A 57,671-nucleotide genomic window follows, 5' to 3' on the forward strand; every position below is an offset into this window, starting at 1 on the left:
CTGATCATCAAATCGATCTTGAATGTATTGAAATTATTGTGATTTAAATGTACAAATTAGTGGAAACATCACTTCACGTCACCCCTTATGCCATAAAGGATTTTCATGATCTTGCCCTGCCAAGTGCAGCCATTAAAGAAGCGTTTAGTGATATAGAAAGTCATGAACAAGCGTTAATGAAAGGTGTTGAGGGTACGGTTTCAAGTGTTATGTCGCTTGTTGAGCCTACGTCGATATACTCAGAAGCTTTAGCTAAAGACACGGTTATTAATAAGGTTATTCCAGCAAGGAAATATGCTCAAAGTTGGAAGCGGTTTGAGGATATTCATGAAAAGCTATCCGATGACATTGTCAATAAAGAATCTCCATTTTATTTAGAAGATTTCGCTAAACACTATGAGTTAGCATTAAAAAATAAAAGCTAGGAAATAGGGTGATGAAAAGAGTTTATCAGTACATTTTGTTATTAATTTCAATGGTTTTATTTGGATGCTCAGCAGCCAATTTAGTTGTTGATCCATATTCAGATTTAGAAATAACAGCAAATCACAATATTAACCCTGACTCCAATGGTAGGCCATCCCCTGTAGTCGTGTATGTTTTTGAATTAACATCAAATACCCTTTTTGAAAGTCAGGATTTTTTTTCAATTTATGAAGAAAGTGAAAAAGTCTTAGGCCCTGATTTAGTGAATAAATATGAAATATCATTAACTCCAGGTCAGAAAGAAACATATCAGGCAAGTATGTCTCCAAAGACTGAATACTTAGGCATTGTCGCAGCGTTTCGAGATATTGAAAATTCAAATTGGCGACAAGTCATTGAAGTGGATAAGACCGGTTACAACACCTATCAAATTCTGTTAGAAGATCTGTCTTTGGTCGTAAAATAACGTTTAGTTGGCTAATTATAAATGACGCAATACTCCAAGACGGCTTGGTGCGAAGGGATGTTTTTACGTCCCCAGCACTTTCAACAACATGAACGCGCAACCTCTCAAGAATTCAAAGGCTTACATCAGTTTGGTGGGGCTTATAATTGGGGGGTTTGGAAATGTCGAGTAAAAGAACATGCATTAAAAGATGGTCTGATTGAATTAGATCACTTTGAGGCAGTTTTGCCAGATATGACTCTGGTTAATACCTTAACAGCCAGCGATTCGGTTGTGCCTTTATTTATTGATAAAGACGTAGAAAATACGTTAGTAAAAATCACTCTTCCCCTTTCAAATGTCAAAGGTAAAAATGTTTCTGATGTAAGTGAGGCGATCGTTTCTCGTTATGTACTTAAAGACGTTGACGTTATAGATAATCTCACAGGGCAGGATGAAGAAACGATTCAAGTCGCAGCCCTAAACCTGGAACTGAAAGCCAGCAATGACAAATTAGCGGGTTATGTTGAGTTACCGATATTGAAAATAAAAGAGGTAACGGCAGAAGGCGAAGTAATACTAGACGATTCGTATGTTCCACCGCTTATCAATTTACTTAACGACAAAGTTATGTCGGCTTACTTGCGTAACGTTATTGCGATGACAAAGATGCGTGCCGACGTTATTGCGCAGCGATTGATTAAGGGCAAAGCCGCATCTGCATCTGCTGTTGATTTCATCATGCTACAAATGTTGAACAGGTATGAGGCGATGTTAAAGCACTTTAGTGACCTAGACAGGCTACATCCATTGGAATTAGCGACGACCCTGAAAGGTTATATTGGTGAATTAGCTACGTTTTCTGACAAAACCAAGAGGATGCCAAGCTTACTTGCATACGATCACTTAGATGTATCAAGTGTTTATAGCGAATTGAATCAAGTTCTGAGTCAATATCTGAGCGTTGTCCTTGATCAAACTGCAAGCAAACTTCCTTTGGAGCCACGACAATATGGAATTCAAGTGACGCCACTTCCAGATAAGCGTTTACTTGAATCATGCCAGTTTGTGCTTGCGGTCAAAGCTGATACGACAACAGATGAAATCAGACGTTTAGTCCCGGCGCAGCTCAAGTTTGGACCAGCGGAGCAGATTCGTGATCTGATCAACAATCAGATTAATGGCATAAACGTAGCGCCATTGAGTGTAGTACCGAGGCAGATCCCTTACCAAACGGGTTATGTCTACTTCGAAGTAGTCAAGAAAGGCCCGTTTTGGATGAGGCTGAAAGACAGTGGTGGTATTGCGCTGCATTTATCGGGGCATTTTCCGAATGCTGACCTTGAGCTGTGGAGTATTAGTCAATAGGTGTGCTCAGTATGGAACAAACGATCGTAAAACCAACACCGGGTGGAAGAGCGCCCGCACCGAAACCACAATCAGAAAAGTCAGCAGATAATACGGTAGTTATCTCAAAAAGTCCTGAATTGGTGAATAACGATTCAGTGGTTGCTTATGGGAACAACCCTTTATTGGCAGAAGCGAATGGTCTTTTATCCATTATTGGTCAAATTCGAGCGACAGCGACTCATTCTGACCCGTTGTTTCTAAAAGAGACGTTGGCACAAAAACTTAGAGATTATGAGAACCGACTACGCCACCACGACGTTGATTTGGACACTATTGATACGGCTCGTTACTGTTTGTGTTGCTCGTTAGATGAAGCGGTGCTCAATACTAATTGGGGGGGGCATTCATTTTGGAGCCATGACTCATTGCTTAGTTCTTTCTATGCCAGCAGCCAGGGTGGGGAAGCGTTCTTTAAGTACCTTGATAAGTGCATGGCGCAACCAGATACAAATTTAGATTTGCTTGAATTGATGTACGTGTGCTTATCGCTTGGGTTTCTCGGCCAATATCGTTTGGAAAAAAACGGACTGGAGTCTCACCGAAAACTGAGAAGGCAGATTATCGCTATTCTTAAGTCTTACGGAAGAGGGATACCTCAAGAGCTAAGCAATAGTATCGAACAACACATTTTGAATGGCTCTAAGGCTTCCGACAGAGCTCCTCTCTGGGTTGTGTGCTCCGTAACGGCTGCATTATTGGTTTGTATATTTATGTATTTTAGCTATGAGCTAAACAAGGCTTCCAACCGCACCTTTTCTCAATTAGTCAATTTGGTTCAACCGCAACAGCTTAACCAAGATACAACGTCAGAATCAAAATCAGCGCCAATTTCAGAAAGGATCTCTATGTATCTGGCAACCGAGATCGGGAAGGGGCTAATTAACGTCGAGCCGTTGCAAGACAGGGTAAGAATTTCGTTAAAGTCGCAAGATCTATTTGAATCAGGTAGTGCTGATGTTGTTGCGTATATCCAACCCGTAATTTCTAAACTCGCTAGAACGTTGGAGTCGACCCAAGGCAAGATCATTGTGACAGGTCATACCGATGATAGGCCAATTTTCACGAGTAAATATCCTTCGAACTGGCATCTATCATTAGCTCGAGCTACTGCTATGTCTGAACAACTTATCTCGAATAGCGCACTAGAAGGTCGAGTCATACCAGAAGGGCTGGGTGATGCAAGACCATTGGTTGAAAACAATAGTGACGAAAACCGAGCTATTAACCGTCGAATTGAAATCGACCTCCTTGTCGCGAATTAATAACAGGTAGATAGAGATGCGTATTAAAGAAATTGGCAGAATATTTACTCAAAGGTGGTTTCTCGGTCTTATTGGTGTCGCTGCTTGTTCAATTTTTATTTGGGTTGTTGGTCCACTTATCACGATAGCGGGATATGAGCCGCTAAAGAGCGACTTCCAACGACTCGTCACGATTTTGGTGCTGGTGTTTGTGTGGGCTTTATTCAACGTGACTAAGCAGCACAAGCAAAAAGTTAAAGAAGACGAAAGTATTCAAACGTTACTTGAGGTTGATAGTCAGTCAGATAAAGAAGCGGCGAGTGAAATTGACTTAATGCGCGAGCGTATTGAGCAAGCTGTCAAAGTAGTAACGAAAACACATAAAGGAAAGCGAAGCTTATATGACTTGCCTTGGTATGTGTTGATCGGCCCTCCAGGGACAGGGAAAACAACAGTGTTAAAGCAGTCAGGGCTGGAGTTTCCGTTAGCGGATAGCCTTGGTTCTGACTCTATTGCTGGTGTCGGTGGAACTCGTCATTGTGATTGGTGGTTTGCAAATAAAGCAGTTCTGATTGATACGGCCGGTCGATACACGACACAAGACAGTCAAGAAAAGGTCGACTCTAAAGCATGGCACGGCTTCTTAGGGTTGTTGAAAAAATATAGAACGCAAAGGCCAATTAATGGTGCAATTGTCACGATCAGTTTAGCCAGTGTGATGTCGCAGACAAGAACCGAGCGAAGCCTTCATGCCCGAGCTATCAAGTCGCGCCTTCAAGAACTGAAGAATCAGTTAGGGATGCAATTTCCTATTTACGTACTACTGACCAAAATGGATTTAGTTGCGGGTTTCAATGAGTTCTTCTCTGATCTAAGTAAGGAAGATCGTGAGGAATTGTTCGGTTTCATGTTTCCGCGTGAAGTGGCTGATGAAAGAGGGGTTATTTCTTTATTCAATAAAGAATTTCATGGCATGTTGGAGCGCCTTGATGCGCGAATGCTGAGAATCCTTGAAACTGAAGATGATTTAGAGAAGCGAGCACTTATTTTTGAATTTCCTAAACAGCTAAGGGTATTGCAAGCTAACCTTGATGAATTTTTAGCGGAAATATTTGCACAAAATAGTTTTGAAGAGCCAGCCTTGATTCGTGGTGTGTTTATGTTGAGCTCGGTCCAAGAAGGCTTACCAGTCGATAAGTTAATGAATGAATCGACCAATGGACTTGGACTAAATCGCCTCGCTCTAGCAAAAAGCCCAACAGGATCTCATAGTTATTTCGTGAAGAACTTGTTTGATAAGGTTATTTTCAAGGAACAACTGTTAGGAACGGTTAATCGTCACTATCAAAAGCAGTCAGGGTGGATGCGCCGAGGTGTTTACATTGGCTGTGCTTCTCTACTGCTAGGTGCGTCTGCACTTTGGCTTATGAGCTACAAGTGGAATTCTCAGTTGATTGTCGATACCAATGAGCAAGCCGGCCATATTGAAGCAATGATTGGTGCTGAGAGCCTAGATTTTGAGGCGGATATTATCTCAGCCGTAGAGACATTAGACCGATTGATGACGCTTCCTCTAGGAAAGCAAAGCAACTACGGCGATGCTGATTCCGTAAAAAGGTTTGGTCTCTATCAAGGAGATAAAGTCTCACAGGCGGCGAACAATGCATATTCTGATGCGTTGACCCAATATTACGCTCCCTTGCTTCTTGATAGCTTGGTGACGGAAATGGAAAGTAATCAACAGCATCGAGAGTATTTGTATGAAACGTTGAAAACTTATTTGATGTTATTTAATCCAGACAAATACCAACAAGATGAAGTGTTGGCTTGGTTTAACTTCTATTTTGAACGTCAATATCCGGGTGAACTAAATCTAGACTTAAGAAAAGGTCTGTTACAGCACACTCAAAATTTATTAGAGAATAATGGACAAGGCTTTTCTTATAATACTGCTGCCGTGACTAATGCTCGCGAGGTTTTGACACAAATGTCTCTACCAGAACGTGCTTATCAGCGAATGAAGATACAATTTTCGAAGAGTCATGTTCCTTCATTTCGTTTGACTGATGTCTTGGGGCCTAAAGGGCTTGAGCAGTTTGAACGAGCGAGTGGAAAGCCGTTATCACAAGGCATTTCGGGCTTTTATACGTACAATGGCTTTCATAGCATTTTTCAGATTCAGATCAACCGTACAGTAAAAAGCCTAATGGAAGAGAACTGGGTTTATGGTGACGATCTTAAGGCTCATGAAATTGATCAAGATAGCGCTATTCAAGGAGTCCAATCTCGATACTATCAAGATTATGTGAATGAATGGAAAACTCTGATCGAAGATATTCAACTTAAGCAGGCTCCGAGCCTAGAGCTTGCAACAGAACAAGCTAGAGTTCTATCTGGAGTTGAAAGACCAATCGAATCGTTGTTGAGGGCAATCCAAAAAGAAGTTGGTTTGTCGAAAGTATCATTGTCAGAAAATCAGAAGGCCACTTCTGAAGTCGCTGGTAAGGTTGCCAAAGTTAAATTTTCGAATACGGCAGATAGACTAGACATGTACTTGCCTGAAGAAAATGGTTTCAATGTTGCACTGCCAGGTAAAGAAGTCGAATCTCATTTTTCGGAGATCTTACGTCTCGGCGAACAAGACTTTGATGATATTCAACAAGCTATGGTTAACTTGCGCTCGTATTTAAGCGATTTATCAAGCTCAGGTAATAATCAGAAAATTGCTTACAAAAGTATTTTAGATGGGACCGTTACACAAGATGTGGCTGCTTCCTTTGCTCGCGCTAAAGAACTTTTGCCTAGGCCATTTAATCAATGGCTAGGTGAACTTTCTCAAGAGTCAGTTAAGTTTGCGGAGAGCGGGTCGAAAGATCATCTAAATCAGCTTTGGGTTACGCAAGTGGTGCGCCCTTATCAGCGGACTATTGCGGGTAGATACCCATTCGAGCCAAATGCAAGCAGAGAAGTAAGGCTGAAGGACTTCAAACGTTTCTTTGGTTATGGAGGTACGCTTGACTCATTCTTCCAAGAGTATCTTGAACCGTTTGTCGATACTTCGAAAAGTCGTTGGCGATTAGAAAAGGAAATTGGAGTTCGTCCAGAAACGCTGATGGTCTTTCAAAGAGCGAAGCGTATCAGGCAGTCTTTCTTTGAATCTGATAATTCATTGCGCGTAGAGTTCGGTATGAAACCAGTGTATCTGGATCAGCACATTACTCGGTTTGTTCTAGAGTTAGGTAAGCAAGATTTGGTTTATAAGCATGGACCAGCACGAGCTAAATCCTTGAGCTGGCCTGCGGGTCAAGATCAGACTCGAATAGTGTTCACACCACCAGAATCTAAACGTGAGATTGCCCATACTTATGAAGGTGAGTGGGGCATATTCAAACTGTTAGATCAATCACTTAAAGCAAGACCAGAATCACGTAAAGACAACATAGTTATGATTGATTTAAAGGGAAATAAGGTGCAACTAGAGCTTATTCCGTCTAGTGCTATTAATCCGTTTTGGTCAAATGAAATGGAGAGGTTCAGATGTCCACGAACCTTGTAACATCAGCCTGGGGTTATATCGGTAAAATGCCTGCAAAAGGAGACTTTGTGAAAGATGGCTTATCACAAGATTTTTCAGAGCGCTGGCATGACTGGCAGCAGGCTGTTATTGCAGTCAGCAGAGAACAATTGGGTGAAAGTTGGAATGAGCACTTTTTAACCGCGCCTGTGTGGCACTTTGCTCTGGATGTTAGTTACTTAGAAGACTCGACATACATTGGTAGTATGATTCCTAGTGTAGATGCATGCGGTAGATACTTTTTCTTTACTATAGCTCGTGCCGTAAAAGGTGAAGCTGCGCAATATTGGGGGGACAAAGCTTGGACCGAGGACAGTGCATCTCTTGCCCTAGCAGTACTTGAGGACGACTTTGTATTTGATGTTTGGCATAAGAGCATGCAAGAAAAAAACGATTTAGTGGCGAATGTAAAAAGTGAAGTGCGGCCTCTTAAGTTTCTTTATCAAAGCCAAATATCTACGATTTTTCATGATCAAGGTGGAGCAGATCAAAGCGCACTTTTGAATTACCTCATTAAAGAAAAATTGAGTAAGCCATGCTTTTGGTGGACTGAAGGCTCGACTCTAGTTGAACCATGTATGTTTATGACCAGCGGTTTCCCTTCTATTGGTCAATTTTCTGCCATGCTTGATGGCGGTTGGAAAAAGTGGAATTGGTAGGATAGAAGAATGAATTGGAACTATTTTACCTTTGCTAAATCGCACGCAGGAAAAGTACGCCCTTATAACGAGGATGCTCTTTTAGATATGACAGAGCAGCATATTTGGGTTGTAGCCGATGGAATGGGTGGGCATAGTGCTGGCGACATAGCAAGCCAGATGCTAGTGGATAGAATCGCGCGCCATATGCAGGATGTCCCAAATACCAATATCGATGATATCCGGAGTGTGGTTCAAGCCGCGAATTTAGAAATTTATCAATACGCACAAAATCACTTAGACGGTAAAACGATGGGAACAACTCTCGTTTTGTTGTTTATCCAGGACGGGTATTACCACTGTCTTTGGGTCGGTGATAGCCGAATTTACCAGCTTAGAAATGGTCATTTTTCTCAAAAAACACGCGATCATAGTCAAGTTATGGATTTAGTCGATCAAGGGTTATTGGCATTTGAAGATGCTGAGTCACATCCTCTCGCAAATGTTATTACCAGAGCTGTTGGGGTAGATGAGAGTATCACTATTGATCAAGTTTCAGGGCAGTTGGCTGATGGAGATCAATTTCTTCTGTGTAGTGATGGGCTTTCTAAAGAATTAACGAGTGATGAAATTCACCGGACATTGTATGCGGACTCAGTAAATCAAGCAGGATTAGCACTCATGCATTCGGCGTTAGTGAGAGGTGCAAGTGATAACGTTACTTGTGCGTTAGTCAAAGTTCGCCAAGCGCAGACGGAATTTGAAGCAGTAACGAGAGAAGACGCGACGATCCCCGTTTTTCTTAGAGGGAGGTCTTATGAATAGTGAGATGTTCGATTGGTATGAACAAGCGTTGGCTCCTATATCTCAAGAGAATCCCACAGGTGTTGATCCTAGAGAAGATGTCTCGCCACAGTCCGCTTATTACCGATTAAAAGATCAGCGTATGGCTGCGCGAAATGCAGAGCGCAATGCGCTTATAGAAGAAGAAAGCATTTATACCCACAGTAACTTATGGCGTGTATTTATTGAGGAAGTACCAGAGATACTTACGAATCAGTCTAAAGATTTGGAATTTGTTGCTTGGCTTATAGAAGCCCTAACTCGATTGCATGGTTTTCGTGGTATGGGCGTTGGGTACAAACTCGCAACCGAGTTCATCGAGAAGTTTTGGGATGATCTCTATCCAATGCCTGATGAGGATGGCATTGAAACAAGAATATCGGCGATTACTGGCCTCAATGGTATCGATAGCGAAGGAACACTTATTTTCCCTATTGCTTGTATCCCGCTTACTGACGTAGGCGTTGAGCAAGCGTATGCCTACTGGGAATATCAGCAAGCTATTGAGTTGGAGCGTTTAGATGAAGATAAGCGCCGAAATCGAGTCGATCTTGGCGCTACAGAGCTATCTGATATTACAACTACAGTTAAATCTACCTCTGATGCCTTTTATCGTGAGCTAATCGCTGATCTGGAGTTCGCCACAGAGTCATTTAATGAATTCAGTCAGCGATTAGATGAAGCGGTAGGTGATGTCACTCCTAGCTCTTATATATCAAAAAGGCTTGAATCAATACACTCGGCATTAAAGCATCTCCTTGGAGAGCGTTTTAATCAACCACAAGCTGTGTTTGAAGAACTGGAGGAGGTGGATGAATCTTCTTCTTCGGAACAACAAGTGAGTTCACAAAGTTCTGATGCACTATTAGCGACAAACATGAAATCACGAGAGCAGGCGATTAGACAATTGCAGCAAGTGGCTGATTTCTTCAGAGAGAGTGAGCCTCACTCACCAGTTTCTTACTCCATCGAACAGATCATTCGTTGGTGTGGAATGCCTCTGCCGGAGTTACTGGCGGAACTTATCTCCGACGGAGATGCAAAGAAAAGCTACTTCCGTTTGGTTGGCATAGCAGAACAAAATGAAAATTAATAAAGGGAGAATGGTATGACGAGTATCCACTCGAAACTGTCACGAGTACGGAAGCCTCGTGTCCACATTACCTATGATGTTGAAACTGAAGGTACAACTCTTAAGAAAGAGCTACCTTTTGTTGTAGGTGTAATGGGTGACTTCGCTGGTCAAAACACTGAAGCGTTGAAGCCATTGAAAGACCGCCGTTTTATTCAGATCGATCGAGACAACTTCGATGATGTGCTCAAAAAGATGAACCCATCGGTTAAGTTCAAAGTTGCGAACAAGCTTGCGAACGACGATTCACAGTTTGAGGTGGATTTGAACTTTAAATCAATGCAAGACTTTGAGCCCGCTGCGATCGTAAATCAAGTTGATCCACTGCGCCAACTGATGGAAACGCGTAATAAACTGCGTGATTTGATGACAAAAGTTGACCGTTCTGAAGAGCTTGAAAACATCTTAGAGGATGTTTTGAACAACACAGACAATCTGGCAAAACTTGCGGGCGAGTTAGATCTTGGCAAGAAAGCGAAGTCAGACAGTACTGAAGGAGCGGAATAATGACGACTGAAGCTGAAAAGCAGTTAGATCCAACTGTTAATGAACAAACAACTTCATTTTTAGATCAAGCTATTGGTGCAACTAAGCAGACAGAAGCCTCTCGTGCTGAAGAGCTAATTAAAACGCTCACTGAAGAAGCGATGAAAGGGACGGTTACTTGGAACAAAAACCTAACGGTAACTTTTCGTGAAGCGGTTAATTTACTTGATAAACAGATTTCTGATCAGTTGTCTGAAGTAATGCATCATCCTGAATTACAGAAACTTGAAGGTTCTTGGCGTGGTTTAAATTATCTAGTGATGAACTCAGAGACGAGCTCTACTCTGAAAATTCGCATGATGAGTATGACTAAGAAAGAGTTACATAAAGACTTGAGTAAAGCGGTTGAATTTGACCAAAGCCAGATCTTTAAGAAAGTTTACGAGTCTGAGTTTGGCAGTGCAGGTGGTGAACCTTATGGTGCATTAATTGGTGACTATGAGTTTACCAACCACCCAGAGGATATTGAGTCGCTGCGCCTAATGTCAAATGTAGCCGCTTCAGGCTTCTCCCCATTCTTGTCCGCGGCCTCACCAGCACTATTTGGTTTTGATGAGTGGACTGAACTGTCAAAACCACGCGATCTAGACAAGGTCTTTGAGTCGTTAGAATACGCTCAATGGCGTTCGTTCCGTGAGAGTGCTGATTCACGTTTTGTTAGCCTGACTATGCCGAAAGTTCTGGCTCGTTTGCCATACGGACAAGCCACTGCTCCAGTTGAGGAATTTGGATTTGAAGAGTTCGAAGTAGACCCAGTGTCAGGTATTGCTGTCAATGCTGAGCATAATGACTACTGTTGGATGAACTCTTCGTATGTTCTTGGTGTTAAGTTAACAGACGCCTTCTCAAAATATGGATTCTGTACAGCTATCCGTGGCGCAGAAGGTGGTGGTCGAGTGGATAATTTGCCAACACATTTCTTCATGAGTGATGATGGCGATCCTGATATGAAGTGTCCAACAGAGATTGGTATTACCGACCGACGTGAGGCAGAGCTGGGTAAACTTGGTTTCTTACCGCTTTGTCACTACAAAAACACCAACTATGCGGTTTTCTTTGGTGCGCAAACCTGTCAAAAACCGGCGAACCACGAATCTCCAGAAGCAACGGCTAATGCGGCGATTTCAGCACGTCTACCTTACATGATGGCGACATCTCGTTTTGCGCATTATTTGAAGGTAATGGCTCGAGATAAAATCGGTAGCTTTATGGAGGCAGAAGACGTTGAGTCTTGGTTGAACCGCTGGATTCTAGGCTATGTAAATGCTTCAGAGGGTGGTGGTCAAGAGATCCGAGCGAAATACCCTCTAGCAGATGCTCGTGTCCAGGTTAAGGAAATCCCTGGCGCACCAGGTTCTTACAATGCTGTAGCATGGCTTAAGCCTTGGCTGCAAATGGAAGAATTGACGACATCTTTGCGACTTGTTGCAAAGATCCCTCAGTCGGGTGGATAAGAGATGAATTGGCTGGTCGTAAGGCCAGCCATACCAAATCGTTATGTTCTAGATGGAAATAGCAGTGTCACTTAACTTTCGCGATCCCAGTAAGCTAAAGCATGAATTCAGCACAGGAGGCTATGCTGAGCTTGATAGCCCGTGGTTGACTCGATTCAATGAATCTTCTGATCTTGTAGAGTCAGCTCGAATTTGGCTAGAAGGTACGCGTTCAAGAGATTTGGACAGTTTTCGTCATAGTGTGATGAACACGATAAACCGAATTGATGAGCTATTAGAATCTCAATTAAACGAAATAATACATCATCCTGAGTTTCAACAACTCGAAAGAGGTTGGATCGGCGTGAGGTATTTATGCGAACAGGTCGACACTCGCTCATCGGACTCCGTCAAAGTCAAGGTGTTGGCGGCAACATGGAATGAAGTCAGTAAAGATGCACTAAAAGCCATCGAGTTTGACCAATCAGCACTATTTAAGCTGCTCTATCAAAATGAATATGGCATGGCCGGGGGAGAACCCTTTGGCGTGGTAGTTGGCGATTATCAACTTCGTTGTGATGCGAGTAAAAATTATTTTGATAGAGATCTGTCTGTGCTCAGCAAGATCTCTCAGTCTGCAGCGGCAGCATTCAGCCCGTTCATTATGTCAGCATCGCCGGAGATGTTTGGTGTTGACAGTTTTTCACAGCTCTCTGCGATAAGAGATATTGCGGCCCAATTTGAACAGGCAGATTACGCAAAATGGCGCAGTTTGAGAGACAACGATGATACCAAATTTATTGGCCTGACTGCGCCGAATGTTTTATTCCGTCAGCCATATAAAAGTGATGGTTCGCGCAACGATCAGTTCGACTTTCAAGAGCATGTCTACGACTCTAATCGCGATTTGCTATGGGGGAGTAGCGCGTATTGTTTTGCGGCCGTATCAATTAGAGCGTTTCAGGAGCATGGGTGGTTTACGCACATGCGAGGCATTAAGCAAGGGGATTATAGTCAGGGTATTATCGTCGCTCCTACTAGGAACAAAATGCGCGTTAATGGCAAGAATGACCGTGAAAGATGCCCTTTAAACTTAAAGATCTCTGAGAGAAAAGAACAAGAGTTGTCTGAATGCGGTTTCATTTCTATTTCTCCTGTACCTGAAACCGATATGGTAGGAATGACCTCGAATGTATCTCTCTACAAGCCTAAGCAATATGCAGAAAAACACATTTCAACGAATGCAAAGCTCACGTCGATGTTGCAATACACGTTGTGTGTGTCGCGAGTCGCACATTATCTCAAGGTTATGGGGCGTGACAAGATTGGTGGATATCAAGATGCAGAAAGCCTTGAGCGAGACTTTCAACGATGGTTGCATCAGTACACTACCGCGTCGGATGAAGCATCTGATGAACTTAGGGCGAAGTACCCCTTAAATGAAGCGAAAATTACGGTTCGAGAGAAAAGAGAAACTCCAGGACACTATTACTCTGTTATCCATTTGCGACCGCACTTCCAGCTCGATCAAATGGTATCTAGCATTAAATTAATTACTGAATTATCACCAGAGCACTTGGTGTAAGGAAATAACAATGACCCAATGGAAAAATGCTTTGTCCCAAGGCCAATTGCAACAAGCTCTAGAGCTATTAATTGATGAAATTAAAGCGGCGCCTAAAGATGCAAGCTTGAGAAGCTCGTTCATTGAGCTGCTTTGCATTGATGGAGACTTCGAGCGTGCGGATGAGCAACTTATGCAATCGATCAAATTGTTTCCTGAGTATCTACCTGGTGCAAGTCAGTTGCGACATTTAGTGAAAGCGGCCCAGGCTAGAAAAGATTTTATCGACGGTGCGGCTAGTGCCAAGGTATTAGGTGACGAGGAATTCACTAAAGAGCTTGTTCGCTTTAACCTCGCTCTCAAAAATCAAGACTATGCAGAAGCGTCACACCTAGCGCATAGCATTGAAGAGCATCGTACTATTAAAGGCTTTAACATAAACGGTACAAACTATGAAGATGCTAGGGATATTGATGATCGTTTAGGTGGTTACATTGAACTGTTTTCCACCGCGGGTAACTATTTTCTTGTTCCAATTTCTAGCATTCAAGCGCTAGAAATAAAAGCACCTACCTCTTTATTAGAAAGTATTTGGCGACCTGTAGAGTTTGATATTGACGGACTTGGCGAAGGAGAAGGCCATATGCCATTGACCTATGTTGACTCAGAAACTGACGCACAAAAGCTAGGTCGAGAAACAGATTGGAAACAGCTTGGTGAGCAAGAATCCTTCGTGGGTTTAGGCCAAAAATGTTGGCTAGTTGGTGATTCAGCCCTCCCAATCTGTGACTTGATTACATTGTTAGAGTCGAAACAAATAGCGTAACAATAACATGTCTTTAACCGTTTCTCTGCTCGACAAATTGATGGATAGTGATCCTTCAACTAGAGATGAAAAAGACTTCCCTACGAGCCAACAACAGATGTTGAACAGCTTGCTTAGAGATCTGGAGTCTATGTTAAATAGTCGTATCGGATGGAAAAACATTCCTGATGACCTTTTAGAGGTTCGCTATTCAATATTGAATTATGGTCTGCCAGATTTTTCCTCGATGCCTTATAGCAGCCAAGAGGGGCAGAATCAGCTTTGTGACATTGTTCATGATGCAATTAAAGAGTTCGAGCCTAGGTTAAGGAATCCTTATGTCCAGATTTCGGACGAGAAAAACGCTATTGATAGGGTGTTGAGGTTACAAATTAGCGCCACTTGCTTAATCGATAACAGCATTCATGAAGTGCGATTCAATTCTGAAGTAGAGCCGGTAAATTTAGGTATGAAACTGAGTAGAGCGAAATGAGTGAAGAGTTTCTCAAATACTATAATCGCGAGTTAGCTTATTTACGTCACAAAGGACAAGAGTTTGGGGAGCAGTATCCTAAGATCGCTGCGAGACTCCGTATCAGTGAGGAGCAGGTTGACGATCCACATGTAGAAAGATTGCTAGAAGGCTGTGCATTTCTAACGGCAAGGATTAGACAAAGTTTAGACAATAGTTATCCTCAGTTCACTGAATCTTTGATGGGGCAGTTATATCCGGATTTTCACGCACCAATTCCATCAATGTCCGTCATTAAGATGAACTGCTCTAGCTCCACTTCCTCTTTTTTTGACGTAGAAGAAGGTGAGCGAGTCGTTATCGGTGCTCCTGGATACCACGAATGCGAGTTTAGAACCTGTTATCCGGTCAGAATGTACCCTGTTGATGTGACCTCTGGCGCTTTCAAAAACGCACCGCTTAAATCGGTGGGCTCCCAATGGGAAAGCCATGCTCATTCAGTTTTGAAAATCCAGCTCACCGCCCAAGATGAAGAGACATCTCTGAGTGACATGGGATTAGAACGGTTGCGCTTTTATTTAAACGGGCAATCTCAGTTGACGTTTAAACTTTACCAAATGCTATTTCAAAATCTAATTGGTTTATCTGTCGTTGCGGGTGGCAAAGAAGTTCGTTCTTTAACGAAAAGGCATCTTATTGAAGTGGGATTTTCAGAAGATGAGAAGGTTGTTCCATACAGTAAGAGAAGCTTTTCGGGAGCAAGATTACTTGTTGAGTATCTGCACTTTCCTGAGAAGTTCATGTTCTTTGATATCACTGAACTTGGATTATCAGAGCTAGCTCTTGGAGAGCAAGCTGAACTGTATTTTTACTTTGATACCAATGATGATTGGCTTCCTAAGCAAGTGGATGAAGAGAGCTTGATGGTTGGTTGTGTGCCAGTCGTCAACTTATTTAAAAGTGTTATGGAGCCCAAGCGTATTCTACCAACCGAGTACGATTACCACTTATCACCGCAATACCAGGAAGCCGAGAGTAACGAGGTTGTCTCTATTTCTGACGTAACATTGAGAAACTGGAACAAAACGTATCACAACCTGCCATGTTATCACGCTGGTGAGCACACGCATTATATGAACGCCAGTGAAATTTATTGGTTGATGAGACGTGAGGATAAAAATTGGGCTGGTGGATACGATGAACCGGGCAGGGAAACTTACATTTCTTTTGTTGATAAAAGGCATCAATTGTTCAGTCCAGAGAGCCGAGAAAACTGGCTAATGTACGTTGAAGCGGAGTGCTGCAATCGTAATTTAGCGCAGAAGCTTCCATTTGGAGGCGGTCTTCCAAAAGTCTCTTTGCCGGAAGTAAATGACAACTTCGAGTCAGTTCGTTGTTTAGTTTCTATATCAGAAACCCTCCGGCCAGAAATGGATGAAAGTACACGATGGCAGTTAACTAAGCTTCTAACTTTAAACCACTTTACCGAAGAAGATGGATTAACAACTTTGAAGCAAACTCTGAATCTCTATGCATTTTCTGGGACCGCAGAAACGAAAGCGGTAATTGATGCTTTAGCGAAGTTAGAGTTCGAGCCGACTACAGGCAGAGTAAGTCAGAAAGGTAAAGTTGGTTTTGCGCACGGTATAAAAATCATTTTGACGGTTTCTGATCAAATTTTACCTAAAGAGCAAATCTTCCTCCTAGGTAGTGTTTTATCCGTTTACTTTGCACAATATGCTGAAATTAACATTTTTACGCAGCTAGAAATAAGACTTAAGTCAACGGGAAAACCCTTCCACTTATGGCCTGCATTAACTGGCGATAAGGTGTTGCTATGATCGCGGAGCAATTTTATCGAGATCTAAAGCAACATCCGTTGTTTGAAGCAATTCACCTTATCGAACACGAGATCTTGCAAGCCGAGGCACAAATAGGGACAGATGCTCTACCTAAGCATGAAAAACTAAACCTAAAGGTCAACCCATCGTTAGGTTTTGAAAATGCGCAGCTTTGCGATCTGAAACATATTGATAGCCACAAGCTAGCACTAGAAACTAATCTGATAGGCCTAACGGGTGAGCAGGGGGTGCTTCCTCAGCACTACAGCGAGTTAGCTTTGCATCGTCAAAAAGAAGGCGATACAGCAATGGTGGACTTCTACGATATTTTTAACCATCGTTTACTGTCTCTTTACTATCGATGCTGGCAACTAAGTCAATTGACCGTTCAGTCTCGTGCTCATGCACAGGGATTACGTTCACCTTTAGAAGATTGTAAATCGGCATTAACTGGGCAGGGTAGTTCTTTGTCCCTGCACTATGGTGGTGTTTTTGCTTCACCGACGAGAAGTAAAGCTGGACTAAAAAGTGTTCTTGAATGTTTATCTGGATGCCAAGTAAAGATTCATGAGTTTCAAGGGCAGTGGCTACATCTTGCAAAAGAAGAGCAAACACGTCTTTCATCTCGAACTATGCCAGAAGGGCAGTTTGCTCAACTTGGTTCCGGAGCATCCTTAGGCTCGAAAGCTTGGAATATAAACGCAGGAACAACGATCGAGTTTCTGCCAAAGCACAAAGATCTGGTTAGTAAATTACTGCCTAACCATCCAAATGTAGAAATTATTAAACGTGCGGCTTATGAATTTATTGGTAAGCATAAGCAAGTGAAATGGCAGCTCACCACCAAACATAGTTTATTACCTCAAGTTTGTTTATCAAAAAAACATGGTCAATTAGGTGTTGGTTCTGTACTTAAAAAACATAAACGCACAAAAGATCGAACCATAACAATTACTATTTAAAGGAAACATAATGGCTTCACTCTCACTTTCAGCGTTGGTCGAAAGATTGTCTCCTCAGGCTAAGGAAACACTTGAACAAGCAGCTGCGATGGCAAGCTCTCGAACCCATCACAGTATTGAAATGTCTCACTGGTTAATGACGATTATTCAACACCCTGCCGATATTTACTCGGAAGTTTTCGACGAATTTGATGTCGATAAAATCAAGGTTGAAACTGATCTTCAAAAGACACTTGAAAAATACAAAACGGGATGTCAATCGGTCCCAGGTCTTTCAGCTCACACAGTGACTGTGATGCAAAATGCTTTGCTATCGGCAACGATTGAGTTCAATCAGGAGCAGTTGGATTGCATTCATCTTTTATTTGCCTACTTGTCTGATGATACGTTAGTCAACATGGCTGGTTCGATTAGCCCTGAGTTAAACAAGATAGAACCATCTCGGTTATTGAACTTTAAAGAAAGTAATACGCGTCAATCAGGATCGAATGACCTAGGGAAATCAAACGCGAATTCTGCGCTGAATCAATTTACAACAGATCTTACTGAGCAGGCTAGGGAAGGTAAGATAGATCCGGTTATTGGTAGAGACAATGAAATCCGTTTAATGATCGACATCTTATTAAGACGTCGACAAAACAACCCGATTCTAACTGGTGAAGCTGGCGTTGGAAAAACAGCCGTTGTTGAAGGTTTGGCGCAAAAGATTATTGATGGCGATGTACCTCCTGCTCTACAAAATGTAGCGATTAAGTCTTTGGATCTGGCGTTATTGCAAGCTGGTGCTGGCATGAAAGGTGAGTTTGAAAACAGACTTAAAAACCTTGTGAAAGAAGTTAACGACGCACCACAACCCATTATTTTGTTTATCGATGAAGCACATGGTCTGATTGGTGGTGGGGGACAAGCAGGACAAGGTGATGCAGCGAATATTCTAAAGCCAGCGTTAGCAAGAGGTGAACTCAGGACGATCGCAGCAACAACTTGGGCAGAATATAAAAAGTATTTTGAAAAAGACGCGGCTCTTACCAGACGCTTTCAAGTAGTGAAGGTCGACGAGCCAGCGCCGGAGCTAGCGATCGAGATGTTACGTGGTTTACTTGACGTAATGGCACAACACCATGACGTCCACATCACTAGCCAGGCTCTCAATGCTGCCGTTCAACTCTCAGCTCGATACATTAATGGCCGACAACTGCCAGATAAGGCTGTGTCTGTTTTAGACACAGCCTGCTCGCGAGTCGCGTTAAGTCAATCGTCTACACCGGGAGGTCTAGATGCGAAAAGGAATAAACTAAAAGCCAAGCAAGCTGAATATGAGCACCTAAGCCAAGAAAGTCAGCTAGGTGCACCTCTTGATATGCAGTTGCAAGATGTCAGAAAAGAGATTGATGTTCTATCTAGTGAAATAGTTGAACTAGAGACGCTGTGGGAGAAAGAAAAAGAGTGGGTAAGTGAAGCTAAGTCACTTAGAGCTCAAATAATCAAGGAGGGTTCTGAGACTGCTAGGGACAAGTTACAAGAGCTCGAAAGTAGCCTCTCCGCTAACTCGCAGCCATTAGTATTTTCGCATGTCAATGAAGCGCTTGTTGCAGAAGTAATTTCAGATTGGACCGGGATACCACTGGGCAAACTTCAGGATGATGAAATCCAAGCTGTACTGAGTTTGAAAGAGAGTTTGTGTAAACGAGTTGTCGGACAGGATCACGCTTTGGAAGTCATGTCTGAAGTGATAAAAACTGCCAGTGCACAGCTCACGGATGAGACACGACCAAATGGTGTATTTCTTCTCACGGGACCAAGTGGAGTGGGTAAAACTGAATCTGCTTTAGCTATTGCAGAGAAAGTGTACGGCAGTGAAGAGAATGTCACAACTATCAATATGTCCGAGTTTAAAGAAGAGCACAAAGTTTCCTTATTATTAGGCTCGCCTCCAGGTTATGTTGGGTATGGCGAAGGTGGTGTACTTACTGAAGCCGTCAGACGCAAACCTTATAGTGTGATTCTCTTGGATGAAATGGAAAAAGCACACCCTGGAGTTCAAGATATTTTTTATCAGGTATTCGATAAAGGCTCAATTAAAGATGGTGAAGGTCGCGATATAGATTTTAAAAACACTATTATTATTATGACCGCGAATACAGGGACCGAAACGACGATGTCTTTGTATTCTGATCCTGATTTATCTCCAGAACCTTCAGCACTAAAAGATGCTTTGCGTGACGATTTGTTGGTTGACTTTAAACCTGCATTTTTAGGACGTGTTAATGTATTACCTTATTTGCCTCTATCAAGAGAAGTATTGATAGAAATAACAAAATTAAAATTAGCCAAAGTTACGAATCGCATTCGTAAAAATTACGGCGCTGACCTATTTTTTGATGAAGAACTAATTAATGATATTGTAGACAATAGTAATGAGTCGGGGAGCGGTGCACGTGTGGTACAGACAACCATAGAAAACACATTACTTCCTAAGATTTCTCATGAAATATTGCATGCAATTCTTAATGATAAGACGTTTGATGAAATTATTGTTAAAGGTACAACTAGTGGACTTGATGTCTCAATAGTTTAACATCCTTTACACTCTCAATAATAATTGGGAGTTGGTTCATATTAACTATTATTTTTTATAAAAAACGCTTAAATTAAGTCTTATTTAAAGATATAACAGGGCGTATTTAAAATGAAGTTTTTGATACATTAATCACTAATTATCATCAAACGTCAGATAATTAAATTACTACGATATATGTCAATTAATAATGCTATAGGAGATTAGCATGCAGTCTAATACGTATCTTAAATACGCAGATATTAAGGGTGAGGCAACTGCCGAGCAATATAAGGATTTGATTACACTACTATCTGTAGATTGGAGTGTAGGTCGTGAGATCTCATCATACACTGGTACAGCGATGGACCGTGAAGCGAGCGCTACTCGTCTATATGATTTGACTATCACTAAACTTCAAGACCGTTCTTCTCCTGACTTATTTAAAGAAGCGACAATTGGTAAAGGTAAACCTGCGGTTTTCCATATTACTAAGCAAGGTGAGAAAGTTGAAGAAATCATGAAGATCGAACTGACTGATGCGATGATTTCTAACTACTCAGTTTCTATCCAGGATGATCGTCCAGTTGAAACCATCACTATTTCTTACACTGAAATGATGATGACAGTGACTCCTACTGACGATAAAAACAACACTTCTGCGCCATTGGTATACGGCTACAGCGGTGTTAAAGGTCAACAAATGTAATTTTTATGCGGGGGAATATTCCCCCGCATTTTTTGAAAGAAGTATTTAATGAAAAGAGCAACTCAAGATAACAATTTCATCCGAATTTCCTCTCCATTCGGAAAAGATGCCATCATACTAAACTCATTTGAGTATAGAGAAGAGATCTCAGAACTTTTTTCATTGCGTGCTAAAGCTTACTTTAATGATCAACGAAGTGAGTTAAACGAAATAATTGGTAAAGAAGTAACAATTACCCTTGAAAATAGTGAGGATGTTTCTTCAAGACCTCGTTATATACATGGTTATGTATCTGCTGCAAGATTAGAAGGGCAACGAGTTTCTAATACTCATAATGGTGAGAATTATAAAAATATAGAGTTATTAATAGAGCCTAAATTACGTTTCGCCGATTATAGAAAAAATTGCAGAATATTTCAGCATAAAGATATAAAAGAAATTATCTCCGAAGTACTCTCGGAGCATAGTGTCGCCTTTAGTTTTGAGTTAACTAAGTCGTACCCTAAATACACATACAAAGTGCAATATGAAGAGTCAGACCTTGAATTTGTCCGACGCTTATTGTCAGAAGAAGGGCTATCGTTCTGTTTCACACACACTAAGTCTGTCCACACGCTTAAGATTTTTGATGACATCAGTTTCTATAAGCCGGGTACAGAGTTTTTAGTCGATTTTGATACAGGTACGGCTAAGTCTAGCCATATTTCTTCTTGGCATGAAACCCAAGTTTTGACGACTAAAGCAAGCCAAAAGTCTGGCTATAACATGCTTAAGCCTTCGTCTAATCCTAAAAATACTGCCAAGGGTGAAAGTGATTTTTTTACCGTGCCTGAAAGCGAGTATTTTGAATACATGGGTGAAACGGAAAGTGATGATCAATACGCACTTAGAAACACGCACGCTATAGAAGCACTACAGCAAAACGCATATCTGTGTCGTGGCGAGGCAACGTGTCGAACGTTCAGTGTGGGAAAGTGCTTTAAGTTTAAAAAGCATGAAGATAAGTCTCGAGTCGGCAAAGAATACGTGCTGTCCGCCGTTTTTTTATCTGCGGCTGTTTATAATCAGACTGGTCAAGGTGGCACTGCTGCGCAAGGTGTTAAAGTATCATTTAGTTGTGTTGACTCAAAAACAATCCTTCGCCCTTCTGTGAACTATCCGAAACCTCAGATGAAAGGTTTGCAAACCGCAGTGGTAACGGGAAACAAAGATGGCGAAATTTACATAGACAAACACGGTCGTATTAAAGTTCAGTTTCACTGGGATCGTGCTGGCAAATACGATGTAAACAGTTCATGTTGGATTCGTGTTGCGCAAAATATCGCGGGTAACGGATGGGGCTCGGTGTTTCATCCTAGAGTAGGACAAGAGGTCATCGTCGAGTTTGTCAATGGCGATCCTGACCAGCCAATTGTTACGGGGTCACTGTACAATGGTAGTCAACTCCCTCCCTACACGTTACCAGAGCAAAGCTCTCAAAGTGGTTATAAATCGCGTTCTGTACAAAAAGGCACATCTAATTTTAATGAGTTGCGCTTTGATGACAAACCCGGTGAAGAACACATCTATCTTCATGCCGAAAAACTTTTCCAAATGCTAGTTGAAGACTGTGTTGATATTGCCGTTGAAAACAGTAAAACCGAAAAAGTGACGAATGATGTCAATCAAGAGGTTGGCAAGAATGCGACCTTGAAAGTAGGTAAAAACTTTTCTAATGAAACGGGTGAAGTGTTGTCTTTTAATGCAGGAAAGAGTATCGAGATCAAAGTCGGTGGCGCTTCGATTCAGATGTCTAGTTCCGGAGAAATCAACATCAAAGGCAATAAAATATCTATTAACGGCTCTGCTATCGCTCTTAAAGCTGGGCAAATTTCATTGAACTAAGGTGATTTAAAGTGGGTAAACCAGCCGCAATATTGGGCAGCTTTCATCTTTGTCCTAAAAAAACAGGAAAAATTCCTCATGTAGGTGGCCCGGTCGTAGTTGGCTCGCCAAACGTGACAATTGGCGGCATTCCAGCGGCTAGGCAGGGAGATAAGCTTATCTGTATAGGTCCTCCGGATAGCATCTCAGCAGGCTCTTCTAGCGTTACAATCAACGGTAAGCCAGCGGCAAGGGTCGGGGATTCAACGTCTCATGGTGGTAAAATTCTGTCTGGCATGCCTACGGTTTTAATCGGAGGCTAGATGCCACTCGCATTTCAAACTCATCTTCTTGCCATTAATGGCAGGCCATACACTGTTCGTGATATAGCTAACGAATGTTTTAGATTGCCCGCAGAAACACCAAGATCCTATCCTGATCAATCACTGTATGAGCAGATATTAAATCTTGTGCGCTCTAAGCGCGAGATACTGGAGCAAAGTGATATCAAAGGGAATATCTGTGTTCTTTTACCGTCTTCGGTAGATAAAAGCTTGCTTAAGGCATTGATAAACGAGTTTTCTCTTATCCTTGGTAACTCTGCCAATAGAGAAATTTATTTTTATCCTTATGGTCAAGCGGCGTTCTTGATGGCGCTAAATCGGATAAACCGTGAAGTTAACGAAACACAAGCAACTTGGATACTGGCTATAGAAATTGCTCGCGATGCAGAAGAGCATGCCAAATCTCAAAACTCGATCATTTTGACGAAGTGCTTTTTTCAACAGTCCGGCCTTGTTACTGATGATGTTCGAATTGATTTAGATACCAAACAACAAAGCATTGCTGTCGATAAAGTGTTCAAACAACTTGGAGTAGGGTGTGATCACTCACTTAGTGAGTTGCATTTATCCATTGATGGAGATGAGCCTCGATGGTTAAATGCTATGCAACTCTTGTCTCCCTGGGTGACCGATCAAACTCAGTATCAATTTATTGATGTTAAACTAGGAGGGCTGGGCGCATGCGGAGGTGTTTTAAAAGTGTTAATGATTGAGGAGCATCAAAGAAGTAGCCTCAACTCAGACTTCCACGTTTTACAAGCTGATATCGAGCCAGATGGTTATACGGTGGGAGTTCTATACAATTGGCATAACGAGTAGTTCTGGATCTAGTTTGTCCCTTCTAAACGTTGGCTTTTAATGGTTTAAATGTGACGGTTATGTTTACTCGAGACCATCACTTAATGTTGCTTAAAAGGTGTTTATACAACGTTCTTCTCGCTTTCCGGTGAAATAGTGAACCATAGAACATAAACTACATGAAAAGCTGTTCGACTCAAGATATCCTAACCCAAATTAAATAAATTGAGCTTTGGTTTGTGCCAGATTCAGCCAGTCACGTAATACTCTGATGTTTACACGGCTGAAATTCGGATTCTTGCAGGAGCAAACCTTGCTTAAAGATTTGGCGGAAAGTGAATTCGAATGAAGTTTATCCACACCTCAGATTGGCATCTTGGTCGACAATTCCACAATGTATCACTACTCGAAGATCAACAAGCAGTACTCGAACAACTGATTAACTATATTGAACACAACCCCGTCGATGCCGTTGTAGTGGCGGGAGATATTTATGACCGTTCGGTGCCACCAACGGTTGCAATAGAACTGCTAAATCGAGTCGTGAAGCGTATTTGTACTGAACTGAAAACACCGATGATATTGATATCTGGCAACCATGATGGTGCAGAACGATTAGGTTTTGGCTCAGAGCAAATGAAAAATGCAGGCCTTCATATTGTTAGTAACTTTGAAGATATGCTAACTCCCATCATCATAAAAACGGACTCTGCGGGTGAGGTAGCGTTTTATGGCATGCCTTATAACGACCCTGAACAGGTCAGATTTGCCTACAAAACCTCGGTATCAACTCATGATGAGGCACATCAACTGCTTGTAGAGCAAATAAGAGAGCATTTCATTTCAGAGCAAAGGCGTGTTCTCGTTAGCCACTGTTTTGTTGATGGTGCTATTGAGTCTGACTCTGAACGACCACTATCTATTGGTGGCTCTGATCGCGTAAGTCATGAGCATTTCTTAGATTTCGACTACGTCGCACTTGGTCATTTACATCAGCCTCAGAAGAAAGGCGCAGAGCATATCCGTTATTCTGGTTCACTTATGAAGTATAGTTTTGGTGAACAGAACCAGAAGAAAGGCTTCACGTTAGTCGAACTAGACAAGAAAGGATTTGTCTCTGCTAAACATATTGAGCTAATTGCCCCTCATGAAATGCGCATTGTTGAGGGAGAGCTAGATAAAGTCATAGAGCAGGGCAAGACTGACCCTAAAAATGAAGATTATTTGTTCGTTCGTTTGATGGATAAACATGCGATTTTAAATCCAATGGAAAAGCTTCGTTCGGTGTATCCAAACGTTTTACATCTTGAGAAACCGGGTATGTTAATTGGGGTAGAGCAGGAAATGGCGCAAGCAAAGTTGGCCCGAAGCGAAATTGATATGTTCCGAGACTTTTTTATTGAGGCACAAGATAGTCAATTATCCCAAGAGCAAGAACAAGCCGTTACTGACATTATTAAGCAATTATCACAGCAATAGGGACCAAAGATGAAACCAATTAAACTTACCATGCAAGCCTTTGGTCCGTTTGCAAAAACCGAAGTCATTGACTTTGAAAAGCTTGGCCGTAACCCTCTGTTTTTGATTAATGGTCCTACAGGCTCAGGTAAAACGTCGATCTTAGATGCCATTTGCTTTGCCCTTTACGGTGAAACTACCGGTAATGAGCGGCAAGGCATCCAGATGCGATGTGACTTATCGGCGCAAGACTTACCAACCGAAGTCGTTCTAGAATTTTCGTTACATGGCAAACAATACCGAGTTGTGCGATCTCCAGAGCAGGAAGCGCCCAAAGCGCGTGGTGAAGGGATGACGGTAAAAAAGCACACTGCGGCTCTTTATGAACTCGGCGAGACCGAAAAGCTCATCACTAGCAAGACGACTCAAGTTAAAACAGAAGTGAGCAATATTATTGGTTTGAATGAAACGCAATTTCGCCAAGTAATGGTATTGCCTCAAGGAAAATTCCGGGAGCTGTTGCTTGCTAGCTCTAAAGAGCGCGAAGAAATTTTTGGTCAGCTCTTTCAAACGGACATATATAAAAAAATTGAGTACGCGCTCAAAGATAAAGCGAGCGCAATCAGTAAAGCGAAAGATGAATTTGATAATCAAATTCGAGGCGCTTTACAAGTTGCAGGAGTGAGTTCAGAGCAGGAATTATTACACCAGCTCGAACAAGCAACTGAGCAGCTAGAGGTCGATAGAAAGAAAGAACAAGCTTCGTTAGATAAGCTAAATGTTGCTAAATCTGAATTGCAAAAAGCGGAAACTATTAATGGAGAGTTTTCGAAACGAGAGCAAGCAGAAAACGCACTCAAGCTGCATCTAGAACACTCAGACTCGATAAAAGTTCGTCAACAGCAATTAGAAAATGCTAAAAATGCCAATAAGATAGAATTACCCTACGTCTCATTACAAAATGCAAAAACTCAAACTCAAGAGCTCAGACAAAAAATCGTAGCTTTGAAAGAGAGCCTTGATAAAGCCAATGCTGTTACGAAAGAAAAAGAAAACTTGCAGCAAAGTGCAAAAGAAGCCGCGGCAAAAGTCCCACAGTTAACGCAACTGCAGTATCAACTTGAAAGCATGAAAGACAAGTTGCTTGAAAAAGCCAACTTGGAAAGAAAAATAACGGCAGGTCATCAACAAAAGCAACAATTTGAAGCAACGTTAAAACAGTACATAGAGCTGAAAGACAAGTTGGCGTTTCAGGCGCAACAGGGCCAGAAAGATCTAGAGCAAGCCCGAGTAGATGTTGCGCTTGTTGGCAGCATCGATGCGGAAATAAAACAAAAACAACGACTACTACAGGATCTACAAAAGCTGCATGGTCTTACTTTGGAGCTCTCTAAACTCACGGCGTTAACCGTAAGCAAGCAGCAGTCATTACAGGAGGCCAGTCAGCGCTATATGCAGTGTCAACAAGCCGCTGATACGATAGAGCTTAAGTGGCACAACGCTCAAGCGGCAGTATTAGCGCAGCGACTAAAGGCAGGTGAAGCATGTCCGGTATGTGGCAGCCAAGCGCATCCTAACCCTGCGACGTTTGTTGAAGAAGTCGTTACAAAAGAGCAAGTTCAGGCTGCCAGAGTGAAAGAAAGAGAAGCTCAAACCTCACTGAACCAGCTAAGTAATCAGCAAGAACAACATAACGTTGTCATTATTCAGCATCAGAATCAAATCGACCAGTTGAAAGAAGAGCTTGGTGAGCATGCAGCATCTGAGATCTCGACGGTTCAAACTGAGTTGCAGGCGCTTAATGATCAACTTCTACGTCTACAATCTATTGATATTGAAAAGCTAGAAAAGAACGTTGAACAGCTTAATCAACGCTGCTTAGTGGGTGAAAATAAAATTCATGAGTTGCAGAATCAAATGGCGGCAAATGAATCAACCGTTCAAGCAAACCAAGAACAATTGACTCAATTACAAGCTTCCATTGATCCGAAATACAGTTCCGTTGATGCGCTTGAGCGTGACATTTTGCTCACAAAAGAGCAAATTCTGACCTTGAATACAGGTTTAGAAAAGGCGCAAAACGCTTTGCAGCAAGCGGTATTAGCGCAATCGAATGCTGAAAGTCAGTTAGTGACGAACAAGCAGTGGCTATCTGAGTCAGAACAAAAGCTTAGCCAAGCAGAATTAGCGTGGAATGAGGCATTACAGGCGAGTAAATTTGAGGATGAAAGCAGTTATCTAAATAGCAGAGTGACAGATGATGAGCTTCAAGCGTGGCAGAAAGAAATAGACAACTTCAAACAGACACAAACCAAGCTTGAACAAACACTACATGATTTAAACCATGCATTGAAAGCGCTTGAAAGACCGGACTTGGATTCGCTTAACGACAGCTTAACCACTCTGCAGGCGCAGTATATTGAAGTAAGGAATCAGCTCGATACCACGCGCTCAACCTTTGAGCGAATTGAAAAAGTTCGTAAAGATATTGATACGCTGCATGAGAAAAATAGTAAGTTAGAAGAAGAGTACAAAGTGTTTGGTACGTTATACGACGTTGCCAGCGGTAAAACAGGCAGCAGGGTTAGCCTGCATCGCTTTGTTCTTGGTGTACTGTTGGATGATGTGTTGATTCAGGCCTCTCAACGTTTAAGCCTCATGAGTAAAGGGCGCTATATTCTTGCTCGAAAAACAGAGGGCTTCAAAGGCGCTGCGGGTCGCGGCTTAGATTTAATGGTTGAAGATGGTTACACAGGAAAAACACGTGATGTTGCGACACTTTCCGGTGGTGAATCGTTTATGGCAGCGCTTGCTTTGGCGCTTGGCTTGTCGGATGTTGTGCAATCCTATAGTGGTGGTATCCGTTTAGACACTTTATTCATTGATGAGGGGTTCGGTAGTTTAGACCCAGAATCTTTGGATCTCGCGATTCAAACGCTAGTGGATTTACAACAGACTGGACGCATGATCGGTGTTATTTCTCACGTTTCTGAGTTAAAAGAACAAATGGCGCAGAGGATTGATGTTGAACCATCAAGAGTCGGTTCGATAGTATCGGTCAAATCTCAATGTAGCTTCGCTGTCTAATTCCGTTGCTATCACAAACCCCAAAGCCCCTATCTAGGGGCTTTCTTACTTAATCGCTACTGTTCGCAAAAGTGGCCTTCTTTTGGCGACTGGGTAATCGCATACTCACCATCTAGGTTGCGATAAACAACTGTATTCCAAATAGAGCCATCATCCAATTCAAACTCAATGGCATAGTTGACGCCGCTAACGATTTGCGCGTGAACGTTCAGTATTTGTTTGAACGACGCTATTGTGTCCATTCTTTTCAAAACAAAAGCCATTGCCTTTTGTGCATCAGGGGTAGCATTAAACTCATTCCACCCACCTGGCATGTTTCCTTGTGTATTACATACATCTGCCGAGGTTGTTAATTGTGTCGCTTGGCTTGGGTTTTCCTGCGGGCAACCTGCAAGCAATACCAAAAGTGCACAAACTGACACTGTTTTTAATTTCATAACAATAACCTCTGTCTATATCGCGACGTATTATAGGAGGGGGATATGACAGCGTATGTCTATATTGTGCAAAGTTTCTATATGCATACGGTTAAATGCTGACAAAATATACAAGTATGCCCAACTTGTAAGTAAAACATAGAACAATATTGTTAGGGAATTGCTGACATAACGAGGTTTTGGTGTTCAGCATACTATTGACAATGAAGAACTGTGATGTCTAGCTACGTACCTTTGGGACAGTGGTGCGACTTAGTGATCGATTTGCTACCTTCTACAGTAAAATCAATCACTAAATCAAATTTAGGTGTTGTATGAAATCGCTAAAAACATTATTACTTTTATCACTTGTAACTTTATTTGGCTGTACCTCTAAACCTGATGGGGTGGAGCCAGTTAACAATTTTGATTTAGAGCCTTATCTAGGCAAGTGGTACGAAATCGCACGGCTCGATCATTCGTTTGAGCGTGGTCTATCCAACGTTACGGCCGAGTATCGGCTTCGCGAGGATGGTGGGGTTAAGGTGACAAACCGCGGATATTCAGAAGAAGATCAACAGTGGTCCGAAGTTGAAGGTAAAGCTTATTTTGTTGAAGACGAAACGGTTGGGCACTTAAAAGTCTCCTTTTTTGGGCCAATCTATTCTTCTTACATTGTGTTTGAGCTAGGTGAAAACTACGACTATGCGTTTGTCTCCGGTTACAACCACGACTACTTGTGGCTATTGTCTAGAACACCCAACGTTGATGAGAAAATCCTGGAGCGTTTTAAGCAGGTTGCTAAAGAGAAAGGTTTCGCGTTAGATGAGCTAATTCTCGTTGATCAAGAGAGTGGACGCCAGTTTTAAGTTCATCAATGTGACTTCTAAAATCAACAGAAGCGAAGTTTCTGTCTAAGCGGTTTTGAGTTTTGCTTGGAATATTTTTGTTACCTTGTAACCTCATGTAACCAAAAATATAGCCCCATCATTTGTGATTACTCGTGATGGGGCTTATATAAATTTGAGTGAGCGTCGAAAGGTTGATTTATCGACAAACGGTTATGGTTTACTTAATCAAACGAACGATCAGAGAGCCAGGCGCCCGAATAGATTCCACATTGTGGCTGAGCACTGTACCACTTGTAGGGGCGGTGTAGCGCTCAACTTCAGTGCCAAAGCTGTCGTATTGAATCGCAACCAGTTGGCCTTGCTCGACAAAATCCATCAAACCGACATGAGGTAGTACAAAGCCGCCATGTGTCGCTTTCATACTGACGATCTCGTTTCCTTCCAAGCATGAAGTGATAGGCTCTATCTCACCTTCTACGACATTATGCTGCTTCAACACATTTAAAATGCCTGATACGGTTCGACTAATGAGTTTTTGCTCTGTGTAGCGCCCCATACCCACTTCAACCGTAATGCTTGGGACACCATGGTTATTCCAAACGGTTTCAAGGACGCCAGCATCTCCGGGATCATTTAAAATCGCATCAGGATTAATGAGACGAGCCATTTCTAATGATTGCTCAATTCGGAAGTCTGCAAACACGTATAGTGGATAGGCCGCACCACTGGTTTGAGTGTGAAGGTCAATGGCTAAATCAGCATTTGGCTTGAGCAGATCATTCCACAATGCATATAAGTAGCGTTGTGCCTCATTGCCGTTTTGGTCACCAGGGAAAAAGCGGTTTAAGTTTGCAGGAGACGCATCCGGGTCTGCGGAATAGAAATCGCGGCTGTGGTTTAGCATACCTGGCATGTTAATGGTTGGAACAATAGTGACAGTACCAGCGACTTCAGTGCCAATGAGTTCTCTAGCGGTCTTCTGCGCTGCTAACACACCATTATATTCATCACCATGAACCCCTGCGGTGATCATGATTTTCTTGCCAGGTTTTTCACCTTTGAATACCAAAACAGGAAGATGTTGCCACTGAGAGAGCGCGTTGGTCGCGATGCGGAACCAAAACTTATGCTCACCCGGACCTAGGTCTGCTACATTGAGAGATTGAATCACTTGATGACCTTGAATCATGTCATCGAGAAGTTGTGTTGCCATTAAAGTTACCACTCCAAAACCATAAGCCAATCTAAAACCTTAACGTCGCCATACGAAGAGTATTAATAAGGCGAGAACGTGTCTCGCCTTAGTGCCAATTGATTTCGTTTTACGCAAACCCCATCATATGAGCTGCGATAACGACGACACTCGACAGGGTAAAGAGTAATAGGATAAATCGCCAGCAGAATTTTGCCCAATCACCCCAGTCGATGCGGCAAACACCAAGCGTTGCCATCAAGGATGCTGAAGTAGGGACGATAACGTTGGTAAAGCCATCTCCAAGTTGGAATGACAAAACGGCAACTTGGCGCGTGACACCTGCAATATCCGCCAATGGCGCTAATAAAGGCATCGTCAGTGCCGCTTGTCCAGATCCGGAAGTAACGAAGAAGTTGAAGATAGATTGAAATACATACATTAACCATGCCGCAGCTACGTCAGGAAGCCCACTGATCACGCCGCCAGCACTGTTCAGAATAGAATTCAGTACACTCGCTTCATCGGTCGTACCGCCACCTAGGATAAGTAACACACCTTTCGCACAACCAACCAATAGAGCAGGAGCAAGCATAATAGCCGCCCCCTCTTTAAACGCATCGGCTGCGCAGTTGAGCGTCATACCGTTTAAGCGAAAAATCGTACCGATGATCGCGACAACAAAGCCCATAGTGAAAAATTGAGAAGCGATTTCTGGGATGTACCATGCGTTAGCCACTACGCCCCAAACAACCCATACTGTGGTCGCGATGACCGTAAGGATAACGAGTGTGTCACCTAGGTTCCAACGAGAATCTTGATTGCCAAGCTCTTGCTGACGGAAGTATTTGTCTGTGCGGTGACTGTAAGAAAGTTCTGGGTTTGACTTCACTCGAGCGGCGTAGAGCATTGTGAAAGCGATACCGATTAACGTAAAGCTAACCCATAACCCCATGCGCACAGTCATGCCGGATAAAACAGGTACACCCGCAATGCCTTGTGCAATAGCGACGGAGAAAGGGTTCATCCAAGAAGTAGCGAAGCCAATTTGAGTCGCAACATAGGTCACCATTACCGTAGTGATACCATCATAACCAAGGCGAACCATAAGCGGAGCGATAATAATCGCAAATGCTACGGCTTCTTCACCCATACCAAATACCGCACCGCCCAGAGAGAACAGCAAAAATAGCACTGGAATGAATAGCGCTTCGTTACCTTTGGTCTTATCGATAAGGCGCAAGATACCGTTGTCGATGGTGCCTGTTCGCATTACAACGCCGAAAGCACCACCGATAACCAACATGAACATAATCACGCCGATCGCGCTGCCCCATTTAGAGCCTGAAACTAGCCCTTCGAAAGGGAAGTTCATGAGACCAATGCCACCACCAGAAGCAAACAGGCCAACCTTGTTGTAAACCAATTCACCGTTTTCGTCGGTTGCATAAGAGAAAGAAGATGGATCGATAACCGTGCGAGTTTTTTCTGCACCATCGACCATATAAGTCACTTGCTGACTGTCAAAATGGCCAGCAGGAATTAAGTAGGTAAGAATCGCAGCGAGAATACCAACAATGAAGATCAAAATGAGGGTATCTGGCATCTGCCATGATTTGGGTGTAGCAACCGAGTCCGTTGGTTGCGCATGTGTGTGAGACATAACTTACTTCACGTTAAATTCAATGAAGCATGAAATATCAATAAACCAGAATAAAAAGTCAATATTAATGGAAATATTGAACTATAAATTCATCAAATATTTGAAGTGAAGTCATTGTGATTATTTTACAAGCAAAGTTTGGTTAAATGTTTTGGCTCGGGTCGAGGGCTCACAAGCTCTTGTTGTGAGCCGAGATAAATAAATCATTTGTCTTGCGTCTGTTCTGCATAAAATGCAGCGACATCACGAAGATCCTCATCATTTAACATTCTTAATTGTGCGCCCATCATTTCGGCAAGCGGCCCTTTACGTTCGCCTGCTTGGTAAGACTTCATCGCATCGTATAGATACTGGGCATTTTGACCTGCAAGATTTGGATAGGCATCATTACCTGCGACGCCTGTTGCACCATGACAATAGACGCAGCTAGGGGATTTGATTTTACCTTTATCAGCATCACCAAAAGGCGCGGCATGGCTAGCGGAAGAGAAAATAAGAGAGGTTAGAAGTACAAATCTGAACATGAAGATTGTCTATACGCTAAAAAGTCATATCGATACAATAAAGCTTCCCCTTAGGGGAAGCTCAATGATCAAAATCAAACTAAAGCAGAGATTTAATGCTTGATAAGAAATTGTCGATATCTTGCGCTGAAATGTCTTTATGAGTCACGAAACGAATGGGGTTTCCAGGTGTTATCGTGATATTTTGTTCCTTTAGTTTCGCAGCGATATTTACTATGTCCACTTGAGGATCAAGCTTCGCGAATACGATATTCGTTTGAACAAAATCAGGGTTGACTGAAAAGCCAGGCAGTTCTGCTAAACCTTCTGCTAAATTTTTTGCGTTGACATGATCTTGTTTTAGCTGTTCCACTTGTTCGGTAAGGGCAAGTTTGCCAGCTGCGGCAAGAATACCCGCTTGACGCATACCACCGCCGACCATCTTTCTTAAGCGACGTGCTTTTGCGATGTACTCTTTGCTACCAAGCAGTAACGAACCAACAGGGGCAGCCAAACCTTTCGACAGACAAATCGTCATTGAATCAAAATACTGACCGATTTCTTTTACCGGAACATCTAAAGCAACCGCTGCATTGAATACTCTTGCGCCGTCGAGATGCATCTGCAAGTTATGTTTATTCACGAAGTCACGAGCTTCTGCTAAGTAAGACAGAGGCAGCACTTTGCCATTAATCGTGTTTTCTAAGCTGAGCAGCTTGGTACGAGCAAAGTGACAATCATCTGGCTTAATCGCCGCTGCCAGTTTATCAAATGGGAGTGTGCCATCTGGGTTATTTTCGACTGGTTGAGGTTGAATTGACCCAAGTACTGCTGCGCCGCCAGCTTCGTACTTGTAGTTATGTGCTTGCTGCCCACACAGATATTCATCTCCGCGTTCACAATGCGCCATTAGGCCGAGCAGATTGGCTTGCGTGCCTGAAGTGGTAAACAAAGCCGCTTCGAATCCTGCAAGCTTTGCGGCAAACTCCTCAAGCTCATTGACCGTAGGGTCATCACCATAAACATCATCCCCAACGGGGGCCTTAAACATGGCCTCTCGCATGGCTTGGGTAGGCTGTGTAACGGTATCTGATCGAAAATCCATGAATGTCTCCTTGGTCAAAGTCCTAAATATATCCGCAAAGGCGCGCTTTGCTTAAACAAGCGATCGTTTTGGCATCGGTAATTGTGCCATCAATAATCTTGTCTTCGAGTTGTTGGAGTGACAGGGTAATAACCTCAATCACTTCATCTTCATCACATTCGTAACGGTTGGTTTGGCTGAGCTTCTCAGCGACAAATAGGTACTGTATCTCATCACAAAATCCGGCAAGGGGAGTGACTTGGCCGAGAGAGGTAAATTTTTCTGCACTATAGCCCGTTTCTTCCTCTAGCTCTCTTTTCGCGCAGCAGAGAGGGTCTTCATTGCCTTCTCTTGTACCAGCAGGAAGCTCCAAAAGCCATTTATTAAGTGAAGGGCGAAATTGATGGACAAGAACCACCTCACCTTCCGTTGTAATAGGGAGAATCACCGCAGCGCCCGGATGATGGATTGTGGTGTGCGTAATTGCCTGTCCTGTAGGAAGCATAACCTCTTCTTCAATCAGAGAAATTTGCTTCCATTTATGAACTATTTTGCTCATGCAGTTATAACCCTAGCTGTTACCGCATTTTGACGTTTTTCGACATTAACCACAAATGGTGGGAAACAAAAGCAAAAAATGTTGCAACACGACGAAAGCGTTTGCACTTTCAGTGAGCTGTATCTCATAAATGGAAACTTTGATTGCTGGCTAAAGAAGGGGGTAAGCATCTGCTATAAGGGGAATTCAACAAAATACATTTGTAACAAAGTTATAACAAGTGTATAAAAATGTTAACGCAATACCAGTTCAGCAGCCGGAGAACGTATGACACAAACCTTATTTGCCTCAAATGCCGAAAAAGCGCTTCTCTCAGAACGCATCAACAAGTTGGCTAAAGCGTTAACGGATGGCGTTTATGAACGCGAACATACCATCAAGCTCTGCCTCCTTGCGGCACTTGCTGGTGAAAGTGTTTTTCTTTTAGGCCCACCTGGCATTGCAAAAAGCTTAATTGCCAAGCGACTTATCCAAGCGTTCGATAATAGCAGTTACTTTGAATACCTGATGACGCGATTCTCAACACCTGAAGAAGTTTTTGGGCCACTGAGTATTCAAGAACTCAAAGATAACGGTCGTTATGTTCGCTTAACTAAAGGGTATTTGCCAACCGCACAAGTCGTATTTTTAGATGAAATCTGGAAGGCGGGCCCCGCCATTCTGAATACATTGCTGACAGTGGTCAATGAGAAAACGTTCAAAAATGGCAGCGATATTGAGCGTGTGCCAATGCGTTTGTTGGTATCGGCGTCCAATGAACTGCCAGATGAAGACAGTGGTTTGGATGCACTTTACGACCGCATGTTGGTGCGCGTGTTTGTGAATCGAATTCAGAATAAACAAAACTTTAAGTCGATGTTGACGGTAGGCACGTCACAAGAGGCACAAGTGCCAGAAGGGCTAGCAATAACAGATGAAGAATATCATCAATGGCAACAGCAGCTCGACAAGCTGACGTTAACCGATAATGCATTCGAGAAGCTTTTCCAGCTTAAAACGATGTTAGAAAGCAAAGTCGAAGCTCAGTTTGGCGATGTCGCTAATACCGACATGTATGTGTCTGACCGCCGCTGGAAGAAAGCCGTGAAATTGCTAAAAGCGAGCGCGTTTTTTAATGGACGCGATGAAATCAACCCACTTGATCTACTGTTGCTGCAAGATTGTTTATGGAACAGCCCTGAATCGCGAGACGTGGTACGCGAAGTGGTCCAAGAGTTCGCCCTAAAACATGCATTTGACCAACAAGACGCCGAACAGGAAATTGAATACTGTCGCGAGTCTTTGGTCGATGTTCAGCATGAGCTTGAAGATGCCTACCGCATGACGTTAACGTCTGAAGCGGCAACGGGTATTCTGCGCAAAGAAACCATGCGTTTTGATACCTCTAAAGCTAAGACCTACAAAGTTGGCGCAGCCGTTAACTTAGTTAAACTGGTTATTTTGCAAAGCAACATGTCGGTTTCAGAGTCAGAGAAAGGCGATAGCCGCTGGGTTTACGTGCCAAAAGATGAACTAGACCGAGTCATCAAAGAAGGACACGGTGATGTGTATGGCTACGTCAATCAAAACACCAACATGTGTCGTTTACGATTTGATGTTGATGCCGCAAATAACCTAGTTATCCGTGATATCGCAAACCGAGGCATTCTGGTGAGCTTAGTGACTCAAGAGGGCTTGGATATAGAGCTTTACCAAAAGTGGTTAACGCAGAGTGAAAAAGCCGTAAATCAACTCAGTGAAGCAGAGCACCATATGCGCAAGGTAAAAGCGAATTTTCATGATGCGCTTCCGCATAGCTTTGTTGATCCTGAATTACCACGCCTAATGGAGTCGAGTCTGCAGCAGGTCAGTCAGAGACTTGAGTCTATCCAAGCTGAAAGCGAAAAAGTTATCCAACGCTTTAAAAACTTACATCAGTTTTTCTCATAAGGAGACGACATGCTAGGTGCAGACGGACTTAACCTCGCGCTGATGGTAGCCGACTCTGGCATCATCGATAGCGCAGTTAATGATTTAATGGCGCGTTCACAAGTCATGATGATGGCAGAAAACCGAGGCGTTAAATCTTCAGTCAAAGGCCACTTATTAAAGTGGAGGGGCAGTGTTAAAAAACGGATTACCAAGGTATGTGAGACAGAGCGTTTCCAACAAGAGCTGTCTTTATATCAAGAAGTCATTCACTGGGATGAAGAGGCGTTTTTCGAAAACATCGAAGATGTGATTAAAAAGCTTGAGTGGCACTCCGCTTTTTATATGCAGGCTCGCCGAATGATGGAGAAGAACAAGGGGATGAATAATCCCATGTTCCCACATTACTTCTGTGATCAATGGTACCAAAGTCTAGCCGATGCGATTAAGCAAGCGCAAGTAAGCGAGCTTGAGGCCAATAAAGAGAAAGTGCTGAATGACCTGTATCAGCGTATGGAGACCATGCGTAATATGGATAAGGTCACGGAGTCGGGTGATGCTGAAAGTGTAGGGCGCTTATGGGATATGGCATCTGCCAAGTTGAGCAAAACTGACTTAACAGTGATGAAACGCCATGCGGAGTTTCTGAAGAAGCACCAAGGCTTGCAAGAAATAGCCGAGCAACTTGGTCGTATGGCGGGGCAAGTGAATGATCCCGAACTTAACCGCGCGCCTACCGAAGAGCTACAAATGATCGAAGAGAAGAGTGATGAAGCGACAGATGATATTGTCGGCATTCACGAAAGCGATGATTTAAATAAGCTACTTCCCAACGAAACGATGTTTTTGGCGTATCCTGAACTCGAGGTCGTGTTCTATAAACACTTAGTCGATAAACGACTTATGAACTACCGTACGCAGGGCAAATCGCGCACGTTACGTAAAGTTAAAGCTCACCGACCTGACAACAAAGCGGTAGATATCGAAAAAGGACCGTTTATTGTGTGTGTGGACGCGTCCGGCTCCATGAGCGGGTTTCCTGAGCAATGCGCCAAAGCCATGGCTTATGCTCTGATGCAAATCGCATTAGCGGAGCAACGTGATTGCTATGTCATTATTTTTTCGACGGAACACATTACGTACGAGCTAACCAAACAAGATGGTCTGCGCGAGGCGGCGGACTTTTTAACTTATAGCTTCCATGGTGGTACAGACTTAGAGCCAACTTTGATCAAATCTATCGACTTGATGAGCGGTGATAAGTACAAAAATGCCGATATGGTGGTCATTTCCGACTTTATCGCGCCAAAACAACAAGACGAGTTGCTTGCCAAAGTGGATGCGCTTAAAGCGAAGAAAAACCGTTTTCACGCGATCAGCCTATCTAAATACGGAAACCCGGCATTGATGTCGATGTTTGATCACACGTGGTCTTATCATCCTAATGTTGTGGGCAGGTTGCTTAAACGGGTCGGTAATTACTAAGTGGCATTGAAATTCTATTGAGTAAAACGTACAGAAAGCTAGATTTATATTGCTTCGTTTTAAGCCGATAAGATCGAACTTTGGTCTAATTGGCTTAAAAGAAATCAAACAAACAGAAAATGAAAGATTTTTGTTTGACTATCTTCTCTCAATCCGTAAAGTAGCCACCAACGCAACGGGGAAGAGCCCTGAAGCGAAGTAAAAAAGGCGCCTTGGCAGAGTGGCTATGCAGCGGATTGCAAATCCGTGGACCTCGGTTCGACTCCGGGAGGCGCCTCCATTATTCTTTTGAGAGTGAATGGCTTTCGAGAATCAATGCGACACTAGCTCAGTTGGTAGAGCGCAACCTTGCCAAGGTTGAGGTCACGAGTTCGAACCTCGTGTGTCGCTCCAAATTATTAAGATATGGCAATTGCGGTATCTCGATGCCAAATGCATCAACTTAAAACCAGCGAAAGCTGGTTTTTTTGTATCTGAATATCGATAAATTTACGCCATCTCAATTTCTTGAACTGTGGGTATAACCCTTGTTTCTGTCGCGAGTTATGCAGTTAAGTGTGACCCGATGTTTCGCAGATTGACCAATATCCGTTTACAATATCGGTCTACAAAGGATTTGACGAAGACGCATGAGAAATACCGACGATTACATCATTTTCTATCACCTGATCGAGCAAGGCTCATTCAGTGCTGCTGCAAGACACATGTCATTGACCAAATCGGTTGTCAGTAAACGCATCGCCAAGCTTGAGCAAGAGCTTGGTGTACAGCTTCTTTACCGAACAACGCGAACGTTAACGTTGACGGAGGCAGGGCGAGCGTTCTTTACTCATGCAAAAGCCGTTTATCAAGCGGTGGCAACGGCAGAAGAATCCATTGTGGGGTTAGGTAAGAATTTATCTGGAAACATTAAAGTTTCTGTACCCACTATCTCTGGTGAGTTAATTCTTCCTAAAGTGATCAATGAGTTTAATCAGAAATATCCTGATATCAATATCGATATGGATCTAGATAATCGTTTTGTCGATATCGTGAATGAACGCTTTGATTTGGCCATTCGAACGGGAGTGTTGCCAGATTCTAGCCTAATCGCAAGAAAGCTGGTGGATGCCAATTGGATTGTTTGTGCGTCACCTCAATACCTTGCTAAACATGGCATTCCTAAGCAACCTCAAGCCTTGGATAAACACAATTGTTTAGTCTATTCCTACCAAGAAACCGGAGCGCGTGAGTGGGCGTTTAAAGATGGAGACGAGGTATATCAAATTACAGTCGACGGTAACCTCTGTACCAACAACTCTTCGGTATTGAGAAACGTCGCACTGTTGGGGCAGGGAATCATCTATGTGCCACGTGTCTTGGTTTATGAAGACTTAAAGCAAGGCCGCCTGATTCAACTGTTCAAAGACGAAACCGCCAAATGTTTGGGTATTTATGCAGTGTATCCTTACACTCGTCAACAGCCAGAAAAAATTAAGATCTTCATTGATCATCTATACACCAGCTTTCAAAGTCAAAATCATCGATTTTAAGACAATAACTCAACACCAATCGTTATGTTGGTGTTGAGTTATTGTTTCCATCTTCATTTCTAATAATTCTTATAAATTTAGAAGCTTAAGCTTTCTCCTTGTTTTATCACTAATATTGATAACAAGATGCTGCGCACAACTGTTAACAAATGGTTTTGCTATTGTTTCTTTTAAGAAACGGTCTGTTTCTTGCGTTAAATTTTCCGAATGTGAAAGATAAGTGACAGAAAAATAAAAGAATTATTTTGTTTGTTGTCTGTTGGTTAAGTGTTGCTCGCCTGCCTGACATAGACGCCGAGAAATGGACTGCTTATAGTGGCTCAAACGCCCATTACCGTCACTAAACGGTGATGTGAGCGAAGTACAATAACTAGAGATACGGATATGAAACAAAAGCAGCTGATTGACGAATTTAAAACTATCGTTGGGGAAGAAAATGTCCTAACCGACGAGGTTAAAACAAAATACTACCGTTCGGGTTTTCGCTCAGGTAGTGGCACTGCGCTTGCTATCGTGTTTCCTAATACTCTTGTAGAACAATGGAAGATAATTAAACAGTGCGTTGAAGCAAACTGCATTATTATTATGCAGGCTGCCAAAACAGGTTTAACAGAAGGCTCAGCTCCAAGTGGTAATGATTATGACCGTGATGTGGTCGTGATCAATATTACCAAAATCAAGAAGATTCACTTATTAGATGGCGGTAAGCAGGCGGTATGCTTGCCAGGTGCAAGTTTGCACTCATTGGAAAAAGAATTGAAGGCGGTGAACCGAGCGCCGCACTCTATCATCGGTTCTTCATCATTAGGTGCCACTGTGGTTGGGGGTATCGCCAATAACTCAGGCGGTGCGTTAGTCAAGCGTGGTCCTGCTTACACGGAACTGGCGATCTATGCGCAGGTCGATAAGCAAGGCCAGTTACACCTGGTAAATCACCTTGGTATTGAAGGGTTAGGTGAAACGCCAGAAGAAATTCTGACAAACCTGCAAGAAGGAAACTTTGACCCAGCGAAGATCATTCATGACGAGCGAATGGCATCAGACAAAGAATACGATGAACGTGTTCGAGACGTGACTTCTGACATTCCTTCTCGCTTTAATGCCGATGAACGTCGATTATTTGAAGCCAGTGGCTGCGCTGGTAAATTGGGTGTTTTCGCCGTTCGAGTTGATAGCTACCCAGTACCCGAAAAAGAGCAGGTTTTTTACCTTGGCACCAATGATCCTGGGAAACTGACGAAGCTGCGAAAAGATTTCTTATCTACGTTTGAGAGCTTGCCTGAGATGGGAGAATACTTGCATCGAGATATCTTCAACATGGCAGAGAAGTACGGCAAAGACGTCTTTTTATCCATCGACTTATTAGGCACAGATAAACTGCCAAAAATGTTTGCACTTAAAGCTAAAGTAGAAAATTTCTTAGAGCGCGTCCCGTTTGTTAGTAAATATCTGCCGGATACCATTTTGTACTACGCGAGTAAGTTGTTCCCACAACATTTACCAGAACGAATGCTGGATTTCCGCGATAAGTATGAGCATCACCTGGTATTAAAAATGAGTGATAGTGGTATTGCTGAGGCGCAAAAATACCTCAATGAAGTTTGGGCTGTTGAAGATGACTGTGATTTCTTCGAGTGTACGCCGGAAGAGGGTAAAAAAGCTTATTTACATCGCTTTGCAGCAGCAGGTGCAGCAATTCGTTACGAGACGATTCACCGAAAAGACGTAGAAGACATCGTTGCACTTGATATCGCTTTGCGACGTAATGATGAAGAGTGGCTAGAAACTTTACCGGAAGAGGTGAGTAAGAACCTTGTTCAAGCGCTCTATTATGGTCACTTTATGTGTTATGTATTCCATCAAGATTACATTTTCAAAAAAGGGACCGACACGAAGTTGATGAAAAAGCTGATGCTAGAACACCTCAATAGCCGTGGTGCAAAATACCCAGCAGAACATAATGTGGGTCACTTGTACGAAGCTGAAAATTCGCTGCAGAAGTTTTACCACGAGCTAGATCCAACCAACACCTTTAACCCTGGCATTGGCAAAATGGACAAATATAAGCGCAATTGTAACTGCTGTGCATAATGTGCTATCTCACCGTGATTAATATCGTTGATCATCGTTAAAATAATGAGCATAAGACAAGCCCTGATGACACTCGTGACATCAGGGCTTCGTGTTTTGGGGCTTTTTACTGGTATCGGCGTTGAAACAACGGTTAAAGAGCGCGTACCGCGGCGGCTGCGATGATGCCAGCTGCAATTGCGGGCAGAGGCTTTTTCACGATGAACATGACGACAGCAGTAGAAAAAAGTGCTGCTCTAGCACCGTTATCACCTTCAACCGCTAGTGGGGCTAAAAGGGCAACTAATACGGAACCTGACATCGCAGTGATGAAACGTTGAACCCGTTCGCTAATTGGAATAAATGACATAACATACACTCCGCCCCAGCGGGTTATGAGCGTGACTAACGCCATAGCGATGATGATAAGCAGTGTGCCACCTACGCTCGTTTCGATGTTCATGCTTTTTTCTCCTTCCAACAAGCACCTAAGACTCCACCAGTAATGGCGCCAACCACTACGTGGCTATTCTCTGGTAAATACCAATACGCCAACATAGAAGAGGCTGCTGCTGTGGCCCAAATCGCAAAGATTCTTAAGTCTTTCGGCCCTGCCACCACCATAGACAGCAGGAAGCATCCCATAACCATATCGAGTCCGAGGCTCACCGGGTCTTTGATTGCGCTACCAAAATAAATGCCGATCCAGGTACCAACAATCCAAAACGACCACATCGCTAAGCCGCCACCAACAAGCAAGCCAAAACCTGGTTCTTTTCTACCAAATGCATTGAGTGCCATTGCCCAGTTTGCGTCTGATGCTACCAGCATTACGCCGTAACGTTTTGTCGGTGGGAGTTGTCGTAACCATGGATAAAGCGTAGCGCCCATCAAGAGGTGACGAGCATTAATAGCAAATACAGTAATAAGCACTGGAATCAGAGGTACTTCTGCTCCCCACATTTCTAGCGTGGCAAATTGTGAAGCACCGGCGAAGACCAGTGTGCTCATCAACATAGTGGGAAATACATCTAACCCTGTTTGTACGGCGGCAACACCGAATGCGAGGCCAAATATGACCACAAACATTGACAGAGGTAAAAGTTGGGTGAAACCGTTCCACACGTCGACCCGAGTAAATTCGTGCAACTCTGATGAGGAACGCTGAAGATGTTGAGTATTTTCTGTCATAGAGATACCTAGCCAGCAGGCAAAAAGGACAGTGCCATATGAATGTGTTTGTTATTCTTTTGTAAACTTCATGTTTAACATCAATTGAAATGGCTTTCAAACACTAAGTGCTATATAAAAAACAAGTATACCTGAACGATTTTAAGATGAAGGGGTTAGAGGATTTGTCACTTACTAGGGCTCAAGGAAAGTAACGCAACGCAAATAGCAAGCTCTGTTCAATTGAGAAGAGCACGGATTGTTACAGATTAGTATATGAGTAGGAAAGCGAGCACGAGGCTCGCTTTTTCGTTCTGTTACAAACAACTGAAAGGGTTTATTTTACGTAGACACGAGGGTTCGCAGCACCCCAAACCGTGTATAGTTCTGGGAAGATGACCTCTGCATGTTTTTCCATTTCTGCTGCCGAAATCGTTTTGCCTTGCTGAGAACCAAACAGTACAACTTCAGAACCAGGCTCAACATCTTTGATACCTGTAATATCAACCATAGTGGTGTTCATTGAAGCAACACCCGCCACTTTTGCTCGTTGGCCATTGATCAGTACTTCTGCCGTATTGCCCATTTTTCGTGGGTAGCCATCAGAGTAACCAACAGGAATGTTCGCCATTAGGCTTTCTTTGCTCGTTTTGTAGCTGCTGTCGTAACCGACAGTGCTATTTTTTGGCAGATGGTGAACGGATGCCACGCGTGTTTTGAAAGACACGATAGAAGGGTACTCAGGGTTGGTTGGCAGATCACCATATAAAACGCCACCAGGACGAACCATATCAAGCTGTGCTTCAGGAACATTAAGTGCAGTGTAAGAGTTTGCCACGTGTAGCAAAATATCTTCGCGTTTTAGGCCCGCTTCTTTAATCAGCCATGCAGAGCTGTCTTTGAACGAAGATAACTTTTGACGAACTTCGTCTGCATTGTAGTTAGGGAAATGAGTCATGATGCCAACAATATTAACGCCAGCTTGTTGAGCGATTTCTAGCGCTTCTTGCTTGCCCGCTTTTGTTGTCATATCAACGCCATTACGTCCCATACCACCGTCGTTAAGAGCAAGGTGAACTTTGATTTCTTTATCCGCTTTCTCTGCTAGCTTAGACAGTGCTTTGGCTTGCTCTGCAGTGCCAATCAGCTCTTCAATATTTAAGTCGATTGCGGCTTCGATCTCGCCAATATCCGCCGAGCGTACACGCATAAGTTGACCTTTAAAGCCACTGTCGCGAACGGTCTGTGCTTCGGCGTTACTTGCAACGGCAACGCAAGGGATTTGTTGTTCGATAATAGTTGGCATCAGGCCCGCGATGCCATTACCGTATGCGTCGGCTTTCATCACGGCGCAGATTTTCGTTTTGCCATCCATGTGCGACTTGAACTGCTCAATATTATCGCGGAATTGACCTAAGTTTATTTCCAGCCAAGCGTTAGCGCCTTGAACTTGCTCTGCTTTTACTACAGTGTTGCTAATTTGAAGAGGGGCAGCAGTAGCTTGCATCGCAGGAGCAACGGTTGCAGCAGCGATAGTCAGTGATAGTAAGGTTTTATTTAAGCGCATAAAGTCTCCGTACGCGTTTTTTGTATTGGTTATGTTATTGAGTACTTGGGGAAAGTACCTGACGAAGTAAAACGCTCCAAGTAGTGCTTTGGAGCGTTTTTGAAGATCATGATTCAATATACCTAAATATACCTCAGTGATTGCACTCAATTTGCGCAAATCGAGGTTGATTCAATATCAACTAAGGTATCCACTGAGTTTAACTCAGTTTAAAGCGGCTCATTACATCTTTAAGAGAAATTGACAGCTGGCTTAGCTCACGACAAGCCTGTGCGGTTTGCTCTGAGCCCTGTGATACTTCTTGAGATGCCAAGTGTATGTTTTCAATGCTGCGGTTAAGCTCTTCTGCAACAGAGTCTTGCTGGTTACAAGCCGTGGCGATTTGGGTGCCCATGTCTGAGATATCAGAAATCGAGTGTTCAATGTCGCTCATCAGCTGTTTTGATTGAATGCCTTGCTCTGCACATTCTGAGATACTGGTTCTAGAAAGTTCTGTCGCAGATTTCGCGTCTTTTGCAAGCGATTGTAGCTGTTCAATGATCGACGTAATTTCGCTGGTTGAATCTTGCGTACGGCCTGCAAGCGTTCGAACCTCGTCCGCAACCACGGCAAAACCGCGACCAGACTCACCAGCACGCGCAGCTTCAATGGCTGCATTAAGAGCAAGTAGGTTGGTTTGATCGGCAATGTCACGGATAACATCAACAATAACGTTAATTTTATTCGATTGCTGTTCAAGCTCTGCCACAGTATCGCCCGCAGCACCAATTACGTTTGAAACTTCATGAATCGCGTCAACCATGCCTTGCGTTTCACGAACACCGTGTTGTGTACGACGGTTTGCTTCGTTAGCTTGGTTCGCTGAATCTTCAGTATTACGTGCAACATCGGCTACTGCTGCTTTCATTTCTGTCATTGCCGTAGCAATGTGCGTGATTTGCAGTTGTTGATCTTTCATACCAGACGCAGAAATATCAGAGATTTGATTCATCTCTTCTACTGCACTGCTTAACTGTGTGACCGCAGCAATCACGTTGTCGATAACTTGGCGCAAGTCATCTTGCATCTTAGTGGTCGCATCTGCCAGCTCACCTAGCTCGTCATTGCCGATGGCTTTACGATCGATGTCGTTTGATAGGTCACCTGTTGCGATGGCATTTGCTTGCTCGACAACAAGTTTTAGTGGGCCACAAATAAGGCGTGTCAGCACGTACGTCATGCCTACCATGATAAGTAGAATAATCACGTTGCTCGCAATTGACGAGTTACTCAATCCATTTACAGAAGAAAGAATATGAGTTTTGTTACTGTCCATAGCATTTTTAAGTAGACGGATCAGTTCACCGAGCTCAGAGTCAACCGCTTCGAAAGCAGGTAAAGAGTTCGCCAAAATAGGGTGGGCCTTGCTTTTGTCGTTGGCTAGCATCGCTTCGTTGTAATGATCCATAGTGACCAGGTACTTTTTCCACTGACGCATAAGGCGCTGGTAAGTTTGTTGCTCTTCACCAGGCCAAATCGTTTCACCGTAAGAATCGAGCTCTTTGCTGATCTTTTCACGTTCGCGAATGTTGCTGGCAATTTTGTTTCTGATTTGGTCTGCGTCTTCATAAGTGTATGTCGCAAACTGAGCACGGCGCCAGCGAGACAAGTGATCTCGGATCGAATCTACTCTTTCCATAGCAGGAAGCGTATCATCGGTATAGTTTAAAAGCTCAGATTTAATGCTTTTGAGCTCTGTAGATAAAAATACGCCAAACGCAATGTTGACGATGGCAATGAGTAAAAACGATAGCGATATCTTTTTCGCTATAGAAAGATTCTTGATAGACATTAGTGATATACCTTGTTTTTCTTATGGTGTGTCGCCAAAGTAAACCACGTCCTTATATGTGATATATGTCCATTAAATTACTGCAACGAGTGTAAGCTATCATTATTTATTGATATTTTCGATAATGAATTGAGCTTTTTTTGAAAATAAAAAATGTCAATGATTTTATAAAGGTACGACCACATTCGATGCAAAGTTATCGGTAACAAAATATGATATTTCGTGTGAAACAGTGCCAAGAGTAGGGGCTCCAATTGTTACAGATGTTATAGAGCTAAAGAGAGTGGTGACTACGATCCGCGTTAGTCAGGCGTTTACAAGCTAAGCAGTTACGGGCATCAACATGTGTGTGACTTAGAGTTGATGAAAGCTAACGAGTGTTTCTTGGCCTGATTGAATGCTAATTGTACCGTCTGGATCGCTTTTTAAGCACTTAAATCAAAAAGATAAAATTTATTGTTGACCAGATAAATTAATCCGTTAAAGTACGCCTCGTTCTCACGGCTAAGGTCGCTGAGACAGATGGTGTCTAACCCATCGCATGATTGCGTTGCCCTGGTGGTGGAATTGGTAGACACAAGGGATTTAAAATCCCTCGGCGTTCGCGCTGTGCCGGTTCAAGTCCGGCCCGGGGCACCATCAAAATCTTTGGTAACAGAGATATCAAAATCTTTGGTAACAGAGATATCAAAATCAGAAAGGCGCCTTGGCAGAGTGGCTATGCAGCGGATTGCAAATCCGTGGACCTCGGTTCGACTCCGGGAGGCGCCTCCACTATTTCGAAAGCCAGTCTTAAATGACTGGCTTTCTTCGTTTTAAATCCATCATTCTATACTTGTACACGCCTCTCTAAATTCCTCTCATGTTTTGATCACCATTCAATATTTTCAATGCACTAGTCATTGATTTTATAAATGTTAAATAACTCAATAATTGTATAGGGTGATTGGTGCTAATTTCTCTTCGATTGTAATCCGAACTTTTTGTATCACAGGCAGCAACTTGGCTAGCGTGACCGTTGGCAATGCTTGGTGTGTATGAGCAGAAAGGAGGATTTTAGTCCTTAACGTGAGAGAAAAATAATGAAAACATTTAAATTAAAACGCACTATTTTACCTTTAACCTTGTTGCTAAGTTCATCTGCATTGGCTGCTGAGAATGGCACAATGATGCAGTATTTCCATTGGTATGTGCCTAACGATGGCACACTGTGGACTCAAGTGGAAAATAACGCTCCAACGCTAGCAGAAAACGGATTCACAGCGCTCTGGCTACCACCTGCATACAAAGGAGCGGGTGGCAGTAATGATGTCGGCTACGGCGTTTATGACATGTACGACTTGGGGGAGTTTGATCAAAAAGGATCAGTGCGCACCAAATACGGCACGAAAGATCAGTATCTTAGCGCTATCAATGCCGCTCACAATAACAATATCCAGGTTTATGGTGACGTGGTGTTTAACCACCGTGGTGGTGCGGATGGGAAATCTTGGGTTGATACTAAGCGGGTAGATTGGAACAACCGCAACATTGAACTTGGTGATAAATGGATTGAAGCGTGGGTGGAGTTTGATTTCCCTGGACGCAACGACAAGTACTCTAACTTCCATTGGACTTGGTACCATTTTGATGGCGTGGACTGGGACGATGCAGGTAAAGAAAAAGCCATTTTTAAATTCAAAGGTGAAGGTAAGGCATGGGATTGGGAAGTCAGTTCTGAAAAGGGGAATTACGACTACCTTATGTATGCTGACTTAGACATGGATCATCCTGAAGTTAAACAAGAACTGAAAGATTGGGGTGAGTGGTACATCAACATGACTGGTGTTGATGGCTTTAGAATGGATGCGGTGAAGCACATCAAATACCAATATCTTCAAGAATGGATTGATCACCTACGTTGGAAAACAGGGAAAGAACTCTTCACGGTCGGAGAGTTCTGGAACTACGATGTGAATCAGCTGCATAACTTTATCACCAAAACTTCTGGCAGCATGTCTCTGTTCGACGCACCGCTACATATGAACTTCTACAATGCGTCTAAATCGGGTGGTAGCTACGATATGCGTCAAATCATGGATGGTACGCTGATGAAGGACAATCCAGTCAAAGCGGTAACCTTAGTAGAAAACCATGATACTCAACCTTTGCAGGCGTTGGAGTCGACGGTTGATTGGTGGTTTAAGCCGCTCGCTTACGCGTTTATCTTATTGCGCGAAGAAGGTTATCCATCCGTGTTTTATGCAGATTACTACGGCGCGCAGTACAGTGATAAAGGGCATGACATCAATATGGTCAAAGTGCCTTACATCGAAGAGCTCGTAACACTGCGTAAAGACTATGCATATGGCAAACAACATTCTTATCTCGACCATTGGGATGTAATTGGCTGGACTCGCGAGGGCGATGCAGAACATCCACATTCAATGGCAGTGATTATGAGCGATGGACCAGGTGGCTCGAAGTGGATGTATACGGGTAAGCCAAGTACACGCTATGTCGACAAGTTGGGCATCCGAACTGAGGACGTTTGGACAGATGCGAACGGGTGGGCTGAGTTCCCTGTAAATGGTGGATCTGTCTCGGTTTGGGTTAGCGTTGAGTAATCCATTCTTGTGATTTTGATACAGAACAGGCAAATTTTGATGAAACTTTGCAGTGAATCAATACGTTATTTGATATTCATATAACAAATGAGTAACTTATATTTGAGCATTATCTAGAGGAAGATGAAGAATGGAATCTATTGCTGATGTATTGGTTGTGGCTATTGTGTTCGGTGCCATATTTGGGGGCGGGATAATTAAGTTAATCTTGAATCATCGTAAAGAAGTAAGAGCTTTGGAGATATCTGAACGTAATACGATGAGCCAAGAAGAACAAGATAACCTTAACAAGCAAATTGGTGACTTGAAGCGACGCGTTGAAGTGTTAGAGCGCATAGTCACAGATAGCAAATATCAACTTGAAAAAGAAATTGCCTCTCTGTAATTCACCACAAAAACGTAAAGCCGGCTGAGTCCGGCTTTTTAGTGCCTGTACATCATAGTTTTAGGGTACTTAGCTCAGCGTTCGTCAAAGAAGTCTTTATCGCGGATGTATTTACTCATAAAGTGATAAGAGAATGGTCGCATCAACCAACTAAATAGAGAACGGCCAAGTCGAATGAACGTTGGCGTATTCTCGTATATTTTCCCGTTATACAACCATAGCATTTTGCCTACATGCCAATAGAGAAAAGGCACTGGCGGCATGAATGTCACGATGTCGATGTCGCAACAAATCCGGTAAGTTTTGTGCCCCAAACGGTAGCGTTTTTTAAAGGTCCAATCTCCAACTGCGGGCTGACCGAAAGTCACGACGCGTTTAATGCTCTTTGGGTATTTTTTCTCAATATAGTCGGCAAAAACACTGCCAATCGCGCCACCTGAAGAGTGACCAGTAATGGTGATTCTTTTTCCCCTAAGAATGAGCGGTACAACGATACCTTCGAGGCGCTCGAGCACGCTCAACCCCAACCGATCTTCATTTCGGCTCGGTAAACTTTCTTGAAACAGAAGATGATAGAAACCCGCGTGAATGCGATAATTCAGTCCCAACCGTCGACAGCTTCTCGTCCACATCGCGAAGTTTAACAACCAATCACTGATACTGTGTGAGCCTTTAATCACTACGACCACTTCACTCTGTTTTTTACTCCAGAGCACACGGATCATAATCTTACCGTGTTCATTTCTAATGACTCGTTGCCCATTAGGATCGAACCCGTATTGAGTTTGTCTGAAGACGCGAGGGTAGGCGAGATTACAAAGCACCGCATAGCGCTCGTATTGGTATCGTTTTAATGGTTTCACGTTATCTTTCTTAGTGGAGCCTAACGACTGACTGTAATTAATGAATATTAAAAATACGTGAACATTGATTTAGGGTCGGTAGAGATTCTGTGTATTGGTATCGCGAATGAAAGACTCAAACTGGCTTAAATGCGTCAAGATGGTTTGGCGAGAGAGTTCATGATGTTCACTAAGCACGTTAAGCAGCTTTTTCAAGGTCTTACGATCTTTTTTATTTAGGTTTACTGCCTCTTTGATCTGTGTGAAAAATTCAATTTGACTTGAAGTGTCGTTAAAATCACCGAGCTTGTCTTGCAATAGTTTTAATTGTTTCACGTTGTTTTTGTGCTGTGGGGAAGGGTAGAGTGCGGAAAACCCTTCTAGCAAATAACGCAGCGCTTTGCACTTTATCCTCATTGAGTGGATCACGCTGTCACGACTTTTGTCCGAAATCTTGCGCCGTGCTTTGTCGACCTTTTTAAATTGTTCGGAGACTTTTGGGCTTGCGAAGAGTAACGCAGGTACGTTGTTATCCACTCGTTCGTGTTGTGTACTTCGCAGCAGACTATTCCTGACCAAAGTGCAGTGCATAGTGTATTCTTGTGTCGCTAGCCAACGCGCAACTTTTGCCTGTTCGTAAGCACGTTCGGATTCTATAAAGCCAAAAAGCGGCTCAAGAGAGGGTTTGTGGTTTGGGAGCATTTCAATGTATTGGCTTTTGTCCAAGATAAATACGTCCAAATCACGCAGCTTATTTGTTTTCTTCATCATTATTTTTAAATGAGGTTTCAAAATACGCTGTTCAAAAGGAGGTATCAATTCGCGAAGTAGCAAGCATAGTGAGCGTATGCGCCTCAGTGTGACGCGATATTGGTGTGTATATTCAGGATCCAAGTCTTGGACGATCCCCTGTTCCAGAGAGCGTGCATAATCAAATTCAGTAAGTAAGAAGTGGGGCACTACGAAGTCGAGTTCGGAATCAGTATGTAGCGGTAATTGAAATGATGACTTTCGAAACATGATGAGCGCTTATTTGTCCCCTGCAGTACGAGTTAAGTTTATACCCATACTGCCAATTTGTGCGACTTGTCGATTCCTCATTGACATGAAGTGATGAAGCAAAGTAAACGAGAGCAAAGCATGCTGATGTTCTTGTGAGCAAAATGATCGCCCTTTGTTCGTTTGAGTTGGCTTTTTAACCATTTGAATAAAAAAGACTAATTTTTTGTTGACCAGATAAATTAATCCGTTAAAGTACGCCTCGTTCTCACGGCTAAGGTCGCTGAGACAGATGGTGTCTAACCCATCGCATGATTGCGTTGCCCTGGTGGTGGAATTGGTAGACACAAGGGATTTAAAATCCCTCGGCGTTCGCGCTGTGCCGGTTCAAGTCCGGCCCGGGGCACCATCAAAATCTTTGGTAACAGAGATATCAAAATCTTTGGTAACAGAGATATCAAAATCAGAAAGGCGCCTTGGCAGAGTGGCTATGCAGCGGATTGCAAATCCGTGGACCTCGGTTCGACTCCGGGAGGCGCCTCCACTATTTCTAAAAACCGGCCTTGTGCCGGTTTTTTACTATCTGGTATTGTCAAACTATTCTAATACATACTTTTTAATTGAATAATTAATTTTTGTACAAATACCAACCTCAATTATCAGTTAATCACCCTTTAACTGGTTTTCCTGAATTGCTATCTATAGCGTTATATTATCAATGTGATTTTAGTTCAATATTGAAAATAAAGTTGCGCATATATCCTGCTTGTTTCTCTATATGTCTCTAGTTGATATTGCACTGTATCGCTCAGTCTGTATTTTAATCGAGTATAAAACTAGGTGAGCAAAAAACTTTTCACCACTTTAATTTAACGTAAATTTAACAATTAAAGATGGATAATATTACTCAAGAGTTGTTGAGGTATATTATTCGAATGACTAGTTATTAAGTTAATGAATTTAAAGGTTATAATTTCATGCGATGAAATTGAGGTTGTTTTAGTTCAATTTCTACTTGTTTGATTTTTAATGATTTAAATTAGCTGTAGTGCAAGTGATTTATTAAAGTCATTGTTGAATACAAAGTTTGTTCATATAAAACAATCATAAGGTTATTTTAAGTAACTGACAAAAATGGACAAATTTATTATTACACAAACTTAACCTAAATTACTTATCGCTCTGGTTGAATTTTGACCGGTTGCTTTGCTATGATTCCGGCTCTTATATTTTTGGTGGTTATCCTTTTATAACCATGTTGATGTATATAGGAACATATTTGGCTTTATAGGCTAGGGCATTTTATTGCCTAAAATTTATATTATTTTACCCTACCATTTCTGCTTATATTGGCGGGAAGGTGAACTAGTTATTAATTTAAAATTAGGTGAAGCAGTGATAAAAAATATTAAAATAAATAGAACAATCCTAAATAAAGGGTTGTCATTTTTATTAGTAATATTCGCTTGTTTACAGAGCATCCATTACGCCAGTGCAGCAGGAAGTACGACGGGACAGCAAAATACATTGGTTATCCTGCTGAACTTCAAAGAAAACCCAAATGAGCAGCCATTAACTTTGTCAGAGGCAAATAATCTAATCTTTGGCACAGTAAATGACTTCTACCGCGAAAGCTCTTTTGAGCAAATGTGGCTGTCTGGGAAAGTCGTGGGTTGGTTTAATTTGCCGTTGTCTAATCAGGTTTGTGATTTTACCGCTGTTCAAGATTCAGCGGATCAAGAAGCCATCTCTGCGGGAGTGAAGCTTGAAGAGTACGATCGTATTGTCTACTTGATGACAAAAACGGCATGTGGTGTCGCTGGATCGGCAACTATTGATGGCATGCCTTCACGCGCGCACATCAATGGTGATTTTTCTCCGATGAATATCGCTCATGAGCTTGGACATAACTTTGGTTTGCATCACTCTCGTGCCCTTGATTGTGGCGAGCATACGCTTTCAGACAACTGTACGTTGCGTGAATATGGTGATACCTATGATGTAATGGGTGGTCCAGACATCGGCTATTTGAATACTTTCCAGCGCGAGCGACTAGGATGGCTAGAGGGAGAGCACGCCTCAAAGACACTGGAAGTTACTCAAAATGGTACTTACTCCATCGCGAATTACGAGACGACTAGTGATCAGCCAGTTACGATAAAAGTACCTCGTGGTACTGATCCTTCTACAGGTGCAAAAAAATGGTTTTACATTGAATACCGCCAGTCTATTGGGTTTGACGACTTTTTAGATGCTCGTTCTTACTCGTTCTATCGTGGGGACGTTACGGATGGCATCATCATTCGAAGCGCTGTAGAAGGCGATGGGCGCAGCAGTAATCTGCTTCACTTTAAAACTGATTCTGAATATCGTGCGGTTTTTGGCCGAAATGACTGGTTTGACCCATCTATGCCGGTCGGTGGTAGCTATACTGACCCAGACTCAGGTGTAACATTGAGTTTGGTGAGTGCAGCGAACGGCATCGCTGAAGTAAGCGTTGTCTTTGATGGCTCTGACAACGGTAATATCGGGACTTGTACTGTTAATGCTCCATCAGTGACTGCGAAAGCTGCAACAAACAATTCGGTTGCAGCCGGCGATGAGGTTCAATATCAGGTCACTATTACCAACAAAGATAGTGCAGATTGTTCAGCGAGCAGTTTTTCTGTAAACGCGTCAGTGCCAACTGGTTGGAAAGCAAGCAGCAATGCAATCACGCTAGCAGCAGGTGAAACCGGACAAGTAATGATATCAGTCGTATCTTCGGTTGACGCTAGTGATAAAGACTATGCTTTGAAGATGATCGTGACGCACGGAGAGGACTCAAGTCTGCAAACCGCAGCATCCGTGAATTACTCTGTAACCACTGAAATCTCACCATCACCAGAGCTCGTTGCTGTTGATGATCAGGTGACTATGTCTTCGAAACAGTCGGTGATTATCGATGTGATGGCAAACGATGTTGTTGGAGAGCAAAACTCTGCAAGCGTGGTTTCTTTTACTAGACCAAGTAAGGGGCGACTAGAGCTGTTATCAGATGGCACCCTGCGTTACACACCTGAGAAGAAATTCAAAAATAACGACAGCTTTACCTATACCATAGGTGATGGTCAAAGCAGCTCGACCGCTCAGGTCTCAGTGAAGTTAGAGTCCTCATCTGGTGGCGATTCTGGCAACTCTGGTAACAATGGGAAAGGTAAGAATAAATAGAACGATATAGTTCGAAAGAAAACGCCTGACGAGTTAACGTCAGGCGTTGTTTTATTAAGTTGTAAGTAGACCTTATTCAGGGCAGCTAACAGGCTCTGGACAAGTTGGACATAGCGTACATTCTGCAGACGCTGTTATCGCTTCTACGACAACATTACCGAAGATAGTTTCACCACTCGCATCCACAGTATCTGTAAACGCTCTGACTTCTTCACCCGGTAATGGAAGGCCTTCACCATCTCCTGGGATTGGCTCGTAGTTACCAGTAAAGTCGTAACACTCAGCAGGCGCAAGCATACCAACCTGGATTGGATTCGAGTCTTTGTTGTCGATTACGACAATGCCGTCAATGGTGACATTGGAGGTATTACATACACTACCACTGTAATTGACTTGAAGACCGTATTCATTAATACCAGTATCTTCAAATCGATTCACGACGACGACACTACAGTCTTTCTCTAGAGACAATGAACCAGGGATGTTTTGGCTTGGGCATTCCCAATCTGCGTTGTCAGAAACCGCAACACCACCACCAGTTTCAAGTGCTGCGCTTACTTCTGCGTAGTTAGTGATACCGTTTTGGTCAATAATAAACGAACCATTAAACTCTTGCGTTTGTCCGACGGCGAGCATCGCTAAATTGAACACATGGTCACCAGCAGCCATATCGTTGTCAACGGCTGTAGTGTCTGTTGCCACAACATCATACAATGCAAAGTCACCGGTGTTTTCTACAGTGAGTTTATAGTTGTATTTCAAAGTGTTACCATTGACAACATCACCAAATGTACAAGTTTTAGTGATTTTAATGTCTGGTACGCCTGGTGTGTAACAGAATGAAATATGACTTAAGCCATAGTATCTACCGTTTTTACCCACAGGTGCATGTAGTAAGGCATCATCTTGATACAATAATCCATCTGTAAAGTAGTTATATAGGTTTCCGTCAGGACCACCTTTCACAAAGATAGCTTGCATAATCACAGGGCTATCACCTTGATCCCAACTGAAGGTTTTTGCCCCAGGTTGTTGATCAATAACCACTTCAAGCATGCCATCACCGAAAGTGCCGTCTGTAACTGGCTCAAGCTTGTATTCTATCAAACCATCGATCCCTGGAAGTAATTGTTGACAGGTGTTATTCCCTTCAACAAATATTGGTTGCACGCCTCGGCTTGAAGGGTCGCCAGCGGATGCGTAAACAATTTGAGAGCTCAGCACTAAGCTAACCGCTATGACCCAAGTAAACAGCTTAAACATGCTGCTGATATTGATCGCTGTAAGTATATTCTGGCTACATAAAGTGGAACAACGGTAACTCTTACTGCCCCACCAAGAGTTAAATATGGTTTTCATAAAACCTCCTTGTGTAAGTGGGCTCGCTACGTCCTTGAGCCCACATACGTGATAGTTTTCTCACAGAGTTAAACTGCGCCAGTTGACTAGCATAGAGTGTTCCACATTTAACCTTTTGTATTTGTTGATTATTTTTTATTTTTGTACAGAGGGGGGAACAGTTTGTTTATATTTTCATAAATGGTTGAGCTAAAACTTATTCGCTAAACGATTGAATATGTTTTAGTTAAATGAGTATTCAATTAGATGTGTAAAGGGTGTAACACTATGCAAACAGGTGTTACACATCACCTTCACATTAGTTGGGGCAGGTGAGTAAGCGTCTATTTCATATTCATAGTGGACAGTTTCAATACCGTCGCTTTTGTGCATCTGTCACAGGTGTAAACAATAAAGTGTCAATCTGTAACATTATCCTAGAACACGTATATATCTTTGTTATCGTAGGTTTTTTGTCTCTTTTGTTTTCTTTCTCTTTCTTTAAAATTGAACACTCTGTTCATTCTCTTCGCTGTTGAAAATATTTAGTTTAATAAAATCATAACCTTAAGTGGTGGCATGCTCTATGCGTTATACGAGCTCGAAACGAAAGTTGTATCTCGCTTTCACTTTTTCTTAAAAGGCAATTAATGACATAGGGACCTTCGTCTAGCTTTAGAAGCGTTCTAAGGAGTAGGTTATGAATTCTTGTAAGTCAGGTATCTGGCATACGATGAAGAGCTTTCTTTATGCAATATTTACAAGCTTGCTAATAGGTAGCTCTGCATTTGCAACACCAACAGATGGCGTGTTTGAGTTAGAAGCAAATGCTAATGCGATAGATGACTCTGGAGTAGGTGCTCCAGATGACTGGTCAACGCCGCCAAACATCGGCGGAGCACAAGTATTTAGCTTTGAGAATGACACGGCAACACCGGATACAATATTTACTGGTGGTAATAAAGACATCAAAGACATACCGGAACTTGGTTGGAAGACTGGTACGGTACTTGATAAAGGGGACATTCTTCATGCGTATGCGGCAGCATATATTATCGACAATGATCTAGTACTCACCTTTGGTGCAGACCGTTTCGGTAACAGCGGTGATGCCTTCTTAGGTTTTTGGTTTTATCAAGACTCAGTGGGTCTGAACCCTGACGGTACATTCACGGGTCAACATATTGCTGGAGACCTTTTGATTCAGGTGAATTATTTGCAAGGGGCAAACGATGGCCCTGAAATTTTGGTTCTTGAATGGGACACAACTTGTGCTAAAGCTGCTAACAATGATCCACAAGATGGTCAGTGTGCTGCGACAAACTTACGTTTGAAAGTTAAGACAAATGCACTGTGTTCACCAGGCGCGCAAGATGTGTGTGCTTCAACCAATACAACTGACTCACCTGCACCATGGGCGTATACGCCAAAAAGTGGTGTCGAAAATGTCTTCCCTCCAGAAACCTTCTTTGAAGGTGGTGTAAACCTTACTGAACTTCTACAAACAGACACCTGTTTTAGCTCATTTGCAGCCGAAACAAGAGCATCAAGCAGTATTACCGCTCAGTTGAAAGACTTTGTGGTTGGTGACTTTGAGTTGTGTAGTGTTGATATCACTAAAACATGTAATCAAGCGGTCGTGAATGAAACAGAAGATGGTTACGTTTACTCATACAGCGGCGACGTGATTAATGATGGTGTCGGTACGCTCTACGATGTTGTTGTAGAGGATTTAGAAGCAGGTACTACACATAGCTTAGGTGCCATTGCTTCAGGTGACAGTGCTTCATACAGCGGCAGTTTTGAAAGTACAAGCAATGGTCTAACTAATACGGTGAAAGTCACAGCAGCTGCGACTCCGGGTGGCCAAGCGACCATTAGTGATACCGCAAGTGATCCATGTGAGTCATTGAGCTTGTCTCCAATGATTAGTGTAACGAAATCATGTGAAAGCGGCTTCAAGCTTACTGAAAATGGTATCATTGCTGAAGTGAGCTTCTCGGGAATGGTATGTAACACAACGCCTGGACTTACTTTAGTGAATGTTTCTGTTGTGGATGACTCAGGTACGCCTGAGGATGCTTCTGATGACGTGACAGTAGTGGATAATATCGAACTCGCTTCGGATCAATGTCAGTCTTATACTGGTAGTTATATCCCAACGGCATTTAGCAATGCAGAAACGCAATCTTTCCGTGATACTGTGACAGCGGTTGGTTTCTTGAAAATCGATAATACTCAAGCGACGAATACAGCTTCTGCAGACTGTGACATTTGTCCTGCACCAAGCAACTAATTGACGTCTTGTGAAT

Annotated in this window: 43 protein-coding genes, 6 tRNA genes and 1 pseudogene; 37 read left to right on the plus strand and 13 right to left on the minus strand. The window is 42.8% G+C overall.

What is annotated here, in order from left to right; translation table 11 throughout:
* Positions 1–119: 119 nt before the first annotated feature.
* The 22 genes and pseudogenes from NL643_RS20630 to NL643_RS20735 all read left to right on the plus strand — a co-directional run.
* Positions 120–425, plus strand: a pseudogene (locus tag NL643_RS20630) (type VI secretion system-associated FHA domain protein); the annotation flags it as partial.
* Positions 426–436: 11 nt separating this feature from the next.
* A complete protein-coding gene (gene tssJ / locus NL643_RS20635; protein WP_005395676.1) occupies positions 437–892 on the plus strand; it encodes a type VI secretion system lipoprotein TssJ in 456 nt (151 codons plus the stop codon).
* Between the two features lie 21 nt (positions 893–913).
* Entirely contained in the window at positions 914–2,239 is a 1,326-nt protein-coding gene (gene tssK / locus NL643_RS20640) for a type VI secretion system baseplate subunit TssK (RefSeq protein WP_258658823.1), read from the plus strand.
* Positions 2,240–2,250: 11 nt separating this feature from the next.
* Entirely contained in the window at positions 2,251–3,543 is a 1,293-nt protein-coding gene (tssL, locus tag NL643_RS20645; protein WP_176319532.1) for a type VI secretion system protein TssL, long form, read from the plus strand.
* A gap of 16 nt (positions 3,544–3,559) precedes the next feature.
* The gene (gene tssM, locus NL643_RS20650; protein ID WP_104972679.1) at positions 3,560–7,078 is read left to right on the plus strand and encodes a type VI secretion system membrane subunit TssM; all 3,519 of its coding nucleotides are present in this window, start codon (positions 3,560–3,562) and stop codon (positions 7,076–7,078) included.
* Complete coding sequence (tagF, locus tag NL643_RS20655) at positions 7,060–7,755, plus strand: type VI secretion system-associated protein TagF (RefSeq protein WP_104970766.1); 696 nt, start codon at positions 7,060–7,062, stop codon at positions 7,753–7,755. Before tssM ends, tagF begins: the two co-directional genes overlap by 19 nt.
* Positions 7,756–7,764: 9 nt before the next feature.
* Positions 7,765–8,559, plus strand: coding sequence for a PP2C family serine/threonine-protein phosphatase (locus NL643_RS20660; RefSeq protein WP_005398381.1), 795 nt, complete (start codon positions 7,765–7,767; stop codon positions 8,557–8,559).
* Complete coding sequence (gene tssA, locus NL643_RS20665; RefSeq protein WP_012842182.1) at positions 8,552–9,670, plus strand: type VI secretion system protein TssA; 1,119 nt, start codon at positions 8,552–8,554, stop codon at positions 9,668–9,670. The genes NL643_RS20660 and tssA overlap by 8 nt, the downstream gene beginning before the upstream one ends.
* Positions 9,671–9,685: 15 nt before the next feature.
* Entirely contained in the window at positions 9,686–10,216 is a 531-nt protein-coding gene (gene tssB, locus NL643_RS20670) for a type VI secretion system contractile sheath small subunit (protein WP_005396385.1), read from the plus strand.
* On the plus strand, positions 10,216–11,709 hold the full coding sequence (gene tssC, locus NL643_RS20675) for a type VI secretion system contractile sheath large subunit (protein ID WP_253645087.1): 1,494 nt from the start codon (positions 10,216–10,218) through the stop codon (positions 11,707–11,709). The genes tssB and tssC (NL643_RS20675) overlap by 1 nt, the downstream gene beginning before the upstream one ends.
* Before the next feature lie 52 nt (positions 11,710–11,761).
* Positions 11,762–13,273, plus strand: a complete 1,512-nt coding sequence (gene tssC, locus NL643_RS20680; protein ID WP_085343743.1) for a type VI secretion system contractile sheath large subunit — start codon at positions 11,762–11,764, stop codon at positions 13,271–13,273.
* 10 nt (positions 13,274–13,283) lie between these two features.
* On the plus strand, positions 13,284–14,078 hold the full coding sequence (locus tag NL643_RS20685) for a type VI secretion system accessory protein TagJ (protein ID WP_104973744.1): 795 nt from the start codon (positions 13,284–13,286) through the stop codon (positions 14,076–14,078).
* A gap of 7 nt (positions 14,079–14,085) precedes the next feature.
* The gene (gene tssE / locus NL643_RS20690) at positions 14,086–14,550 is read left to right on the plus strand and encodes a type VI secretion system baseplate subunit TssE (protein WP_012842186.1); all 465 of its coding nucleotides are present in this window, start codon (positions 14,086–14,088) and stop codon (positions 14,548–14,550) included.
* On the plus strand, positions 14,547–16,370 hold the full coding sequence (gene tssF / locus NL643_RS20695) for a type VI secretion system baseplate subunit TssF (protein ID WP_046875359.1): 1,824 nt from the start codon (positions 14,547–14,549) through the stop codon (positions 16,368–16,370). The genes tssE and tssF overlap by 4 nt, the downstream gene beginning before the upstream one ends.
* Positions 16,367–17,332 (plus strand): type VI secretion system baseplate subunit TssG, encoded by a 966-nt coding sequence (tssG, locus tag NL643_RS20700; RefSeq protein WP_046875360.1) that lies wholly within the window; start codon positions 16,367–16,369, stop codon positions 17,330–17,332. The genes tssF and tssG overlap by 4 nt, the downstream gene beginning before the upstream one ends.
* Before the next feature lie 10 nt (positions 17,333–17,342).
* The gene (gene tssH, locus NL643_RS20705) at positions 17,343–19,910 is read left to right on the plus strand and encodes a type VI secretion system ATPase TssH (protein ID WP_253645088.1); all 2,568 of its coding nucleotides are present in this window, start codon (positions 17,343–17,345) and stop codon (positions 19,908–19,910) included.
* A 208-nt stretch (positions 19,911–20,118) separates the two neighbouring features.
* A complete protein-coding gene (locus NL643_RS20710; protein WP_005375967.1) occupies positions 20,119–20,598 on the plus strand; it encodes a type VI secretion system tube protein Hcp in 480 nt (159 codons plus the stop codon).
* Between the two features lie 48 nt (positions 20,599–20,646).
* The gene (gene tssI / locus NL643_RS20715; protein WP_253645089.1) at positions 20,647–22,482 is read left to right on the plus strand and encodes a type VI secretion system tip protein TssI/VgrG; all 1,836 of its coding nucleotides are present in this window, start codon (positions 20,647–20,649) and stop codon (positions 22,480–22,482) included.
* 11 nt (positions 22,483–22,493) lie between these two features.
* The gene (locus tag NL643_RS20720; protein WP_005375969.1) at positions 22,494–22,784 is read left to right on the plus strand and encodes a PAAR domain-containing protein; all 291 of its coding nucleotides are present in this window, start codon (positions 22,494–22,496) and stop codon (positions 22,782–22,784) included.
* The gene (locus tag NL643_RS20725; RefSeq protein WP_167427554.1) at positions 22,785–23,624 is read left to right on the plus strand and encodes an NAD/NADP transhydrogenase subunit beta; all 840 of its coding nucleotides are present in this window, start codon (positions 22,785–22,787) and stop codon (positions 23,622–23,624) included.
* Positions 23,625–23,948: 324 nt separating this feature from the next.
* Positions 23,949–25,082, plus strand: coding sequence for an exonuclease SbcCD subunit D (locus tag NL643_RS20730; RefSeq protein ID WP_237311093.1), 1,134 nt, complete (start codon positions 23,949–23,951; stop codon positions 25,080–25,082).
* A gap of 9 nt (positions 25,083–25,091) precedes the next feature.
* The gene (locus tag NL643_RS20735; RefSeq protein WP_253645090.1) at positions 25,092–28,148 is read left to right on the plus strand and encodes an AAA family ATPase; all 3,057 of its coding nucleotides are present in this window, start codon (positions 25,092–25,094) and stop codon (positions 28,146–28,148) included.
* 56 nt (positions 28,149–28,204) lie between these two features.
* On the opposite strand, the gene NL643_RS20740 is transcribed toward NL643_RS20735, so the two are convergent.
* Entirely contained in the window at positions 28,205–28,585 is a 381-nt protein-coding gene (locus NL643_RS20740) for a cystatin domain-containing protein (RefSeq protein ID WP_253645091.1), read from the minus strand.
* A gap of 314 nt (positions 28,586–28,899) precedes the next feature.
* Here NL643_RS20740 and NL643_RS20745 point away from each other — a divergent pair, with 314 nt between their 5' ends.
* Complete coding sequence (locus tag NL643_RS20745; RefSeq protein WP_085343749.1) at positions 28,900–29,433, plus strand: lipocalin family protein; 534 nt, start codon at positions 28,900–28,902, stop codon at positions 29,431–29,433.
* Positions 29,434–29,632: 199 nt separating this feature from the next.
* On the opposite strand, the gene NL643_RS20750 is transcribed toward NL643_RS20745, so the two are convergent.
* The 5 genes from NL643_RS20750 to NL643_RS20770 all read right to left on the minus strand — a co-directional run bounded on the left by NL643_RS20750 (position 29,633) and on the right by NL643_RS20770 (position 34,416).
* Positions 29,633–30,628, minus strand: coding sequence for a succinylglutamate desuccinylase/aspartoacylase family protein (locus NL643_RS20750; RefSeq protein WP_243327810.1), 996 nt, complete (start codon positions 30,626–30,628; stop codon positions 29,633–29,635).
* A gap of 109 nt (positions 30,629–30,737) precedes the next feature.
* Positions 30,738–32,270 (minus strand): putative basic amino acid antiporter YfcC, encoded by a 1,533-nt coding sequence (gene yfcC / locus NL643_RS20755; RefSeq protein ID WP_253645092.1) that lies wholly within the window; start codon positions 32,268–32,270, stop codon positions 30,738–30,740.
* 203 nt (positions 32,271–32,473) lie between these two features.
* Entirely contained in the window at positions 32,474–32,794 is a 321-nt protein-coding gene (locus tag NL643_RS20760) for a cytochrome c (protein ID WP_005396401.1), read from the minus strand.
* A 79-nt stretch (positions 32,795–32,873) separates the two neighbouring features.
* Positions 32,874–33,878 carry a low-specificity L-threonine aldolase gene (gene ltaE, locus NL643_RS20765; RefSeq protein ID WP_253645093.1) on the minus strand — a complete coding sequence of 335 codons (1,005 nt, stop codon included), beginning with the start codon at positions 33,876–33,878 and terminating at the stop codon, positions 32,874–32,876.
* Between the two features lie 22 nt (positions 33,879–33,900).
* The gene (locus tag NL643_RS20770; protein ID WP_074189661.1) at positions 33,901–34,416 is read right to left on the minus strand and encodes an NUDIX hydrolase; all 516 of its coding nucleotides are present in this window, start codon (positions 34,414–34,416) and stop codon (positions 33,901–33,903) included.
* Positions 34,417–34,683: 267 nt separating this feature from the next.
* Between NL643_RS20770 and NL643_RS20775 the strand changes: the two genes are divergently transcribed.
* The 6 genes from NL643_RS20775 (at position 34,684) to dld (ending at position 41,432) form a co-directional block, all read left to right on the plus strand.
* Positions 34,684–36,345, plus strand: a complete 1,662-nt coding sequence (locus NL643_RS20775) for an ATPase RavA domain-containing protein (protein WP_145472985.1) — start codon at positions 34,684–34,686, stop codon at positions 36,343–36,345.
* A 9-nt stretch (positions 36,346–36,354) separates the two neighbouring features.
* Complete coding sequence (gene viaA, locus NL643_RS20780) at positions 36,355–37,809, plus strand: ATPase RavA stimulator ViaA (protein ID WP_012842207.1); 1,455 nt, start codon at positions 36,355–36,357, stop codon at positions 37,807–37,809.
* A gap of 206 nt (positions 37,810–38,015) precedes the next feature.
* Positions 38,016–38,089, plus strand: a tRNA-Cys gene (locus NL643_RS20785).
* A gap of 37 nt (positions 38,090–38,126) precedes the next feature.
* Positions 38,127–38,202, plus strand: a tRNA-Gly gene (locus NL643_RS20790).
* Between the two features lie 236 nt (positions 38,203–38,438).
* On the plus strand, positions 38,439–39,341 hold the full coding sequence (locus NL643_RS20795; protein WP_225461128.1) for a LysR family transcriptional regulator: 903 nt from the start codon (positions 38,439–38,441) through the stop codon (positions 39,339–39,341).
* 384 nt (positions 39,342–39,725) lie between these two features.
* On the plus strand, positions 39,726–41,432 hold the full coding sequence (gene dld, locus NL643_RS20800) for a D-lactate dehydrogenase (RefSeq protein WP_150916471.1): 1,707 nt from the start codon (positions 39,726–39,728) through the stop codon (positions 41,430–41,432).
* Positions 41,433–41,565: 133 nt separating this feature from the next.
* Here dld and NL643_RS20805 read toward each other — a convergent pair whose 3' ends face one another.
* The 4 genes from NL643_RS20805 to NL643_RS20820 form a co-directional block, all read right to left on the minus strand.
* Positions 41,566–41,874 (minus strand): AzlD family protein, encoded by a 309-nt coding sequence (locus NL643_RS20805; protein WP_012842209.1) that lies wholly within the window; start codon positions 41,872–41,874, stop codon positions 41,566–41,568.
* Entirely contained in the window at positions 41,871–42,602 is a 732-nt protein-coding gene (locus NL643_RS20810; RefSeq protein WP_124007968.1) for an AzlC family ABC transporter permease, read from the minus strand. The genes NL643_RS20805 and NL643_RS20810 overlap by 4 nt, the downstream gene beginning before the upstream one ends.
* Before the next feature lie 316 nt (positions 42,603–42,918).
* Positions 42,919–44,148 (minus strand): alanine racemase, encoded by a 1,230-nt coding sequence (alr, locus tag NL643_RS20815; protein ID WP_167427541.1) that lies wholly within the window; start codon positions 44,146–44,148, stop codon positions 42,919–42,921.
* A 199-nt stretch (positions 44,149–44,347) separates the two neighbouring features.
* Positions 44,348–45,979, minus strand: coding sequence for a methyl-accepting chemotaxis protein (locus NL643_RS20820; RefSeq protein WP_253645094.1), 1,632 nt, complete (start codon positions 45,977–45,979; stop codon positions 44,348–44,350).
* Between the two features lie 552 nt (positions 45,980–46,531).
* Between NL643_RS20820 and NL643_RS20825 the strand changes: the two genes are divergently transcribed.
* The 4 genes from NL643_RS20825 (at position 46,532) to NL643_RS20840 (ending at position 48,970) form a co-directional block, all read left to right on the plus strand.
* Positions 46,532–46,618: transfer RNA gene (locus NL643_RS20825), tRNA-Leu, on the plus strand.
* A gap of 61 nt (positions 46,619–46,679) precedes the next feature.
* Positions 46,680–46,753: transfer RNA gene (locus NL643_RS20830), tRNA-Cys, on the plus strand.
* Between the two features lie 308 nt (positions 46,754–47,061).
* A complete protein-coding gene (amyS, locus tag NL643_RS20835; RefSeq protein ID WP_253645095.1) occupies positions 47,062–48,585 on the plus strand; it encodes an alpha-amylase in 1,524 nt (507 codons plus the stop codon).
* Between the two features lie 130 nt (positions 48,586–48,715).
* Positions 48,716–48,970, plus strand: a complete 255-nt coding sequence (locus NL643_RS20840) for a hypothetical protein (protein WP_012842214.1) — start codon at positions 48,716–48,718, stop codon at positions 48,968–48,970.
* A 74-nt stretch (positions 48,971–49,044) separates the two neighbouring features.
* Here the strand turns inward: NL643_RS20840 and NL643_RS20845 are convergent, their stop codons facing one another.
* The gene (locus tag NL643_RS20845) at positions 49,045–49,833 is read right to left on the minus strand and encodes a lipase (RefSeq protein ID WP_237284259.1); all 789 of its coding nucleotides are present in this window, start codon (positions 49,831–49,833) and stop codon (positions 49,045–49,047) included.
* Positions 49,834–49,902: 69 nt separating this feature from the next.
* Positions 49,903–50,832, minus strand: a complete 930-nt coding sequence (locus NL643_RS20850) for a CHAD domain-containing protein (RefSeq protein WP_253645096.1) — start codon at positions 50,830–50,832, stop codon at positions 49,903–49,905.
* Positions 50,833–51,133: 301 nt separating this feature from the next.
* Between NL643_RS20850 and NL643_RS20855 the strand changes: the two genes are divergently transcribed.
* From NL643_RS20855 to NL643_RS20865, 3 genes are all read left to right on the plus strand, one after another.
* Positions 51,134–51,220, plus strand: a tRNA-Leu gene (locus NL643_RS20855).
* Positions 51,221–51,281: 61 nt separating this feature from the next.
* Positions 51,282–51,355 (plus strand) — tRNA-Cys (locus NL643_RS20860).
* A 983-nt stretch (positions 51,356–52,338) separates the two neighbouring features.
* The gene (locus NL643_RS20865; protein WP_253645098.1) at positions 52,339–54,021 is read left to right on the plus strand and encodes an Ig-like domain-containing protein; all 1,683 of its coding nucleotides are present in this window, start codon (positions 52,339–52,341) and stop codon (positions 54,019–54,021) included.
* A 72-nt stretch (positions 54,022–54,093) separates the two neighbouring features.
* Here the strand turns inward: NL643_RS20865 and NL643_RS20870 are convergent, their stop codons facing one another.
* The gene (locus NL643_RS20870) at positions 54,094–55,380 is read right to left on the minus strand and encodes a hypothetical protein (protein WP_048625091.1); all 1,287 of its coding nucleotides are present in this window, start codon (positions 55,378–55,380) and stop codon (positions 54,094–54,096) included.
* 679 nt (positions 55,381–56,059) lie between these two features.
* Between NL643_RS20870 and NL643_RS20875 the strand changes: the two genes are divergently transcribed.
* Positions 56,060–57,655, plus strand: a complete 1,596-nt coding sequence (locus NL643_RS20875) for a hypothetical protein (RefSeq protein ID WP_104973722.1) — start codon at positions 56,060–56,062, stop codon at positions 57,653–57,655.
* Positions 57,656–57,671 lie beyond the last annotated feature (16 nt).

This window comes from Vibrio sp. Y42_MX_L11, from assembly GCF_024181785.1.
Classification (GTDB): domain Bacteria; phylum Pseudomonadota; class Gammaproteobacteria; order Enterobacterales; family Vibrionaceae; genus Vibrio; species Vibrio diabolicus.

What these genes read in the sequence shown, in the direction of transcription:
- tssJ (WP_005395676.1), top strand. Translation starts at nt 437, where the DNA reads ATGAAAAGAGTTTATCAGTACATTTTGTTATTAATTTCAATGGTTTTA.
- tssK (WP_258658823.1), top strand. Translation starts at nt 914, where the DNA reads ATGACGCAATACTCCAAGACGGCTTGGTGCGAAGGGATGTTTTTACGT.
- tssL (WP_176319532.1), top strand. Translation starts at nt 2,251, where the DNA reads ATGGAACAAACGATCGTAAAACCAACACCGGGTGGAAGAGCGCCCGCA.
- tssM (WP_104972679.1), top strand. Translation starts at nt 3,560, where the DNA reads ATGCGTATTAAAGAAATTGGCAGAATATTTACTCAAAGGTGGTTTCTC.
- tagF (WP_104970766.1), top strand. Translation starts at nt 7,060, where the DNA reads ATGTCCACGAACCTTGTAACATCAGCCTGGGGTTATATCGGTAAAATG.
- NL643_RS20660 (WP_005398381.1), top strand. Translation starts at nt 7,765, where the DNA reads ATGAATTGGAACTATTTTACCTTTGCTAAATCGCACGCAGGAAAAGTA.
- tssA (WP_012842182.1), top strand. Translation starts at nt 8,552, where the DNA reads ATGAATAGTGAGATGTTCGATTGGTATGAACAAGCGTTGGCTCCTATA.
- tssB (WP_005396385.1), top strand. Translation starts at nt 9,686, where the DNA reads ATGACGAGTATCCACTCGAAACTGTCACGAGTACGGAAGCCTCGTGTC.
- tssC (WP_253645087.1), top strand. Translation starts at nt 10,216, where the DNA reads ATGACGACTGAAGCTGAAAAGCAGTTAGATCCAACTGTTAATGAACAA.
- tssC (WP_085343743.1), top strand. Translation starts at nt 11,762, where the DNA reads ATGGAAATAGCAGTGTCACTTAACTTTCGCGATCCCAGTAAGCTAAAG.
- NL643_RS20685 (WP_104973744.1), top strand. Translation starts at nt 13,284, where the DNA reads ATGACCCAATGGAAAAATGCTTTGTCCCAAGGCCAATTGCAACAAGCT.
- tssE (WP_012842186.1), top strand. Translation starts at nt 14,086, where the DNA reads ATGTCTTTAACCGTTTCTCTGCTCGACAAATTGATGGATAGTGATCCT.
- tssF (WP_046875359.1), top strand. Translation starts at nt 14,547, where the DNA reads ATGAGTGAAGAGTTTCTCAAATACTATAATCGCGAGTTAGCTTATTTA.
- tssG (WP_046875360.1), top strand. Translation starts at nt 16,367, where the DNA reads ATGATCGCGGAGCAATTTTATCGAGATCTAAAGCAACATCCGTTGTTT.
- tssH (WP_253645088.1), top strand. Translation starts at nt 17,343, where the DNA reads ATGGCTTCACTCTCACTTTCAGCGTTGGTCGAAAGATTGTCTCCTCAG.
- NL643_RS20710 (WP_005375967.1), top strand. Translation starts at nt 20,119, where the DNA reads ATGCAGTCTAATACGTATCTTAAATACGCAGATATTAAGGGTGAGGCA.
- tssI (WP_253645089.1), top strand. Translation starts at nt 20,647, where the DNA reads ATGAAAAGAGCAACTCAAGATAACAATTTCATCCGAATTTCCTCTCCA.
- NL643_RS20725 (WP_167427554.1), top strand. Translation starts at nt 22,785, where the DNA reads ATGCCACTCGCATTTCAAACTCATCTTCTTGCCATTAATGGCAGGCCA.
- NL643_RS20730 (WP_237311093.1), top strand. Translation starts at nt 23,949, where the DNA reads ATGAAGTTTATCCACACCTCAGATTGGCATCTTGGTCGACAATTCCAC.
- NL643_RS20735 (WP_253645090.1), top strand. Translation starts at nt 25,092, where the DNA reads ATGAAACCAATTAAACTTACCATGCAAGCCTTTGGTCCGTTTGCAAAA.
- NL643_RS20740 (WP_253645091.1), bottom strand. Translation starts at nt 28,585, where the DNA reads ATGAAATTAAAAACAGTGTCAGTTTGTGCACTTTTGGTATTGCTTGCA.
- NL643_RS20745 (WP_085343749.1), top strand. Translation starts at nt 28,900, where the DNA reads ATGAAATCGCTAAAAACATTATTACTTTTATCACTTGTAACTTTATTT.
- NL643_RS20750 (WP_243327810.1), bottom strand. Translation starts at nt 30,628, where the DNA reads ATGGCAACACAACTTCTCGATGACATGATTCAAGGTCATCAAGTGATT.
- yfcC (WP_253645092.1), bottom strand. Translation starts at nt 32,270, where the DNA reads ATGTCTCACACACATGCGCAACCAACGGACTCGGTTGCTACACCCAAA.
- NL643_RS20760 (WP_005396401.1), bottom strand. Translation starts at nt 32,794, where the DNA reads ATGTTCAGATTTGTACTTCTAACCTCTCTTATTTTCTCTTCCGCTAGC.
- ltaE (WP_253645093.1), bottom strand. Translation starts at nt 33,878, where the DNA reads ATGGATTTTCGATCAGATACCGTTACACAGCCTACCCAAGCCATGCGA.
- NL643_RS20770 (WP_074189661.1), bottom strand. Translation starts at nt 34,416, where the DNA reads ATGAGCAAAATAGTTCATAAATGGAAGCAAATTTCTCTGATTGAAGAA.
- NL643_RS20775 (WP_145472985.1), top strand. Translation starts at nt 34,684, where the DNA reads ATGACACAAACCTTATTTGCCTCAAATGCCGAAAAAGCGCTTCTCTCA.
- viaA (WP_012842207.1), top strand. Translation starts at nt 36,355, where the DNA reads ATGCTAGGTGCAGACGGACTTAACCTCGCGCTGATGGTAGCCGACTCT.
- NL643_RS20795 (WP_225461128.1), top strand. Translation starts at nt 38,439, where the DNA reads ATGAGAAATACCGACGATTACATCATTTTCTATCACCTGATCGAGCAA.
- dld (WP_150916471.1), top strand. Translation starts at nt 39,726, where the DNA reads ATGAAACAAAAGCAGCTGATTGACGAATTTAAAACTATCGTTGGGGAA.
- NL643_RS20805 (WP_012842209.1), bottom strand. Translation starts at nt 41,874, where the DNA reads ATGAACATCGAAACGAGCGTAGGTGGCACACTGCTTATCATCATCGCT.
- NL643_RS20810 (WP_124007968.1), bottom strand. Translation starts at nt 42,602, where the DNA reads ATGACAGAAAATACTCAACATCTTCAGCGTTCCTCATCAGAGTTGCAC.
- alr (WP_167427541.1), bottom strand. Translation starts at nt 44,148, where the DNA reads ATGCGCTTAAATAAAACCTTACTATCACTGACTATCGCTGCTGCAACC.
- NL643_RS20820 (WP_253645094.1), bottom strand. Translation starts at nt 45,979, where the DNA reads ATGTCTATCAAGAATCTTTCTATAGCGAAAAAGATATCGCTATCGTTT.
- amyS (WP_253645095.1), top strand. Translation starts at nt 47,062, where the DNA reads ATGAAAACATTTAAATTAAAACGCACTATTTTACCTTTAACCTTGTTG.
- NL643_RS20840 (WP_012842214.1), top strand. Translation starts at nt 48,716, where the DNA reads ATGGAATCTATTGCTGATGTATTGGTTGTGGCTATTGTGTTCGGTGCC.
- NL643_RS20850 (WP_253645096.1), bottom strand. Translation starts at nt 50,832, where the DNA reads ATGTTTCGAAAGTCATCATTTCAATTACCGCTACATACTGATTCCGAA.
- NL643_RS20870 (WP_048625091.1), bottom strand. Translation starts at nt 55,380, where the DNA reads ATGAAAACCATATTTAACTCTTGGTGGGGCAGTAAGAGTTACCGTTGT.
- NL643_RS20875 (WP_104973722.1), top strand. Translation starts at nt 56,060, where the DNA reads ATGAATTCTTGTAAGTCAGGTATCTGGCATACGATGAAGAGCTTTCTT.